The organism is Halomonas sp. DP8Y7-1 (assembly GCF_019801685.1).
Taxonomy (GTDB): domain Bacteria; phylum Pseudomonadota; class Gammaproteobacteria; order Pseudomonadales; family Halomonadaceae; genus Halomonas; species Halomonas litopenaei_A.
This window is the reverse complement of sequence record NZ_JAHVIN010000014.1, coordinates 115,071-172,283: the sequence shown is the minus strand read 5'-3', so window position 1 is coordinate 172,283 and position 57,213 is coordinate 115,071. Positions and strand designations below refer to the sequence as shown.

Here is a 57,213-nt window from a genome sequence, read left to right as displayed (position 1 = left end):
GACCTGTCGGGCCCAATTTGGCTGGCCTGCCACCCGAGAATTTCCACGCAAGGATGACGTCGTGACGAAAATCATCGCCTTGACCAACCAGAAGGGTGGGGTCGGCAAGACCACCTCTGCCGTCAATCTGGCCGCCAGCCTGGCGGCGCTCGATCGCCGGGTGCTGCTGGTCGATCTTGATCCCCAGGGGCACGCCACCATGGGCAGTGGCGTTGATAAGCATAGCCTCGAAGGCAGCGTGCTGGACGTCATCCTGGGCGACAAGCGCCCCGTGGAAGTCATCCTTGACTGCCCAGAGGCGGGCTATGCGCTGCTTCCGGGCAATGGTGATCTGACCGCTGCCGAGGTTGAGCTGCTGGACCGTGGAGAAGGGCGCGAGCGTGCCCTGGGCAAGGCATTGTCCGAGGTGGCAGGCGAGTATGACGTGGTCATGATCGACTGCCCGCCGTCATTGAACATGCTGACCGTCAATGCGCTGACGGCAGCGGACGGGGTACTGATTCCGCTGCAGTGTGAGTTCTATGCTCTCGAAGGGCTGTCGGCGCTGCTGGACACGGTTGAACAGATCAAGGACAGCGTGAATCCGGGGCTCGAAATCTATGGCATCCTGCGCACCATGTTCGACGCCCGCAATAGCTTGACGCGAGACGTCAGCAAGCAGCTGCGTGACTACTTCGGTGATGCCCTGCTGAAGACGACGATACCGCGTAACGTGCGGGTTGCCGAAGCGCCCAGTCATGGCCTGCCTGTCACCAAGTACGCGCGCTTTTCAAGGGGTAGCCAGGCCCACCGGGTACTTGCCAAGGAATTGATTCGCCGGTTGTCACTGTAGCCGCGCGGCGGGACGGTCGACTTTTCAAAGCGTGCTGTGATGAGGATGAATCGATGACACGCAAACGCGCCCTGGGACGGGGTTTGGACGCGCTGATCGGGGCGGGCGCCAGACGCCGTGAAAGCCTGGATCTTCCCGAGGTCGACGCTGAATTGATGGAAGCCGAGGATGGCGGCGCCGATGCTGTGGCCCCGGCCATGGCGGAAGAACGACTTGAACGCCTGCCGCTGGGACAGCTCAGCCGAGGAAAGTATCAGCCCAGGCGCGATATTCAGCCTGAGGCGTTGGAGGAGCTGGCCGACTCGATCCGCGCCCAGGGCGTGATGCAGCCTATTGTCGTTCGCCCTATTGGCACCGATCGCTACGAGATCATTGCCGGTGAACGCCGCTGGCGTGCCTCGCAGTTGGCCGAGCTGGATGTGATTCCTGCGGTCATCCGCGACGTCTCCGACGAGGTGGCGCTGGCGCTGGCGCTGATCGAGAACATCCAGCGCGAGAACCTCAACCCGGTCGAAGAAGCGTTGGCGCTCAAGCGCCTGCTCGATGAATTCGAGCTGACCCAGCAGCAGGTGGCCGACGCCGTGGGGCGCTCCCGCGCCCAGGTCACCAACCTGTTGCGCCTGCTGACCCTGGATGGCGAAGTCCAGACCCTGCTCGAGCGCGGTGATCTTGACATGGGGCATGCCCGTGCGCTGCTGTCGCTGCCTGCGGCCAAACAACGCAAGGCGGCCCACGAAGTGGTCAACAAGGATCTGACCGTGCGTGCCACCGAAGCACTGGTGAAGCAACTGGCCAGCGGCAAGCCAAAGGCGGCCAAGGCAGCTCCACAGCAGGACGTGTCGCGGCTGGAAACGCGCCTGGCGGACCTGCTCGGTGCACCGGTCAAGATCAGTCACGGCAAGGCGGGCAAGGGCAAGGTGACGATCCAGTACTCCAGCCTGGATGAGCTGGATGGCATCCTCGAGCATATTCGCTGAAGAGAGCGGATAGGCGCGGCATAGGTGTGTGCGATTTCGCGCAGTAAACCACTTAGGTCGCTAACAACTTTAGCGACCAGTTCTCCGCATTTGGTCGTAAGCCAGCGCGAAGTGACGACAAATCGTTGCGTCTTTGGTTGAAGCCCCAAGGGGGCTTCCCTATAATCGCGCCGGAGTCTGTCGGTGGTCTGTCGCCGACAACACGATGAATATTGAATGCGCGCAATGCGGCGCGTCGGGAGAATCACTTGGCGGCCAGGATTCAACGACCCCAGGTGCAGCGTCTGCTGATGGTGCAGCTTGCCACCGTTGCGCTGATCAGCGCGGTTGCCGCTGTGACCAGCGGTGTGCCGGGGACATCCTCTGCGGCCCTGGGTGGGCTTGTGGCCTTCCTGCCCAACGTGTTCTTTGCCTGGTGTGTGTTCCGCACGCAAGGGGCGCGTCATTCAAAGATCATCGTCAACAATTTCTATCGTGCGGAAGCCGGCAAGTTCGGTTTGACGGCGGCGCTGTTCACTCTAGTGTTCATCGCAGTGCCTCCCTCAAACCCGACTTTTTTCTTTGGCGCTTATGTGGTGACGCTGTTCGTTCATTGGCTGGGGCCCTGGCTAGTGAAACGACCGTCGCACACCTGACAACGAGGCAGACATGGCAGGCACGAATCCGACCCCTACGGAATATATCCAGCACCACCTGCAGAACCTGACCTTCGGGCTGCATCCCGACAATGGCTGGTCCATCGCGCATTCCGCTCAGGAAGCGTCCGACATGGGCTTCTGGGCCGTTCACCTGGACACGCTGGGCTGGTCCGTGGGCCTGGGCCTGATCTTCCTGTGGCTGTTCAAGAAGGCCGCCAACACGGCGACCACCGGTGTGCCTGGCGCGCTGCAGAACTTTGTCGAGCTGATGGTCGAGTTCGTCGACAACTCGGTCAAGGACACCTTCCACGGCAAGAGCAAGCTGATCGCGCCGCTGGCGCTGACGATCTTCTGCTGGGTGTTCCTGATGAACCTCATGGACCTGGTGCCGGTAGACTTCCTGCCGATGCTGGCGGCCAAGATTGGCGCCATGTTCGGAGCCGATCCTGCCCACGTCTACTTCAAGGTGGTGCCGACCACTGACGTCAATGCCACCCTGGGCATGGCGCTGTCGGTGTTTGGCCTGATCATCTTCTACACCATTCGCACCAAGGGCTTCTCCGGCTTCATTGGCGAGCTGACCCTGCACCCGTTCAACTCACCGAACAAGCTGGTTCAGGCGCTGTTCATCCCGGTCAACTTCCTGCTGGAGTTCGTGACCCTGCTGGCCAAGCCGATTTCCCTGGCCCTGCGACTGTTCGGCAACCTCTACGCCGGTGAGCTGATCTTCATCCTGATCGCCATGATTGGCCTGTGGCAGCTGCCGCTGCACTTCACCTGGGCGGTGTTCCACATTCTGGTCATCACCCTGCAGGCCTTCATCTTCATGATGCTGACCATCGTCTACATGAGCATGGCGGTGGAAAAGCACTGACGGTTTCGCATTACCCCTAACCCTTAACCCTAACCCACTGATAAACCTTAGTTTCAACTAAAAACTGGAGAGACCACCATGGAAGCACAAGTTCTGGGTATGACCGCCATCGCCGTGTCCCTGCTGATCGGCCTGGGTGCCCTCGGTACCGCTATCGGCTTCGGTATCCTCGGCGGCAAGTTCCTGGAAGGCGCTGCACGTCAGCCGGAAATGGTTCCGATGCTGCAGGTCAAGATGTTCATCGTCGCCGGCCTGCTGGACGCCGTGACCATGATCGGTGTGGGTATCGCGCTGTTCTTCACCTTCGCTAACCCGTTTGTCGGTTAATGTCCGACCGCTCGTCATGAGCCGTCGAACCCTTAACCCCAAACCCGTAACGCGAGAGGTGCTGGCGTGAACCTGAACCTTACCCTAGTCGGCCAGGCTATCGCCTTTGCGTTCTTCGTCTGGTTCTGCATGAAGTTTATTTGGCCGCCGGTCATGCAAGCTCTGCAGGAACGCCAGAAGAAGATCGCCGATGGCCTGGATGCTGCCAGCCGTGCGGCGCGGGATCTCGAAGTGGCCGAGAAAGAGGCCGACGAGACTCTGCGCAAGAGCAAGCAAGAGGCGGCCGAGATCCTGGAACAGGCCCAGAAACAGGCCAACCAGAAGCTCGAACAGGCACGCGAAGACGCCCGCCTCGAAGGCGAGCGCATGATTGCCAAGGCCAAGTCTGAAATCGAGCAGGAAGTGGCACGCGCGAAAGAAGATCTGCGCGCACAAGTGTCACGCCTGGCGGTGCTGGGCGCTGAGCGAATTCTGGAGTCCTCCATCGACGAGAAGCAGCACGCTGCCATCGTCGACAAACTCGCCAAAGAGCTCTGAGGAGGTGCCCCATGGCGGAAACGTCAACTATCGCTCGCCCATACGCCAAGGCTGCCTTTGAGCACGCCGTGGCCAAGGACGCGCTCGAGGACTGGTCCGGCATGCTGGCCCGCGTCGCGCAGGTCGTCAGCGATGACGACATGCGCGGCCGAGTGCTCGGCAACCCCAAGCTGTCCAGCGCACAGAAGGCTGATGTTGTCGTCGACGTCTGTGGTGACGCCGTCAATGACGACCTCAAGAACTTCGTTCGTCTGGTCGGCCAAAAGGGTCGCCTGACGGCGCTCGGCGCCATCGCCGAGCAGTTCGAGGTGCTCAAGGCCCAGCAGGAAAAGCGGGTCGAGGTGGAGATTGTCTCTGCCTTTCCGCTGGCCGAAGCCCAGGAACAATCGCTCGCGAGTGCACTGGCCAAGCGTCTGAACCGCGAAATCTCCATTACCACTCAGGTGGACAAGACGCTCCTGGGCGGCGTGATCCTGCGTGCCGGCGACACCGTCATTGACGGTTCGGTACGCGGTCGATTGAACCGCCTCCAGGAAGCCCTTTCCGCCTGAGTCTGAGGGACATGGCATGCAGCAACTGAATCCTTCCGAGATCAGCGACATCATCAAGCAGCGCATTGAGAAGCTTGACGTCGCATCCGAAGCCCGTAATCAGGGTACGATCGTCAGCGTGTCTGACGGTATCGTGCAGATTCACGGCCTCGCCGACGCAATGTTCGGTGAGATGATCGAATTCCCCGGCGGCATCTTCGGGATGACCCTGAACCTCGAGCGCGACAATGTCGGTGCCGTGGTCCTGGGTGATTACCTGCAGCTGGAAGAGGGCATGACTGCCCAGTGCACCGGCCGCATCCTCGAGGTGCCGGTGGGCCCCGAGCTGCGTGGTCGCGTGGTCGACGCCCTCGGTAACCCCATCGACGGCAAGGGCGACCTGGGCACCAAGGAAACCGACGCGGTCGAGAAGGTCGCGCCTGGCGTCATCACTCGTCAGTCCGTTGACGAGCCGATCCAGACCGGTTTCAAGTCCATCGACGCCATGGTGCCGATCGGCCGTGGTCAGCGTGAGCTGATCATCGGTGACCGCCAGATTGGTAAGTCGGCGATCGCCATCGATGCCATCATCAACCAGAAAGGCACTGGTGTTACCTGTGTCTACGTGGCTATCGGTCAGAAGCAGTCGACCATCGCCAACGTGGTGCGCAAGCTCGAAGAGCACGGCGCCATGGAGCACACCATCGTGGTTGCTGCCGGCGCCGCCGACCCGGCCCCGATGCAGTTCCTGGCCGCCTACTCCGGCTGCACCATGGGTGAGTACTTCCGTGACCGCGGCGAAGATGCCCTGATCGTCTATGATGACCTGTCCAAGCAGGCCGTGGCGTACCGCCAGGTGTCTCTGCTGCTGCGTCGTCCGCCGGGCCGTGAAGCCTTCCCTGGTGACGTCTTCTACCTCCACTCTCGCCTGCTCGAGCGTGCCGCTCGCGTGAACGCCGACTATGTCGAGAAGTTCACCAATGGTGAAGTGAAGGGCAAGACGGGCTCGCTGACCGCTCTGCCGATCATCGAGACCCAGGCCGGTGACGTGTCTGCGTTCGTTCCGACCAACGTGATCTCCATCACCGACGGTCAGATCTTCCTCGAGACCGACCTGTTCAACTCGGGTATCCGTCCGGCCATCAACGCTGGTCTGTCGGTATCTCGTGTGGGTGGTTCTGCTCAGACCAAGATCATCAAGAAGCTCGGCGGCAGCGTCCGTCTGGCGTTGGCCCAGTACCGCGAGCTCGCGGCCTTCTCCCAGTTCGCCTCCGACCTGGACGAAGCGACCCGCAAGCAGCTCGAGCACGGTCAGCGCGTTACCGAGCTGATGAAGCAGAAGCAGTACTCGCCGATGTCGGTTGCCGAGATGGCCATCTCTCTGTTTGCCGCCAACGAGGGCTTCCTCGATGACGTCGACGTCAACAAGGTGCTGGACTTCGAGCATGCGCTGCATGAGTACATGAAGTCCGAGCATGGCGCCTTGATCGACAAGATCAACGAGTCCGGCGACTACAACGACGAGATCAAGGACGGCCTGAAGCAAGGTCTCCAGAAGTTCAAGTCTGCTCAGAGCTGGTAAGCGCCCTCTGGCCCGCCTGACGGCGGGCCAGCTGGTCGAACAGGATTCTGAGGGTCACCGAACAAGGGTAGATCGCCATGGCAGTCGGAAAAGAGATTCGCACGCAGATTGCGAGCATCAAGAACACGCAGAAGATCACCAATGCGATGCAGATGGTGGCGGCGTCGAAGATGCGCAAGACCCAGGAACGGATGTCGGCAAGCAAGCCTTATGCCGAACAGATCCGTTACGTGGTGGGTCATCTCGCCCAGGCCAACCCGGAGTACAAGCATCCGTGGATGGAAGAGCGTGAGGCCAAGCGCGTCGGTTACATCGTCGTCTCCAGCGATCGCGGTCTCTGCGGCGGCTTGAACGTCAACCTGTTCAAGGCGACGGTCAAGGATGCCCAGGCATGGCACGAGAAGGGCGCTGAGCTCGACTTCTGTGCCCTTGGCAGCAAGGCCAGCAGCTTCTTCCGCAAGTACGGTGGAAGTCTGGTTGCGGCCAAGAGCGGCCTCGGCGAGTCGCCGAGTCTTGATGATCTGATCGGTAGCGTGAAGGTGATGCTGGATGCCTACGATGCAGGCAATCTGGATCGTCTTTACGTCGTGCACAACGAATTCGTCAACACCATGACCCAGAAGCCGGTCGTCCGTCAGCTGCTTCCGCTGACCGAGGACACCGCCAAGGTCGAGGATGACGACGAGAACAAACGTCCCAACAGTTGGGACTACCTGTATGAGCCGGATGCCAAGGCGCTGCTCGACAGCCTGCTCGTGCGCTACGTGGAAGCGCAGGTGTATCAGGCAGTGGTCGAGAACACAGCGTGCGAGCAGGCGGCACGCATGGTTGCCATGAAGAGCGCGACCGACAACGCGGGCAACCTCATCGATGATCTGGAGCTGGTGTACAACAAGGCCCGTCAGGCGGCCATTACCCAGGAAATCTCCGAGATCGTTGGCGGTGCCGCCGCTGTTTAAAGGTATGCAGGTTTCATTTGCAGGTTTTAGAGAGGAACCAAGATGAGCGGACGTATCGTACAAATCATCGGCGCGGTGATTGACGTAGAGTTTCCGCGGGACGACGTGCCCAAGGTCTACGACGCGCTGAAGGTCTCCGACAAGGAAACCATCCTCGAAGTCCAGCAGCAGCTGGGTGACGGCGTGGTGCGCTGCATCGCCATGGGCTCTACCGAAGGGCTCAAGCGCGGCATGAACACCGAGAACACCGGTGCGGCTATTTCTGTTCCGGTGGGCCAGGAAACTCTGGGCCGGATCATGAACGTGCTGGGCGAGCCGATCGATGAAGCGGGTGACATCGGCGAGCAGGAACGTATGCCGATCCACCGCGGAGCTCCGGGCTATGCGGACCAGGCAGCGACCAACGAACTGCTCGAGACGGGCATCAAGGTCATCGACCTGGTGTGTCCGTTTGCCAAGGGCGGTAAGGTCGGTCTGTTCGGCGGTGCCGGTGTCGGCAAGACCGTCAACATGATGGAACTGATTCGTAACATCGCCACCGAGCACAGCGGTTACTCCGTGTTTGCCGGTGTTGGTGAGCGTACTCGTGAAGGTAACGACTTCTATCACGAGATGCAGGAATCCAACGTTCTCGACAAGGTGGCACTGGTCTATGGCCAGATGAACGAGCCGCCCGGCAACCGTCTGCGCGTCGCGCTGACCGGTCTGACCATCGCCGAGAAGTTCCGTGACGAAGGTCGTGACGTTCTGCTGTTCGTCGACAACATCTATCGTTACACCCTGGCCGGTACTGAAGTATCCGCACTGCTCGGCCGTATGCCGTCTGCGGTGGGTTATCAGCCGACGCTGGCCGAGGAGATGGGCGTTCTGCAGGAGCGTATCACCTCCACCAAGACGGGCTCCATCACCTCCGTCCAGGCCGTCTACGTGCCTGCGGATGACTTGACCGATCCGTCTCCGGCCACCACCTTCTCGCACCTGGATGCCACGGTCGTACTGGCGCGCTCCATCGCCGAGCTGGGTATCTACCCGGCCATCGACCCGCTGGACTCCACCTCTCGCCAGCTCGATCCGCTGGTCGTGGGCGACGAGCACTACAACGTGGCTCGCGGTGTGCAGGGCGTGCTCCAGCGTTACAAGGAGCTCAAGGACATCATCGCCATCCTGGGGATGGACGAGCTGTCCGACGAAGACAAGCAGATCGTGGCACGGGCGCGTAAGATTCAGCGCTTCCTGTCGCAGCCGTTCTTCGTTGCTGAGGTCTTCACCGGCTCCCCGGGCAAGTACGTGTCCCTGAAGGAAACCATTCGTGGCTTCCAGGGCATCCTTGACGGCGAGTACGACGAGCTGCCCGAGCAGGCCTTCTACATGGTCGGCACCATCGACGAGGCCGTCGAGAAAGCCAACCAGATGAAGTAATCCCTCTAACCGGGAGACGTCATCATGACGAAAACCATCCAATGCGAGATCGTCAGTGCCGAAGGCTCGGTCTACTCCGGTAGCGCCGAGCAGGTGGTGGCGGCTGGCATCCTGGGGGATCTTGGTATCCTGGCCGGCCACACGCCGCTGCTGACCGAGTTGGCACCTGGTCCCGTGCGCGTGCTCAACGAAGGCCGCGAGGAGAACTACTACGTCTCCGGCGGTTTTATCGAAGTGCAGCCCGAGAAGGTGATCGTGCTGGCTGATACAGCGGTTCGCGCATCCGATCTGGATGAGGCGTCCGCCGAGGAGGCGCGCAAGCAGGCCCTGAAGGCCATGGAAGACAAGTCTGCGGAAATGGATTACACCCGTGCCGCAGCGGAGCTTTCCGAGGCCATGGCTCAGCTGCGTACCATCCAGCAGCTGCGTCGCAAGGCTGGCAAGAGCTAACCGCTCGCGCCCCGGCAAGCAAGCCCCCGCCCCCCGAGTGGTCTCCACTCGGGGGGCGTTTTTTTGCTGGGTAAGGTGGTCGCCGCCAGGGTGGCTGCCGGAGCAGGGCACGAAGGGCGACGAGACGGCTTATGCGCAGTCCTTGCTCATGATCCGTGCCGGTAGATCTGCGTTGCTGGAGCGCTTTTGTCACGAGAGCGTGGCATCATATCGACTTTCGTTTAATGCTCTGGGGCAGCATGCCTCCCGGCAGGTGCTGACAGCATGGCGAGTCCTCCAAGACGGCCGTGTCGCCGATCATGTCACTGCCCTTGCCACCGAGCACGCTGGTTGAAGCATGTTGCCACGCCCCGGGTCTGCGCATAGGCCGCACGGCACGTCGCAGCGCCACATTAAGGCCTCTTTCTGTCACGCCCAAGGAGACGCCCATGACATTGACTGCTTCCTTGATGCAGCACCAGCAGGCCCTGTTGGCGGCCCTGGCGCAAGGTGACAGTGAGGCGCTGGACGCCCGCTTGCCTCAGGTACGGTCGGCTGATCTGGCGGATATCCTCGAGCAGATGCTGGAAGATGAGGCCCAGGTGGATAGCGCCTTGGCGCTGCTCAAGAGCCTGCCCATGGAGCGCCAGGCCAGCGTTTTTGGACACCTGCCGAACGATGCCCAGGATGAAATGGCGGGGCGGGTAGAGGATGCCTGGTTGTCGCGCATCCTCGACAAGATGGGGTCCGATGAGCGAGCCGATCTGTTCAAGGTGCTGGGAGACGACCGCAAGGAGGCGCTGCTGCGCCGCATGGCCAGGCGTGAGCGGGAAGCGTTGAAGCGCCTTGCGAGCTACGAAGAAGGCACCGCTGGTGCGCTGATGACCGCGGATTATGTGGCGATCCCGATGGGACTCACGGTCTCTAGAGCCATGATGAGGGTGCGCCAGACCGCCCCCGACGCGGAAACCGTGTATCAGCTGTACGTAGTGGATGAACAGGGGCGTCTGGCAGGCACCATGTCGTTGCGTCAGCTGATGGTGGCAAGGCCCCAGGCGACCATCGATGAACTGATGATACGTGACGTCATCAGCATCAATGTGGATGCCGAGCAGGAGGAGGTCGCGCGGGTGGTGGCACGCTACGACCTGCTGGCCCTGCCGGTGATTGATGGCGACGTGCGGCTGGTGGGTATCGTGACCCACGACGACGCGCTGGATGTGGTCGAGTCCGAGGCCACCGAGGATATCCACAAGGGGATGTCCATCGGCCAGCTGGAGGGTGGGGTTTCGCGAGTGCCGTTGTGGAGCCTCTATCGCAAGCGGGTCACCTGGCTGGTGCTGTTGGTGTTCGGTAACCTGTTTTCTGGCGCTGGTATCGCCCATTTCGAGGACACCATCGCGGCTCAGGTGACCCTGGTGTTTTTTCTGCCGCTGCTAATTGGCAGTGGCGGGAATGCCGGTGCCCAGGCCGCCACCTTGATGGTACGTGGCATGGCGACCGGCGATGTGGGGATCAAGGACTGGGGCAAGCTGCTGGGGCGAGAGTTGCTGGTCGCGGGATCGCTCGGTCTGACCATGGCGCTGGCGGTGGCCCCCATCGGCGTGATGCGGGGCGGTGAGGCGGTTGCCATGGTGGTCGCCATCAGCATGATCTGCATCGTGCTGTTTGGCAGCCTACTGGGCATGTGCCTGCCGTTTGTGCTGGACCGCCTGGGCTGGGATCCAGCGACGGCCTCTGCTCCGCTGGTGACCACCTTGATCGATGCCTCCGGTGTGGTCATCTACTTCTCGATTGCCGCCCTGATACTGACAGGCTCTTGATGGCCCTCTTGCCGGGAGCTCTGCCTCATCTTCCAGCGTGTGAACGGTGGTGACGCGCCAACAGCACGGTAGGTTGTCGGTGGTTGACCCAGGTGGGGAAAACGCTGCCCGTGGGCTCCGCTTCAAGGCTCTGGGCGGACATCCGGCGCGGCGGCGTGTATGCTCTTGCACGCGTTTGCCTGTCACCCTTTCATGCTTACGGGTTATCCGATGGATTGGCTACAGATAGTTGTACTTTCCCTGGTTCAGGGAATTTCAGAGTTCCTCCCCGTCTCCAGCTCCGCTCACTTGATTCTGGTTCCGGTGTTCAGCGATTGGCCCGATCAAGGATTGGCCTTTGATGTCGCCCTGCATCTGGGGAGTCTGGCGGCCGTACTCATCTACTTTCGCGATGACATCCAGCGCATGATCGTGAGCTGGTGCAGAAGTGTCGCTGGCCGTGGCACCGATCAGGACGGCAAGCTCGCCTGGTGGGTCATCCTTGCCACGATTCCCGTCGGCGTGGCAGGCCTCCTGTTCAAGGACATCATTGAACAGTACGCGCGCTCCCCCATGGTGCTGGCATTCGGTTTGATCGCCTTTGGTCTGTTGCTGGGTCTGGCTGACTGGCGCTTCCGTGGGTCCCGCAGTGAATATCAGCTGAGCTGGAAAGACGCCCTGTGGATTGGCATCGGTCAGGCGTTGGCGCTGATCCCGGGTACCTCGCGTTCCGGCATTACCATTACCGTAGCGCTGTTGCTTGGCATGGGCAGAGAGGCCGCGGCACGCTTTTCCTTCTTGCTGTCGATTCCGGTCATCATCCTGGCTGGCGGGCTGGAAGCCTGTGAGCTGCTGCAGTCCGGTATCGATGTGCACTGGGGAGATCTGGCGATAGGCACCTTGCTGTCCGGCGTCAGCGCCTATCTGTGCATCCACTTCTTTTTGTCATTCATCAAGCGTATCGGCATGCAGCCTTTCGTCGTCTATCGCGTGCTGCTGGGCATCGCGCTGATCTGGCTGTTTGGTTGATGCTCAAGGAGGCCCCCATGATCAGCGCCAAGACTGTGCGACGTTGCTGGCTTTTGCCTGTGCTTGCATCACTGTTGATCGGTTGCAGCGATGAGCCCGACACCACCACGTCGGCGGTGACCCTGGAAGGCGACATCTTTGGCACCTTTTACCAGATCACCGTGGCGGATCCGCTGACCGAACAGCAGCTGGAAGAGATCGAGCAGGGCGTGCTCGACGAAATGCACGATGTCGATGCTTCCATGTCGACCTGGCGGGATGACTCCGAGCTCAGTGCCTTCAATCAGGCCCCGTTGGCTCAGTGGCAGCCGATCTCCGACGAGTTCATGGAGGTCCTGGCCATCAGCCAGTCGGTCAGCCAGCAAAGTCACGGTGCGTTCGATGTGACCGTCGGCAGTCTGGTCAATTTGTGGAGTTTCGGTCCTGAAGCCGAACCCGAACAGATTCCCGATGAGGCGGTGCTGCAGCAGCGCCTGGCCGAAGTTGGCATGGATGCCCTCGAGATTGATACCGACACTGCCCAGGCCAGACGCCTGCGCGACGTCTATGTGGACCTTTCCGGCGTCGCCAAGGGGTTTGCCACGGATGAAGTGGCGGCGTTTCTCGACCGCCAGGGCATTGCCAACTACCTGGTCAACCTGGGCGGCGAGGTCAAGGTGAAAGGCCACCGTGACGGTGGTGATGGCCTATGGCGCATCGGTATCGAGGTACCCGAGAACGGCACTCCCAAGGCACAGCATGTGGTCGGTCTGGACGATATCTCGGTAGCCACCTCAGGCGACTATCGCCATTACTTCGAGGTGGATGGCAAGCGCTATTCCCACACCATCGATCCGCGCACTGGACGTCCGATCACCCATCGCCTGGCGTCGGTCAGCGTGGTGCATCCCTCCAACGCCTGGGCAGATGCCTGGGCCACCGCCATCAGCGTGATGGGCGAGCGGGAGGGCATGCAGGCGGCGATTGCCGCGGAGCTGCCGGTCGTCATGCTGGTACGTCAAGGCGAGGGATGGGAGAGCTGGGTCAGTCCCGCCTTCGTCGAGCGGTTTGGCAGTGATGTCGTCGACAAGCTTGGTCTCAAGGTAGTGTCCCAGGACGACATCCCGCTAGAATAGAAACACTGTTCGCAAGAAGGCGCGACCTGGCGCTGACCAGACTATGCTGTCTCAAGGGCAGCGGTCCCTGCTGGTCAAGGTCATGGCGTTCTGGTCCGTCCGGATCTTTTTCTCTCCTCTACACGACAAGGAGTCACAATGAGCCTCGATGTGGTGATTCTGGCCGCCGGACAAGGCACCCGCATGCGCTCCAGCCTGCCCAAGGTACTGCATACCCTGGCTGGAAAGCCGATGGTGCGTCACGTGGTGGACACTGCGTCGGGACTTGGCGCACAGCGTACCCACGTGGTCATCGGACACGGCGGTGAGCGGGTGCGCGAGGCGCTGGCCGATACAGGAGTGGGATTCGCCCATCAGGCGGAACAGAAAGGGACCGGACATGCCGTGGCCCAGGCGCTGGGACAACTGGGAGATGGCAAGGTCCTGGTGCTGTATGGCGATGTGCCGCTGATTCGTCGCGATACGCTGACGTCATTGCTCACCCAGGTGAATGATCACAGCATGGGCCTTTTGACGGTCACTCTGGAAGATCCCAGCGGCTACGGACGCATCGTGCGCGATGAGCAGGACAATGTCGTGGCCATCGTCGAGCAGAAGGATGCCAACGACGAGCAACTTGCGATCCGTGAGTGCAACACCGGCATCATGGCCATGACCAGTGCGCAGTTGAAGCGCTGGCTGCCCGAGCTGTCCTCCGACAATGCACAGGGTGAGTACTACCTCACCGATGTGATTGCCATGGCGGCTGCCGAGGGTGTCCGCGTTGCTACCGCTCAGCCGTCGCGTCCGATCGAGGTGGAAGGCGTCAACAACCGGTCTCAGATGGCCCGGCTCGAGCGTGCCCACCAGCACAGCATCGCCGAGTCATTGATGGCCAGTGGTGTGGCCCTGGCCGACCCTGCACGACTCGATGTGCGTGGGCGTCTGAGCTGCGGTCACGATGTCTTTATTGACGTAGGCTGCGTGTTCGAAGGCGAGGTTGAGCTGGGCGAAGGCGTGCGGATTGGACCCTACACGGTAATTCGTAACAGTCACATTGGTGCCGAAAGCGTGATTGAGGCGCATAGCATCATTGATGGCGCCGTATTGGCGGGACTCAATCAGGTCGGCCCCTTCGCCCGGCTGCGTCCTGGCTCGCGACTGGCGGTCAAGGCCAAGGTGGGCAACTTCGTCGAGACCAAGAATGCCGAGGTCGGAGAAGGCAGCAAGATCAACCACTTGAGTTATGTGGGCGACGCTCGCCTGGGCCGTGAGGTGAATATCGGTGCAGGTACCATTACCTGCAACTATGACGGTGCCAACAAGCATCGTACCGAGATCGGCGATGCCGCCTTTATCGGTTCCAATTCAGCGCTGGTGGCGCCGGTCAGTGTCGGTGAGGGGGCAACGGTAGGCGCTGGTTCGACCATCAGCCGAGACGTGGCCGATCACAGCCTGGCGGTGACCAGGGCACGTCAGATTGCCAAGGCCAACTGGCCGCGGCCGTCCAAGGACGATGAGTGAGGGTGTCCGTGCCCTGATGCGTAGCTGATGTAAATCATGATGTTTTTCAAGGAGTGACCCCTATGTGTGGTATCGTCGCCGCGGTTGCCCAGCGCAACGTACAGAATATCTTGCTCGAGGGACTCAAGCGCCTCGAGTACCGCGGCTACGATAGCGCCGGGATGGCGGTGCGAAGCCCCATGGGTAGCCTCGATCGTCAACGTGCCGTGGGCAAGGTAGCGGCCCTGGAAGAACGCCTGCAGGCGACGGGCTTGCCCGGTCACAGTGGCATCGCCCACACCCGCTGGGCGACCCACGGCCGTCCCAGCGAGCCCAACGCACATCCTCACCAGTCCCGGGACCGCCTGGCGGTGGTGCATAACGGCATCATCGAGAACCATGAGTCGCTGCGCCAAGAGCTCAGCGATCAGGGCTATCAGTTCGAATCCGAGACTGACACCGAAGTCATCGCCCATCTGCTGGAGCGCGAGTCGCGCCGCGACGGCAATCTGCTGAGTGCGTTTCAGCGGGTTGTCGCCGGGCTGGATGGTGCTTACGCGCTGGCGGTCATGGCGGTGGATGAGCCGGGGGTCGTGGTGGGGGCACGCAAGGGCAGCCCTCTGGTGGTGGGGGTCGGTATCGACGAGGCGTTCCTGGCCTCTGATCCGCTGGCGCTGTTGCCCGTCACCGATCGCTTCATCTACCTGCTCGAGGGAGATGTGGTCAGGCTGTCGGGTGACGGTCAGATTGAGCTGTTTGATGCCGACGGCGTTGCGGTTCAGCGTGAGATCCACACCTTCGAGCACGGTGATGGAGCGGCCAGCAAGGGCGCCTACCGTCACTTCATGCTCAAGGAGATTCACGAGCAGCCGGAGGTGATCGCCGCCGCTCTGGAAGGGCGTCTGGGGGATCGCAGCGTGCTGGTGGAAAGCTTCGGTCCCGATGCCGAGCGCCTGTTCAAGGACGTTCGCCAGATTCACATCGTGGCCTGTGGTACCAGCTACCATGCGGGAATGGTGGCGCGGTACTGGCTGGAGCGCTACACCAATGTGCCCGTGCAGGTGGAGGTGGCGTCCGAGTATCGCTACCGTCAGGTAGTGGTTCCCCAAGGCACCCTGTTCGTGACGCTCTCCCAGTCGGGTGAGACGGCGGATACCCTGGCCGCCATGCGCTTTGCCATGCAGCAGCAGAACTACCTGGGTAGCCTGGGGATCTGTAACGTGCCGGGGAGTTCGCTGGTACGCGAGGCCGACCTGACCCTGATGACCCAGGCGGGTCCCGAGATCGGCGTGGCCTCTACCAAGGCCTTCACCACCCAGCTGACGGCGCTGATGCTGTTTGCGCTGGCGCTGGGACGGGTGCGTGGCATGGACGAGGGCGAGCAGGCCGAGATCGTCGATGCCCTGCGTTCGCTGCCCACCCTGTGCAGCCAGGTACTGGGTCTCGACCGGGACATCGAGGCCATGTCCATGGCCTTTGCCGAAAAGCATCATGCGCTGTTCCTGGGCCGTGGTGCCCACTTTCCCATCGCCCAGGAAGGTGCGCTCAAGCTCAAGGAAATCTCCTACATTCACGCCGAGGCCTATCCGGCGGGCGAGCTCAAGCATGGCCCGTTGGCACTGGTGGACAGCGACATGCCGGTGATCTCGGTGGCCCCCAACGACGAGCTGCTCGACAAGCTCAAGTCCAACTTGCAGGAAGTCAGGGCAAGGGGCGGAGAGCTGTATGTCTTCGCTGACGAGAACGTGGGTCTACATGAAAGTGACGGTATCCGCGTCCTGCATCTGCCCCATGTGCACGATGCCTTGGCGCCGATCCTCTACACCCTGCCACTGCAGCTGCTGTCCTACCACGTGGCGGTACTCAAGGGCACCGATGTGGATCAGCCCCGCAACCTGGCCAAGTCCGTGACCGTGGAATAGCCACGGGGCCTGCGGTAAGCCACAAGAGTGGTTCTCTACCATAGACAAGCGACGGCGCCGAACACTCAGTGTTCGGCGCCGTCGCTTGGAGAGGCCGTTAACGTTTCGCATCCACTGCACAACACTCTTCGATATGTGTGCAATGGCGTGCATTGCGAACTGCTGCAGTGCAGAAAATGTGTCTTTGACGTAAGGCTAGTTCCCTGAAAATAGGGATAAAATCCTCTCTAGTGTGCCAATAGATGCCATTATGTGCTTAGCCTTATTGAGCACATAATCAAACACCATGGATGCATCTTCGTTCCTATAGTCGCTTATCAAGCGCTTGTGATGTTGGCCGGTAGCGGTGAAGCCCATCTCCTGAGCCTATAACGATAACGACCGAGGACTGGCGATGATCAGACGATGCTCCAGCGGCCCCTTACGCTCCCCTGTCATGCTCTCTCCTGTGGTGCTCTCGGCTGCCATGCTGACCGGCGTTCCTGTGCTCGCCATGGTGCCTATGAAGGCCGTTGCCCAGACCACCATGCAGGAACTCAACGAGCTAAAGGCCCAGATCGAACTGCTGAAACAGCAGCAACAGGCGGCGATGGCGCTGGTCGAGCAGCAGCAGGCCCAGATCGACAGCCTGATCAGCCAACAGACCCATATGCAGCATGAGGTGGCCGAGGTCAGCGACAGCGTGGTCAGGCGCACCGACGACGGCGACTTTCTGGTGGGCGAGACGACGGTGGCCATCGGTGGTTATATCAAGGCCCAGGCGGCCTTCTCCGACAACGGTCTGAGCGACGGCAAGGCCAACGAGACGGTGACGGCGGGGCTGTTGCGTGCCACCGATGATGACAAGGACAATCGGGTCAGCCTCAGTGCACGTGAAACGCGCTTCAATATCGGCACCTCCACGCCGGTGGGGGGCGATACCATGAACACCTTCATCGAGATGGACTTCTACGGTGCCGACGATGAAGCCAACGAATTTGTGTCCAACTCCTACGCCCCCAGGTTGCGGCACGCTTACTTGAGCTGGGGAAACTGGCTGGCCGGCCAGACCTGGTCGACCTTCATGGACGTGAAGGGACTCGGGGAGCTGGACGCCTTCAGTACCCATACGGGCTCCATCTTTGTGCGACAGCCTCAGCTCCGTTACACCTACCCGCTGGACTGGGGCAATCTGCAGTTCGCGGTGGAGAACCCTGAGGATGGCGACGACGACCAGGACACCCCGGATATGGTGGCCCGAGTCAACGTGGATCAGGACTGGGGACATGTCTCTGCTGCCACCGTCGTCCGACGCTTCAGCCTGGACGATGCCGAGGATGACGACAGTCGCTGGGGGGCCGGTTATAGCCTGACCGGGCGTTTCCCGGTGTTCGAAAAAGATGACCTTATGCTCCAGGCCAACTACGGCAACCTGGGGCGTTACATGGCCCTGGGTGCCTATCCCAACGCCAAGGTCGAGGATGGACAGCTCAAGATGGTCGAGTCCTGGGGGGCGTCCGCCATCTATCGGCACTACTGGACCGACACCTTGCGCTCAAGCGTTGCCTACTCGGCCACGGAACTCGACAGCCATGGCAGCGGCAATGATACGGACAGCTACGACAGCGTTTTTCTCAACCTGATGTGGTCTCCCTTCGCCAATACCACTCTGTCAGCGGAGTACCAGCGCTACGACCTGGATGAGGTCGACGGGGACACCTTCGATCTAGACCGCGTGCAGCTCTCTGCCAAGTACGACTTCTAGGCAAGGTTCCACCCTCGATGGCGCACCACGATGTACCCAACGGAGACCAGGGGGGCATACAACCGTGAGAGAGGTGTCATGAAGAGCCGTCATCGCGGATGGCGTCCGGTCTCGGTAGATAAGGGAGCTCGCGCTGTCGCCGGACGATAATAGATCGGGGTGGTATCCTGTCGCCCCTGATGGCTCGGCGAGAGCAAGACCTTGTGTGAATCTCCACCTGAACGCCCGCTGCATATCGGCTTGCCCATGTGGGCGAATCCCGACTGGCGAGGCGGGCTTTACGCCCCTCATGCTGGTCGCGACGGATGGTTGTCAGACTACGCCGAAGTATTCAATGCGGTGGAGGGCAACACGACCTTCTACAGCGGTACGCCTAGACCTGACACCGTAGATGCCTGGTCGCGGCAGGCGCCTGCGGGCTTTCGTTTCTGCTTCAAGCTGCCCCAGCGACTGACCCACGGCAAGCGACTCAGGCAGGTGGGGCAAGAGGTGGAGGCATTCCTGGAGGCGCTGGCGCCTCTTCGGGACAGGCTTGGGCCCGTCATGATCCAGCTACCGCGAGACTTCGGTCCGGACGAAATCCCGGCACTGGCGCAGACGCTCGAGGACTGGCCGTCCGACTACCCCTGCGCGGTGGAGCTGCGACACAGTGAGTTTTTCCACAAGGGGACCGCTGAACGGGATATCAACGCGCTGTTGATAAGTCATGGTGTCGATCGCGTCATGCTCGACGTGCGGCCGCTGTTTTCAGGCCCACCGATGGACCATCCCGGGCTGATCCAGGCAAGGCGCGAAAAGCCAAGACGCCCACTACATGTGCTCTCCACAGCAAATTTTCCTGTCATTCGTTACATCGGGCATCTTGACAAGGACGTAAATGAGCACTATTTCGCGCCCTGGGTACGGCAGCTATGCCTGTGGATAAAACAGGGGAAAACCCCTTTCCTGTTTGTGCATACCGCTGACAATCGTCAGGCCCCAGAACTGGCTAGAGTGCTCTACGCCAGAATCGCAAGGGAAATGGGGTGGCCAGAACTCTGCGCTTTCCCCGGAGATCGACAGAATCTGCTGCTTTGACCAATGTTGGCTGGCGTTTGTTGGTGTCATACGCTAGTTTGGTCGGCTGTTCGTCACTTGCCATGGGCCAGGGCGGCCGTCGCCTTACCTCGGACGACGACCCACCTGAACCCAACGGTCTCGACCAGCGCCCAACCGGCGTTGGGGAAGAGTGTTGTGCCGGCAGTGATCCTGCTGACATCCGTCAGACCCCTTGATTATCGGTAGTACCGTGACCCGGGCTATCGAGGACGTGGCGACTACAAACACAACGCCGTCATTGCATCCGATCGATCAATGACGACACGTATCCTCAGGGTGATTTATGTCCAAGACTACACATGCGCAGTGGTCATCGCGCCTGTCCTTCATTCTTGCTGCTACCGGCTCGGCCGTTGGTCTCGGTAACATCTGGAAGTTTCCTTACATGGTGGGCGAGAGTGGCGGTGCCGCCTTCGTTCTTGTCTACCTTCTGTGTATTGGCCTGATTGGCCTGCCTATTCTGGTGACCGAGTGGATGATCGGTCGGCGTGGGCAAAGCAACCCGGTCAATGCCATGGCCAGCGTGGCCAAGCAGGCCGGTCAGCCCAAGATCTGGGCGTTGGTGGGTATCTCCGGTGTGATCGGTGCCTTCCTTATCCTGTCGTTCTACAGCGTGATCGGCGGTTGGTCCCTGTACTACACCCTGGGTAGCGTCACTGGCGACTTCAGCGGTCAGGATGCCGACGGCATCGGCGCCCTGTTCGGTGGCATGCTGGCGAGTCCTGGTCTGCTGCTGCTGTGGCACTCTATCTTCATGTTGCTGGTGATCGGCATCGTGGCGCGGGGCGTCACCAAGGGCCTGGAAGGTGCGGTCAATGTACTGATGCCCGCGCTGGCGCTGCTGCTGGTCGTGCTGGTGGGTTATGGCATGACCACTGGCCACTTTGGCGAAGCGCTCAACTACCTGTTCAATCCGGATTGGTCAGCGCTGAACGGCGAAGTGGTGCTGGCAGCTCTGGGGCATGCCTTCTTCACGCTGTCTCTGGGCATGGGCATCATGATTGCCTATGGCTCTTACCTGGGCGAAAAGGTGGATCTGATCAAGACCGCTCGCACCGTCGTTATCATGGATACCGTGATCGCACTGGGCGCTGGCCTGGCCATCTTCCCCATCGTGTTCGCCAATGAGCTTGACCTTGCCTCTGGTCCCAGCCTGATCTTCGTTACCTTGCCTCTGGCCTTCGGTAACATGGGTGGCGGCTTGATTCTTGGCCTGATGTTCTTCCTGCTGTTGACCTTTGCTGCCCTGACATCGGCCATTTCGCTGCTGGAGCCGGTGGTGGAATTCGTGGAAGAGCGTACGCCCCTGTCGCGTTCGGCCTCGACCGTCGTTGCCGGTATCGGTGCCTGGGCGCTGGGCATTGCCGCGCTGTTGTCGTTCAACCTGTGGAGCGAGCCGGTACTGTTTGGCCTTGGCGTTTTCGATCTGCTCGATAAGCTGACCAGCAAGTTCATGCTGCCGTTGACCGGTCTTGGCGCCATTGTGTTCGCTGGCTGGTTCCTCAGCCGCGAGGGTGTCGCAGAAGATCTGGGCCTGTCCGGCGGCAAGGAAATGGTGTGGGTGGCACTCACCCGGGTTATCGCGCCCATCGGCGTTATCGTGGTGTTTATCTCGAGCCTGTAAGCCGCTCGTCAGATCGGCGTCGCTGTGGCGTCGATCGACTCTGTGCTTCCAAGACCCGGCCTTGTGCCGGGTCTTGGCGTTTTCGCCGATCTCTTTGGCCTGCCGTGTATTGTAGGGCTAAAGACACATCGCAAGCGCATCGAGCCGCGTTTAGCTAGGGCTGGTTAGTCAGGGCTTGAGCTGGGCAGGGTTCGTCGTGAGTAGGCGGGAGACGCTGCCACGCCCATTTTTTAGGGCGGAGCCGATCACCTGCCCTCGTGGCGGGGCAAGATGAGGAATGGCATGCCCAGAGAGGACGTTGCCATTCATTGGCGTCAGGCAGGAACGTCGGTGGTGGCAGGCCTGCCTGATCTGATGAGGCTGTCTGGCTAGTGCATTTCGTCTTCGTTGCCGTCTTCCGGCAATTCAGCGATGTCTTCAGAAAGGCGCTTGAATTCGCGATGCAGCTCGATGCCGCGGCGGGCCCTGAGGTTACGCTGGGCCGCGCTACGGGAGCGCTTCTCGTGTTCGGCGACTTCCATGCTCATGAAGATGTCGAGGAGTTCACTCTTTACGGAGGTTAACCGTTCGACATTACGCATGATCGACTCTCCTATGCAGTGAATGTGCCGGCATCCAGGACGCTGCGCGACACTGCCCTTTTACTATACCCCAGTTGACAAAAAGATGACGGTGTGGGTGTTAATTCTGCAACGCTCTGCCAACGCTTGAGAAAAAAGTGCCTTTGTTCAAACCATTGGCCTCTATCAGGGGGATGTCGATTGGTTGGGCAATCCTCGTCGGCATCGGGCATACTGGAATGCAACACCGGCCCGACAGCCATGGAGCTGTATGACATGCTGCCATGCACGATGTCGGGCGGGACAAGGCTCAAGGCCTGCTACCTCGGGGCCTCCCGTCAGTCAAAGGAGTAAAGGGTGAGTCGCGCGCTGTTTGATGAAATGCGACGTCGCATGGAACACTTCCGGCGGTCAGAGCAGAAGGTGGCACGCTTCGTTCTGCGTAACCCCGATGAAGTTATCCACATGCGTATCGTCGATCTTGCCACTGAGGCAAAGGTCAGCGAGCCCACGGTCGTGCGCTTCTGTCGCGCACTTGGCTGTGACGGGTTTCAGGATTTCAAGCTGAAGCTAGCGCAGATGCTGGCGTCAGGTAGCCAGTTCGCTCAATTCTCGATGAATGACAGCGACTCCGTGGCCGAATTCTCCCACAGCATCTTCGACTCGACGGTGGGCACCCTGCTGTCGATTCGCGATCGCCTGGACAATGATGCGTTGAACAGGACCATCAACGCGCTGGCCATGGCCAATCGTGTCGAGTTCTATGGTTTCGGCGCGTCTGGTGCAGTGGCCTTCGATGCGCAGCACAAGTTCTTCCGGCTGCAGATTTCTACCGCTGCCTATGCCGACCCCCATATGCAGAACATGTCGGCGGTGACGCTCAAGGAAGGCGACGTGGTGGTGGCCATTTCCCAGACCGGGCGTACCCGCGCCCTGGTCGCCAGCGTCAAGCTGGCACGGGAGGCGGGAGCCACCGTGGTCGGCCTTTGCCCGAGCGGATCGCCGCTGGCGGATGAGGTAGACCTGCCGCTGTTTATCGATGTGCTCGAAGACACAGAAATTTATACGCCGATGAGCTCGCGAATTGCGCACCTGGTGCTGATCGACGTGTTGGCGGTAGGTGTCGCCAAGACCCGAGGTCCCAAGTTGGCCGAACAGCTCAAGGCGGTAAAGCGTAGCCTGAACCCGTTGCGTTATCCCGAATCCGACTCATCTTGACGCGCACAAGCGGAGACTGACGACCCGCGCCTTGGGGTCGATGGTCTGCTGTCCTTTTATCCAGCATCGCTATGGTAGACTGGGCGCCCACTTTCTCTCCAGCGGTGCCTTCTCCATGGACGACGTCACGGCGATCATTGACGGCCTCAATTCGGCGCAGCACGAGGCGGTATGCGCTCCTCAGGGCAACATGCTGGTGCTCGCCGGCGCGGGCTCCGGCAAGACCCGCGTGCTGGTGCATCGTATCGCCTGGCTGATGCAGGCCGAGGGGCTGTCACCCTACGCCGTATTGGCGGTGACCTTCACCAACAAGGCCGCCAGGGAGATGCGCACGCGTCTTGAGGCCCTTCTGGGACTCTCGCTGAGGCATGTCTGGGTGGGCACCTTCCACTCGATTGCCCATCGCTTGCTGCGTACTCACTGGCAGGATGCTCGTCTGCCCCAGCACTTCCAGATCATCGATTCCGATGATCAACTGCGTCTGATCAAACGCCTGTTGAAAGATAATCAGGTCGACGACGAGCGTTTCCCGCCGCGCCAAGTGCAATCCTTCATCGGTGGTTGCAAGGAAGAAGGGCTTCGGCCACACCAGGTACGTACCAACGGCGACGCCTATGTCGAGCAGATGGTATCGCTGTACGACATCTATCAGTTGACCTGTGAACGTGGTGGTCTGGTCGATTTTGGTGAGCTGTTGCTGCGCAGCCTGGAGCTTTTGCGTGACAATCCTGCATTGCTGGCCCATTACCAGGAACGCTTTGCCCATGTGCTGGTGGATGAGTTCCAGGACACCAACACCTTGCAGTACGCCTGGTTGAAGCTTCTTACTAGGCAGCGCACGCCGATGACGGTGGTGGGTGATGACGATCAGTCGATCTACGGTTGGCGTGGGGCCAAGGTGGAGAACATCCGTCGCTTCGAGCAAGAGTTTGCGGATACCAAGACCGTCCGACTCGAACAGAACTATCGCTCTACCAGCGCCATCCTTGATGCGGCCAACGCGCTGATCAAGCAGAACTCTGATCGCATGGGCAAGGAGCTGTGGACGGCTGGCAGTCGCGGCGAACCCATTTCCGTGTATGCCGGTTTCAATGATATGGAAGAGGCACGCTTTATCGTCGATACCATCAAGGAAAAGGTCGATGAAGGGTTCCAGCGCCAGGAAGTGGCCATTCTGTATCGCTCCAATGCTCAGTCTCGAGTGATCGAGGAGACCTTGATTCGCCAGGGCATGCCGTATCGCATCTACGGGGGGCAGCGGTTCTACGAGCGCCTTGAGATCAAGAACGCCTTGGCATATCTGCGCCTTTTGCTGAACCGTGACGATGACGCGTCCCTGGAACGCGTCATCAATGTGCCCGCTAGAGGTATCGGTACGCGCACTGTAGAGGGCTTGCGCGATCGTGCGCGCCGCGCGGAGGTATCGCTGTGGCAGTCCATCCATGACACCCTGGCCGACGGCTCTCTAAAGGGGCGTGCCGCCAACGCCGTGACGGCATTTGCCGACCTGATCGAAGGTCTCGACAATGACACCTCGGGGATGGCGCTTCACGAGATCATCGCCCACGTTAACCAGCGCACGGGACTGATTGATCACCACCTCAGCGAAAAGGGCGAGAAGGGCCAGGCTCGAGTCGAGAACCTGGAAGAACTGATCAATGCCGCGCGGGCGTTCTCCCAGGGCGAGACATTGGATACCGTGGAGGCTGGCGAGGGCATGGTGGCGCTCGAGGCCTTTCTGGCCGAGGCGGCGCTCAACGCTGGCGAGCACGAGGCCGACGAATTCGAAGACAGCGTGCAGCTGATGACGTTGCACTCCGCCAAGGGGTTGGAGTTCCCAGTGGTATTCATTGCGGGAGTCGAAGAGGGGCTGTTTCCCCACCGCATGTCCCTGGAAGAGCCCGGCCGCCTCGAGGAAGAGCGCCGACTCTGCTACGTCGGGGTGACCCGGGCGATGAAAAAGCTGTATCTGACCCATGCCGAGATTCGCCGCATGCATGGCAAGGAAACCTTTCAGCGGCCGTCTCGTTTCCTGCGCGAGTTGCCCGAGTCGCTGCTGGAGGAAGTGCGTCTTCGCGGCCAGGTATCGCGTCCCGTCAGCGCGCGGCCGACGCCGCCACGCTTTGCCCAGTCCGGTGTCGAGGCCAGCGGTGACCTGCCTGCACTGTCATTGGGGCAGCGGGTTCGCCACCCGGTATTTGGTGAGGGAGTCATCCTCAATGCAGAAGGTGAGGGGGAGCGTGCCCGGGTGCAGGTCAGCTTCGAAGGCCACGGGGATAAATGGCTGGTACTCGGGTTTGCCAAGCTCGAGGCGCTGTAGCCCACTGCCGTCTTTGCCAGCTGCGCTCTTGAGCGCAGCGTCTCAGGCCTGGCTTGCAGGCTAATTTCTCTTTCCCGCATACTTCCCGGCGGACACCACGCCGGGGAGAGCAGCCTTCGACCCTGCTGCTTTGATGCCGGCGTCGACATAACACGCTTCAGGAGCTCGCCCCATGGAACGCCGTTCCTTTCTCAAGACCGCCGGCCTCGGCGCTGCAGGCGTCGCCGCCGCCCCCTTTGTCAGCACCGCCAGTGCCCAGGAAACCATTACCTGGAACATGGTCACCTCCTGGCCCAAGAACTTCCCTGCATTGGGAACCGGTGCCAATGACCTGGCCGAGCGGATTGAGCGGATGTCCGGCGGGCGCATGAAAGTTAGGGTTCACGGTGCAGGCGAGATGGTGCCGGCCATGGAAGTCTTTGACGCAGTGTCTCAGGGCACCGCCGAAATGGGACATTCCGCTTCCTATTACTGGCGTGGCAAGGTGGCGGCATCCCAGTTCTTTACCGCCGTGCCATTCGGCATGACCACCACCGAGACCAACGCCTGGCTTTACAACGGCGGTGGTCAGGAATTGTGGGACGAGCTGTATGCCGGGCATAACCTCAAGCCATTTGCGGTGGGCAATACCGGGACCCAGATGGCAGGCTGGTTCAAGAAGGAGATCAACTCACTGGAAGATATGCAGGGGCTCAAGCTGCGTCTGCCCGGTCTTGCCGGTGAAGCCATGTCAGGCATCGGGGTCACCACGCTGACGATTCCCGGCAGCGAGATTTTCACTTCGCTGCAGACCGGTGTGCTCGATGCTGCAGACTGGGTCGGACCGTACAACGACTTGGCCTTTGGTCTGCACCAGGTCGCGGATTTCTACTATACCTCTGCCTGGAACGAGCCGAGTGCCATCCTTGAGGGGACGGTCAATCTGGATGCCTGGAACGCGCTTCCCGACGACCTCAAGGCCATCGTGACCGAGGCGGCGAGAGCCTCCAACCTGGCGATGATCAGTGAATTTGCCTTCCGCAATGCCGAAGCCCTGGACGCGTTGGTCAATGAGCACGGCGTGCAGCTGCGTGCCTTCCCTGACGACGTGATCTCGGCGTTGCACGAATCGTCGGAGCAGGTATTGCAGAAGCAGGTGGACAGTGACGAGGCGTCTGCGCGCATCTACGAGTCATATCGCAACTTCCAGGCCCAGGTGCGCAAGTTCTCGGATGTGGGCGAGTTTGCCTATCTCAAGGCGCGGGACAACGTGCTGTCTTGATGTCTGAACGCCCGGGCAACGGTGGACGAGTGCCGTTGCCCGGTGGCAGGCCGCCGGATCAAGCATGCACGCCTCGGATGCGGCCATTGTCGTCCAGTGCCACCAGCACGTGGCGTGCTTCGGTGACCTTGTGGAGGTCGTCCTCGCTGTCGTGAGCTGTACGAACCCATACCTCCACATCAATCTTGATCGAACTGTGGCCAATATCACCGACCTGGGTGTAGACGCAGACCAGAGAGCCCACACGCACCGGGCAGAGAAAGTCCATTCCCTCGATCGCCACGGTGGCGGTTCGTCCCCGTGCCTCTTGGCTGGCGGTCCACTCTGCGGCCTGGTCCATCAGGCGGGCTAACCAACCAGCGGGAATGTCACCGTGCGCGTTGGTGTCCTGGCGAGTCGCCGCGAGCTTCAAGGTCAGTTGACCCTTTGGCACAGGAACGTCATCGACTTCGGTCATCATGATGAGTGGCATCCGGCGTGAGTTGTTGTCATCGCTGACGTTCGCAAGCAAACGCCATCGTCGCTGACGTCATGAAACCACCCCGGAGCGATATACTCCACCGTTCGTGCGTTACCCTGCAGGGACGTCGCGCCGAGGACCACCACGCCCAGAAGCTTTGATAGACGTTCTGGCAGAAGCTCTGGCAGAAGTTCTAGGTGGTTGCCTTGGCAACCGTGTGGCACGGATGATGTGAAAACTCAGGAAGATAGCCGAGCGAAGGCGTCATTCTGTCTGACGTGATGCTGAGCCAATGCCGGGAGGCCAGATGTCCAGCGTGTCCCATTTTGCTGCCACCAGCAGGCGCATCGTGATGCTCCTGTGGCTGGGCTGGGTGGCATGGTTACCCTTGCCGGCGACGGCACACGATGTCGCGGGGGCATTGAACGCAGTAGGTTCGGACACCATGGCCGAGCTGATGCTGCGCTGGGGGGAACAGTTCGAAGAGCAGCGTCCAGGCGTTCGTCTGCAGCTGCAAGTGGCAGGATCCGCCAGTGCTCCACCCGCGTTGATTGCCGGCACTACGCTGTTGGGCCCCATGTCGCGGCCCATGCAGGATGATGAGAAGGCAGCATTTGCGGCACGTCACGGCTATGCCGTCACTCCCGTGGTCGTGGGCAAGGATGCCCTGGTCGTGGTGGTCAATCGGCATAATCCCCTCGAGCGTCTGAACCGCCAGCAGCTCGACGCCATCTTCTCCGATACGCTGGCCTGTGGTGCGGAAGAAAGCATCGACCACTGGCAGCAGCTGGGGCTGGATGATCCCCAGGGCAGCATCCATCTGTACGGTCGTAATGCGGTCTCCGGTACTCACGGTCTGTTTCGGCGTCGTGCGCTGTGTGATGGTGAGTTCAAGGTATCCGTCACCGTCTCGGCGGGATCGGCAGCGGTGGTCGCCGCTGTCGGTGACGACCCGCGAGGCATCGGGTATGTCGGTTTGAATCATTTGAACGCTGACGTGCGTGAGGTGGCCATTGCCGATGGCCAGCGTGACGTGAGACCTGAGCGTCAGGCGCTGCGGGATGGGGACTATCCGTTGGTTCGCGACTTGCTCATTTACGTCAACCGGCCCCCGGAAACACCGCTGCCGGAGGTAGAGCGTGCCTTCCTGGACATGGTGCTGTCGCCGTCGGGTCAGCGCGTGGTGAAGGAACTGGGCTTCGTGGCGCTGTCTCCCTCGGCATTGATGGCACAGCGACGAGCGCTGGGGCTACCGGCGTTGGCACGAGAGGAACGTTGATCAAGCCGCCTTCTGTCATCCAGATGTCATGAAGATGTCGTAATCTTCCGCTATGCAACAATGGCTGGCCTAGATGTCTGATCCTACCTCCACCAATCCTCTCTATCGGTCCCGCCAGCGGCGAGATCGACTGGCCACCCTGCTGATCACGGCAGGGGGGATCGGTGTGCTGTTGACGGTCATTGCCATCGCGGTATTTCTGCTGGTGGAGGTGGTGCCCCTGTTCTGGCCCGGGGCAGACGGAATGTCTCTGAGTGCGCTGTGGTCGGCCCCCGGCACCAGTGGCGAAGCTGAGTTTCGCTGGCTGCCTCATCGCCTCGAAGAGGGGGTGGTTGCCCAGGCCAGTCTGGCGCCGTTGCTGTGGGGGACGCTTGAGGCCGCTATATGGGCGCTGATAGTGGCCATACCGTTGGCACTAGGCGCGGCGGCCCACTCGAGTCTGTATATGACGCCGGGACTGCGTGCGCGCATGAAGCCGACCCTGGAGCTGATGGAAGCCATGCCCAGCGTCGTACTGGGTTTCATTGCCGGGCTGGTGCTGGGCCCCTGGGTGGAACGCCATCTGGCCGAGGCAGTGTCCGTCGTGCTGCTGCTGCCCCTCGCGATGATCACGCTGGCGCTGGGCCATCGTCGGCTACCGGTCCCCGTGCAGCGGTACCTGTCGCTGAATTCGGCCGCCTTGTGGTTATTGCCCTGCCTGTTGTTGCTGGTACTCGCCGCGGTGCAGCTTGCCCCGCTGTGGGAGAGCTGGTGGTTCGCTGGCGACCTGCGCGAATGGGTCGAGCAGCGCTGGGGTCTCGATGTTCAGGCCCGCAATGCCATGATCGTGGGGCTGGCGATGGGGTTTGCCGTGATCCCCGGCATTTATGCGCTGGCCGAGGATGCGCTCAGTGATGTGCCGCGAAACCTGGCGGAAGGCGCCCAGGCCATGGGTGCCACGCGCTGGCAGACCCTGACCCGCGTCATGCTGCCGATTGCCCTCCCGGGGATCTTCTCCGCCATCATGATCGGGGCCGGTCGAGCGGTGGGAGAAACCATGATCGTGTTGATGGCCAGCGGTAACAGCGCCCTGATGACGGCGACGCCGTTGGATGGCCTGAGGTCGCTGGCCTCGAGCATTGCGATTGAACTGCCTGAAGCGGCACCAGGCGGCACCCACTACCGCTTGCTGCTATTGGCGGCCCTGGCGCTGTTTCTGTTTACCTTTCTGATGAACACCCTGGCCGAGCTGGTGCGTGCAAGACTCAGGCAGCGCTTCCGGCGTTCGCGGGGTGATACATGAAGATTCCCGGCCATACGGCGGTCGGCAGCAAGACGCTAAGACGTCCGCATGAGGGGCCCTGGGCGTGGTTGGCTGCGGCCTCGGTAGCGCTGTCGGTATTGATGCTAGGCGCCTTGATTGTTCTGCTCAGCGTGAAGGGGCTGGCCAACTTCTGGCCGTCGACCCTGCACGAGGTCATCCTTGATGACGGCGACACGGTCATAGGCGTGCCTTTTGAGCAGCGCACGCTGCCCGGTGGAGAAGGCGTCGAGCGGCGCTACTGGATAGCCAATCGTGATGATGGCGGTGGCATCTGGCGCTGGTTGAGCGTCCCGCGGCTGGCGAGTGACCAGACGCCTGATGACCTGGTCGTGCTTGAGCGACGTCACTGGGGCACCTTCTTCGGTCGCCTGGTGGCAGTGAGGCTGGAGGGTGAACGGCTGACGGGAGAGGCCGCGTGGCTGGCCATGGAGCAGCGGCTCAAGGAGCTTGATGCCCTGCGCCAGGCCCGACAGCAGTTGACCCGTGATGACATACTGCCGTTGATCCGGCGCATGGAGCGTGAGCCGTCGTCGAGCGAGACACAGCACCGCCTGGATGACCGGCAACTGCAAGCGTTGCAGGCGCGGGCGAAGGAGCTTCGTCGGTTGCAGCAGGGCGGGGTGCTGGTGCTTGAGAACAGCCAGGGCCAGCGTCAGGAGCAGCCCTTGGAGGAAGTGCTGGATGCCTGGCGCCCCAACGCCATGGCCTGGTACGAAAAACTGGGCCACTGGGGAGGAGAACTGTGGCAATTCCTGTCCGAGGGGCCCCGGGATGCCAACACGGCCGGCGGCGTGTGGCCTGCGATCTTCGGCACTATCTTGATGGTGTTGCTGATGTCGGTGCTGGTCACGCCCTTCGGTGTGCTGGCTGCCGTCTATCTCAATGAAGTGGCCCATCAAGGCCGCTTGACTCGGCTAGTGAGGATTGGCGTGCGCAATCTGGCCGGGGTGCCCTCCATCGTATACGGCGTGTTTGGCCTCGGGGTCTTCGTCTATGGTATCGGCGGCAGCATTGATCGGTGGTTCTTCGACTCATCTCTGCCATCGCCGACCTTTGGTACCGGCGGATTGCTGTGGGCATCGTTGACCCTGGCGCTGTTGACCCTGCCAGTCGTGATCGTGGCCACTGAAGAGGGCCTGTCACGGATTCCCCTGCACCAGCGCGAGGGGGCACTGGCACTGGGGGCAACACGCTTCGAGACCTTGACTCGGGTGGTGCTGCCGATGGCCATGCCGGCCATGCTGACAGGATTGATTCTGGCGGTGGCCCGGGCCGCGGGAGAAGTGGCGCCGCTGATGTTGGTCGGCGTGGCAAAGCTCGCACCACAGGTTCCAGTGGACGGTGAGTTTCCTTTCCTCCACCTTGAAAGAAAGTTCATGCACCTTGGCTATCACATCTACGATGCCGCCTTTCATTCCAGCGATGTTCAGGCCGCCATGCCGCTGGTCTATGCCACGGCTCTGTTGTTGGTAGTGGTTATTTTGGTGCTTAACCTGACTGCAATATTCATGCGGCATTATCTGCGCAAGCGTCATGGTGCGCCGGTGCGTCGATGATGCAGGGAGAGTCAATGTCCATCGATGGAAGGCTGCCCCAACGCCAGCTCAGCCAGGCCTCCCTGGGAAGTCGGCGCGGGGCGGTCATGGCGTTTTCGGAAGCCGATACGTGCCTGGATATCCAGGGGCTAAGTCTGGCCTATGCGGGCAAGCCCGCATTGAAGGATCTGACGCTGCGCATCCCGCGGCACCGAGTGACGGCCTTCATCGGGCCGTCGGGCTGCGGCAAGTCGACGTTGCTGCGGGCACTTAACCGGCTGCATGACCTCAACGAGGACGTCAGCCGGCGCGGCAGTATCTATCTCGATGGGCACGACATCCATGATTCGCGAGTGGCCGTGTCGGAGTTGAGGCGACGGGTAGGCATGGTCTTTCAGGCACCCAATCCTTTTCCCATGTCGATCTACGACAATGTCGCCTTTGGTTTGCGACTGCAGGGGGGACTCAGCAAGCGGCGCATCGATGATGTGGTCGAGTGGGCGCTGAAGTCAGCCGCACTGTGGGAAGAAGTAAAGGGGCGCCTGCGTGCGTCAGCCTGGTCACTGTCAGGTGGTCAACAGCAGCGACTGGTGATTGCGCGGACCCTGGCGGTAGAGCCCGAGGTGCTGCTGCTGGATGAACCCGCCTCCGCTCTCGACCCGATCTCGACGCTCAAGATCGAGGAATTGATTCGCACGCTGAAGCCACATCTGACCCTGGTACTGGTCACTCATAACATGCAGCAGGCGGCACGCGTGTCCGACTATACGGCGTTCCTGCATAACGGTGAGCTGGTGGAGTACGGACCGACCGACACCCTGTTCACGCACCCGCGCCTGAGGCGCACCGAAAACTACATCACCGGACGTATGGTGGGCTGATCGCCCCCTGCACCTCCCTTCAGGAGACCTCCATGGATATCACCAGCGATACCCACAGTCAGCATATCTCGCGCCAGTTCAATCACGAGCTTGAAGAGCTCAAGACCCACCTGATGGCCATGGGTGGCCTGGTCGAGAAGCAGGTGCAGGATGCTGTCAGCGCACTGCTCGACTCCGACTCGGCGTTGGCCTCCCGGGTGGTCGACAATGACCGCGCGGTCAACGATATGCAGATCAAGATTGATGACGAGTGCACCCGCGTGCTGGCCCGCCGCCAGCCGGCCGCCTCGGACCTGCGCCTGGTGCTGGCGGTGATCCGCGCCGCATCCGATCTCGAGCGTATCGGTGATGAAGCCAGCAAGATCGCCCGTAACGCCATCGAACTGGTGGACGGCAATAATGGCACTCGCGGGTTCGTCGAGGTGCGCAATATCAGCGAGCACGTTCGCCACATGATGCGCGATGCACTGACCTCCTTTGCCCGCTTCGATACTGAGCTTGCGATGCAGGTGGTGCAGGAAGACGAGCGCGTCGACAGCGAGTATCAAAGCGCCATGCGATCGCTGATGACCTTCATGATGGAAGATGCTCGGTCTATCTCGCCAGTGCTCGCCATCATGTGGATTCTGCGAGCCCTAGAGCGCGTGGGTGACCACGCCAACAACCTGGCCGAGTACGTCATTTACCTGGTCAAGGGCCTGGATATCCGTCACGTCTCGCCGGACAAGATTGACCCGGATCTGCTGGACGACGACGCCTCGTCTTGACCTGAACGCCGCAAGCGGCGTCAATAGGCCGGCCCTGTCAGGGTCGTTGCCGGTACCCTGAACTGCGGGCCATCGTCGAGACGATGGCCCGCAGTCGTTATGGCCTTGTTGATGTCATTGCCAAGGATAGAAGTCATGCTGAATGCTATTGAGGCGGTTCGTCGCGGTACGCGGCTGGTCTATAGCCGTGGACTGCGCCGCTACGTCTTTCTTCCCATTCTGGTCAATCTGCTGGTCTATGCCGGCATGCTCAGCTATGTGCTGGGTGAGTTTGGTGGCTGGCTCGACAGCTGGATGGCCATGGTCCCAAGCTGGCTGGAGTGGCTCGACTGGCTGATCTGGCCCCTGTTCGTGGTCAGCCTGATCGTGATCGTGTTCTTTTCGTTCACCCTGGTGACCCACCTGATTGCTGCCCCCTTCTACGGCTTTCTGGCAGCGCGTGCCGAGGTCGAGCTGACGGGTCAGGAGCCCAGCGACGACCGCGGTTGGCTCAAGACCGGTGTTGATGCACTCGGGCGTGAACTGCTCAAGCTGGCGTATATTCTGCCGCGCATGATCGGCCTGTTCATCCTCAGCTGGATACCCGTGGTGAATCTGGTGGCACCGCTGCTCTGGGCGGCCTTCAGCGCCTGGACCATGGCGATTACCTATCTCGACTATCCGATGGACAATAACAAGGTCAGTTTTCCCGATATGCGCAAGCGACTGTCGGCGCGCTGGTGGCCGAGTATCAGCTTTGGCGGCCTGGTGACGCTGATCACCTGGATACCACTGGCCAATCTGTTTCTGATTCCCGGCGCAGTGGCCGGGGCTGTGCTGATGTGGGATCAGCACTATCGCCAACTGCCGGTGGTGCGTCGCTGATGGCGACCTGTCACCTGGCCGGTGCAAGGCGCTGCCGATGTTGACAGGGTTGCCTGGGCTGGCCATCTACCTGTTGGCGGCGGTGGCCGAGATCGCCGGCTGCTTCGCGGTATGGCGCTGGTGGAGGGCGGATGGTGCGGCCTGGTGGCTGTTGCCCGGTCTGTTCAGCCTGGCGCTGTTTGCCTGGCTGCTCAGCCAGGTAGACGCTGACTATGCTGGACGCGCCTTTGCCGCGTACGGCGGCGTGTATATCGCGGCATCGTTGGGCTGGATGTGGTGGGTGGAGCAGCGCCCCCCCGATCGCTGGGACATGATGGGGGCGGCGCTTTGCCTGGCGGGCGCTGCGGTTATCTTGCTGGGTCCCAGGAGCTGAAAAGACACAGTGATGCCAGCCTGGCTTGAAGCGGGGCTGGTGTGTCCCTGGGTCGGGGTCAGGGCGAGGCGGCCGTCTGGCGGTTTTCCTGCACTCGGCTCGAGGGGAAGATACAGCGGAAGGTGGCGCCTTCACCCGGATGTGAGTCGATGTCGAGGCGCGCATCGTGGCGCAGCAGCACGTGCTTGACGATGGCGAGGCCTAGTCCGGTGCCACCGGTCGCCGTGCTGCGTCCCTTGTCTACCCGATAGAAGCGCTCGGTGAGGCGCGGAAGGTGCATCGGGTCGATGCCGTCGCCGTCGTCCTCCACCTCAAGACAGGCGCCATCACCGTAGGCCCGCCAGCGTAGCTGGATACGTGCGCCATCGCCGGCATAGCGCACGGCATTGAAGGCCAGGTTGGAAATGGCACTGTGAATTTCCTTCTCACTGCCCTTGAGCCCACGCGGATCGTCGATGGACACCTCGATCTGCTGGCGCCCACCAGACAGCGCCTGTGCATCTCGCTTGACGGTCTGCAACAGAGTGGTGGGGTCGAGCCGCGTGTGGTCATCGCCGCCCTGATCGTTTTCCAGTCGCGACAGCAGCAGCAGATCATTGACCAGGTTCTGCATCCGACGGGTCTGGTTCTGCATCTGCGCCACCCCCTTGCCGAGCCGTTCGGGCAGCATGTCGGCCATGTCGCCGTAGGTCTCGAGATAGCCGGTCAGTACCGTCAGTGGCGTGCGCAGCTCATGGGAGACGTTGGCCACAAAGTCTCGGCGCATCTGTTCCAGGCGATGCAGGCGTGTGATATCGCGCGCCATGACCAGGCGTTCATCGTCACCGTACAGGGTGATCTGGAACTGCAGGATCATGTTCTCGTCGATGGGCGATGGCAGGCTCAGCGGCTCACGATAGTCCCGCTCGTTGAAATAGCCGACGAAGCGCGGATCACGCAGCAGGTTGGTGATATGTTGACCACGGTCCAGCGCCGGCTTCAGGCCTAGCATGCGCTCGGCAGAGCTGTTCCACCATTCGAGATCGCCATGGCGATCCAGCATGACCACACTGTCGCGCATCGCTTCAGAGGACTCCTGGATACGCTGAAGCGTTGAGCGCAGGCGTCGTTGGGTAATGCGCTGGCCCTTCTGGTAGCGATAGAGTCGATCAAACAGCTCGCCCCACAGACCGCTGGCGGTAGGAGGTTCCTGCTGGGGACGATGGGTCAGCCAGTCGTGCATGGCGTGCAGGTTGCGCAGATGATAGGCGAGACCAAGCGTCAGGCCCGCTCCGACGCCGACACTCGTCAAGGAAAAGGGCCAGCCCAGCAGGGCGCCGATGCCGACCAGCAGGGTCAAGCGCCAGACTTCTCGTCTCCACAGTCGACCCACGTCAGCTCCTGGCTCCGTTCACCTATGTCCTCCTGTCTGCCGCCAGCCGTACAGGCGCTATCAAGCCTGCGTGGAAGGGAGGCAAGACGTCACATCTTGGCCGAAAAACGGTAGCCGGTGCCGCGCACGGTCTGGATCAGCTGCTGATGTGGCTCGCCAAGGGCCTTTCGCAGGCGGCGAATGTGCACGTCGACGGTGCGTTCCTCGACGTAGACGTTGCCACCCCAGACCTGATCAAGCAACTGGCCGCGGGTGTAGGCGCGTTCCTGGTGGGTCATGAAAAACTGCAGCAGGCGGTATTCGGTGGGCCCCATGTCGAGCGACTTGCCGTCGACGCTGACGCGGTGGCTGACAGGATCGAGCTTGAGCCCGTCGACTTCCACCGGGTCTTCAACGCCGCGGGGAGTGGCACGACGCAGCACCGCTTTTAGACGGGCGACCAGTTCCCGGGGAGAGAACGGCTTGGTGATGTAGTCGTCTGCACCTGCTTCAAGCCCCTGAATCTTGTTGTCCTCCTCACCCTTGGCGGTGAGCAGGATGATCGGCAGCTCGGCGGTGGTTTCTTCCCGCTTGAGGCGGCGTGCCAGCTCGATGCCACTGGTTCCGGGCATCATCCAGTCCAGCAGCAGCAGGTCTGGCTGATCGTCCACGATAATCGCGTGAGCCGCCTGGGCATTGTCGGCCTCGAGGACCCGGTAGTCGGCCATTTCCAGAGCCACCGCGATCATTTCGCGGATGGGCGCTTCGTCGTCGACGATCAATACGGTCTTGGCTGTCATCCCGGGCCTCTTGTTCAGGGTCTTCCTATCAACGGTGACAGATGACACCACGTCAATGTGACATTTAGATGACATTGGCCGACCTGTCGAGCCCTCGTCAGCTCGACAGGGTCATCCCAGGTCGGGATAGAGACTCAGCGCCAGGCCGGCAAACAGCAGCAGGCCCGACCAGTGATTGTTGAGAAAGGCCTGGAAGCAGCGATCGCGATCACGCTCCTTGATGAGTTTCTGTTGGTGGATAAAGGTAGCCGCCATGGCCAGCCATCCCAGCCAATAGAAACCGCCGATATTCAGTAGAGCGCCCGCCCAGGCCAGCAGGCCCAGCGTTGCCAGCTGCAGCAGCGCGATGATGCGAGTGTCCCAGCGACCAAACAGCACTGCGGTCGACTTGATGCCGATCTTGAGATCATCGTCACGGTCCACCATGGCGTATTCGGTGTCATAGGCCACCGTCCACAGTACATTGGCGGTGAACAGGATCCAGCCGACCGTGGGTACCTCGCCCAGCACGGCACCGAATGCCATGGGAATCGCCCAGGAAAAGGCCGCCCCCAGCACCACCTGGGGAAAGTGGGTGTAGCGCTTCATGAAGGGATAGCTGGCGGCCAGCACGGCGCCGATCAGCGACAGCCATACGGTAAAGCCGTTGGTCAGCCATACCAGCACGAAGGCCGCTGTCAGCAGACCGACGAACAGGATCTTGGCTTCCTGCTCGCTGATACGCCCAGTCGCCAGAGGGCGGTGTTTGGTACGTTTGACGTGACCGTCGAAATGGCGGTCCGCATAGTCGTTGACGACACAGCCTGCTGCTCGCATCAGGTAGACGCCAGCGACAAAGATCAGCAGGGTGTCGCGGGCGGGAATGCCGTCCGCCGCTACCCACAGCGCCCACAGTGTTGGCCACATCAGCAGCCAAGTGCCGATGGGGCGATCCAGACGCATCAGCGCCAGGAAGTCGGGAATTCGGGCGAGGCGTCCGGGGGGACGCAGCAGGGAGCGGTCCATCGTGGTCTCTCGAGGGCTAGTGGAAAGTCGCTGTCACAGGCATCGTGGCGGGCACGCTTCAGTCGTGTCCGCATCCGCTGGTGTGGCGTTGAGCGTCGAAACAAGACGAGACAGTTCATCCATGGGTGTCGCCGGGAGCGACCATTTACTGCCAGGTCTGGTCAGCGCTTGTCGACATGACGGACCAAGCCTAGCGCGGGGAGACGGGCGTGACCAGTACAGCGCGGTCGCTGTCTAGCCTGGAGACGGGTCGAGTGACAGCGCCTCGGCCATGGCGGGCAGAAAGCTCTCTTGCACCAGCATCACCCAGCCCCCGTGGCAAAACAGAGAGCGCCGTTGCCAGATACCGCGGTATCCGTGGATAGGACGAGATATCCGGCTGATCTCGATCGGGCTGCGGCGAAGATCCGGCTGCTGAAACAGCCAACTGCCCAGCGAGTTTTCGCCAAGGCCGGCAAAGGGCGCCTGTTGATCGCTCACCCGTGGTGCCACTGAGCGTGCCACCACCCAAGGGACCTCGTCGACGCACAGCGCGACCTCGCGCAGCCAGGCCTGCTGGCCGGCCGCCAGTCCCAATGCCTCGGCCTCGTCCGGCCATGGCTGCCCCAGGTACTGGTCGAGCAGACGCACGTGAAAGCGTCCCTCGCCAGCGGCCGCCATCAGTCTCTCCGTCAGTGAGTCGCGGGAAGCCAGCCACTCCAGCCAGCGCTCAGAGATGGCATGCGACGATGTGGGGATGTCGCGCCACTCGGGAGTCGATCTCGGGCACTCGGGCTCGACATGGCAACGGGACGGGGTGACATGAGGATGCTGTGACATGGGGCCTTGAGGTCCTTGCTGCACCGGACGTCGTGCTCCGGTAGATGGGCGCATAGTGTACCATGGTGCACAGGAGTCACTCGCTGGAGCCCCCGCTGGGCACTCCGGTTTCTTGAATGACCGCAGTGCGGTCGTCGGCAGAGTCGAAGTACGTGATGCAAGCACCCTTGACCATCATCGGCACTGGCATGGCAGGCATTGGCCTGGTGCGCCAGGTGCGCGCACTGGACGCCCGGCGTCCGATCACCCTGATCACGGCCGATAGCGGCGATGACTACTCCAAACCCTTGTTATCCACGGGCTTTGCCAAGGGCTTGGCGGCGGATCGGCTGGCGGCCCGTTCGGCCCTGGAGCTGGCCGATCAGCTGAATGTGGTGGTGCGCACCCATACCTGGGTAGACCGCATCGATACAGCGTCCTCGTGCCTGTGGATTGGCCAGGAACGGCTGCCCTGGTCGGACCTGGTGCTGGCCACCGGTGCCAGTCCTGTCGCTCCCTTCGCCATTCCGGCGGAGCTCAGCGGCCGCGTGTTCTCGATCAATGATCTCGATGACTACCGCCGCTTCTCGGCCATTCTTGACGGCCTGGAGCGTCCGGCGCGAGTGGCGGTGATCGGGTTGGGCCTGGTGGGCTGCGAGTTCGCCAACGACCTCCAGGCGGGCGGACATCAGGTCGTCATGGTTGGCCCGGAGCCCACCTTGCTGCCGAGGCTGCTACCCCAGCAGCCGGGCCAGGCGCTGGGCAATGCGTTTCGTGACGCTGGCATCGAGATCAGAAGCGGGCGCCTGGTCGACAGCGTAGCGCGTCAGGCTGCGGGCGATGAACAGGAGATCGTCCTTCGGCTCGATGACGGCCAGACGCTGAGCGCTGATCTCGTGCTGGTCGCTACGGGGCTCAGGCCCCGCAGCCAGTTGGCCGAAGCGGCGGGCATCCGTACCGGCCCCGACGGCATCCAGGTGGATCGCTATCTATCGACGTCCTGTCCGCGTATACACGCACTGGGAGACGTGGCCTCGGTGGACGGCGTCAACGCGATGTATGTGCAGCCGTTGCAGGCATCGGCCAAGGCCCTGGCCGCTACCCTGTGCGGCAGCCCGACCCCGGTGAGCTACGGCCCATGGCCCGTGCTGGTCAAGACACCGCTGCTGCCGGTGGTGGCGTTGCCGCCGGCAAGTGAGCGAGTGCAATGGCGGATCGAGGCCGATGGCGATGACATCAGCGCCCTTGCCGAGGACGAACAGGGGCAGCTCAAGGGGTTTGCGTTGACGGGAAAATGCGTTCGTCGGAAAGTCGAACTGGCGCGGGCGGCACCGCCGTTGCTAGGCTAGGTTCGTTGATGGTGGCTGGGCCACCGTCGTTGAAGGTGCCATCGTTGCAGTGTGTGATACTGATTCTGATTCGTGTAACACGAATGGACGGTGTCACGTCGATGGGTTTCGAGTGTCATCTCACCACAACAAGGATGCACTGATCGATCCGTGACGTTCATTGCCGGCATCGTATGGGAGCGTTGGCATGGCAGGACCTGGAAGGGTCCAGGTGGACACACGGACAGTGTTTCCATAACAATGATCCCGGTGCCATGGCACCGGGTAGTCAAGCCAAAATTAGGAGGGCTGTATGCGCAAGCCAGAACTCGCCGCGGCAATTGCCGAGCGCGCTGATCTATCCAAGGACAAGGCCAGCCAGGTGCTGAACGTGATTCTCGACGAGATCACCGGCAGTGTTTCCTCGGGCCAGGATGTGTCTTTGATCGGCTTCGGCACCTTTACCGTGCGCGAGCGTGCCGCGCGGACCGGCAAGAATCCCCAGACGGGTCAGCCGTTGAAGATTCCCGCCAGCAAGACAGTCGCCTTCAAGCCCGGCAAGGGCCTCAAGGACGCCGTCGCCCGCTGAGGCGACGCTTGCCATTGTCAGAAATGGCAGCGAATGGCTGATATCGCGGCTCGCTTGGCGGGCCGCGCCTTCCTATTCCAGCGTGAGGCAACATGACTCTGAGACTGATGTTGTGGCTGCTGGGTGTCATGCTGAAGCGGGCACTCAAGCGCAAGGCGCGCTTTCGTGAGCGGCTGGAAGAAAAAGGTGGGCTCGACTGGGGTATCGCGACAGAGGACCTGTCGATCGCTCGTTACTACCGCATGCGGCCCAGCGGTATCGAGACCCAGCGAGGACTCCCCGTCGATCTGGACCTCGAGCTGCGCTTCCAGGATAGCCAGACAGCGGTGAAGGTGTTGCGTCGGCCCACCCAGCAAGTGTTTTTCGACGCCATGATGTCGGGACAGTTGCGCCTGGTAGGGGACGCTCAGGATATGGACAGATTGCAGCGTCTGCTCAAGCATCTGTAGGGGGATGACGGCCACCATTGCGTGGCTCGTGATCGCGCGGAGCAGGCCCACCGCCAGCGAGTGAATCTTGGCACCCGCATCCACCGCACCTTGATCTTGTGACAGAACTTGATAGTGCTGCAGGCATTGATGACATCCCGTTTCAGGGGGCATCACCCGCCGTCTTCCTGCACGCTTCCCACGACATGCCTTGTGGCTCTGCGCGGTCTACACCTGCCCATAGCGCCCAGCTTCTTCTCCCAGCCAGCGCCTGATCAGCGGGCGACTGGCCCCAGGATCGCGTGCCAGTAAGGCGTCTGCCAGTGGGGTGATCTGTGGCAGCAGGTCGGCGTCGCGTTCCAGGTCGGCAATCTTCATCTGAGCCAGGCCTGTCTGGCGGGTGCCCAGCACCTCGCCTGGACCACGAATTTCCAGATCCCGCTCGGCAATGCGAAAGCCATCGGTGGTTTCTCGCATCACCGCCAGGCGCTGCTTCGAGGTGTTCGACAGCGGCGGGTGATAGAGCAACACGCAGTAGCTTTCGGTGCTGCCTCGACCGACGCGTCCACGCAGCTGGTGAAGCTGGGAGAGCCCGAGACGTTCAGGGTTTTCGATGATCATCAGGCTGGCGTTGGGCACGTCGACACCGACTTCAATGACGGTGGTCGCTACCAGCAGGTCCAGCTCACCGCCCTTGAAGGCAGCCATGGTAGCGGCCTTGTCGGCGGCTTTCATGCGACCGTGTACCAGCCCGATGGACAGCTCAGGCAGGGCCTCTGTCAGCTCCTGATGGGTCACCTCGGCTGCCTGACAGGTCAGCGCCTCGGATTCCTCGATCAAGGTACACACCCAGTACGCCTGCCTTCCTTCGGCACAGGCGTTACGAATTCGTGCAATGACGTCGGGCCGACGCTCATCCGGCACCACGGCAGTGGTCACCGGAGTTCGGCCGGGCGGTAGTTCATCAATCACCGACACATCAAGATCGGCATAGGCACTCATTGCCAGGGTGCGTGGGATCGGCGTCGCAGTCATGACCAGCTGATGGGGCGTCAGACCACCTTGCTCGCCTTTCTCGCGCAGTGCCAGGCGTTGGTGGACGCCGAAGCGATGCTGCTCGTCGATGATGGCCAGGCCAAGGCGGTCAAAAGAGACGTCATCCTGAAAGATGGCATGGGTGCCGACAATCATCCGCGCCCGACCATCGGCGATAGCCGCCTTGGTATCCAGTCGTGCCTTGCCCTTGAGCTTGCCCGACAGCCAGGCAACGTCGATGTCCAAAGCGTTGAACCAGTCGCGAAACGCCCGATAGTGCTGTTCTGCCAACAGTTCCGTCGGCGCCATGATGGCGGCCTGGCAGCCTCCGGCAATGGCGGTCAGGGCGGCCATGGCAGCGACCACGGTCTTGCCTGAACCCACGTCACCCTGGACCAGCCGCAGCATGGGGGCAGGCTTGGCCAGATCGACGCCAATCTCGTCGAGCACCCGCCGCTGGGCCCCGGTCAGAGAAAAGGGCAACTGTGCCAGAAAACGCGTCTTCAGACTGCGTCCGCTGGGCAAACAGGGGGCGCCGTCGGACTGAATGCGCAGGCGCACCTCGCGCAGGCTCAATTGATGGGCCAGCAGCTCTTCCGTGGCCAGGCGTTTGCTGGCCGGATGGCGGCCGTCGCTCAGGGCGTCGACATCGCTGTCCGGGGGTGGGTGGTGCAGGGTCTTCAGGCTGTCCTGCAGTCCGACCAGGGAAAACTGTTGGCGAATGTCGTCCGGTACATAGTCGGGCAAGGCTGCTGGGTCGGCCTCGAGCATGGCCATGGCCTGGTCGATCAAGGCGCGCAGCCTGGCCTGATGGAGACCCTCGGTGGTGGGATAGATGGGGGTCAGATGATCTTCCACGGGTGGCTCGTCACCCCCGATCAGGCGGTACTCGGGGTGGTAGATCTCCAGCCCCGTGGCACCGGCGCGGGCTTCACCGAAGGCGCGCACCCGTGTGCCTGGACGGAATTGCTGCTGCTGGGCAGGAGAAAAGTGAAAGAAGCGCAGGCTGAGAATGCCGCTGCCATCCTTCAGTCGCACCAGCAGACTGCGGCGCCGACCGCGGATGACGTCAGCGGCACTGACATCTCCCTCGACGACCGCTTCATGGCCCCCGCGCAGGGTCGCGATGGGGGTGATCCGCGTGCGGTCCTGGTAGCGCAGCGGCAGATGAAAGAGCAGATCCTCGACGGTCTCCACTTTCAGCCGCGCGAGCTTCAGTGCCAGCGCCTCGCCCACACCCTTCAGTGATGTGACGGCTTCGTTCAGGCGGCTCACGCCGTCTCCTGGTCGGCGGCGCGGCAGCGGGCGATGGCGTCAGTGACCGCGTCGATCGCCTTGGGCCGCGGAAAGCTGGCGCGCCAGGCGATCGCCACCGTGCGCCCCGGAGGCTCGCTGAACGGTCGGCTGATCAACATGCCGCTCTCATAGTGGCTGGTACCAATGGCGGAGCGTGGCAATACCGTGATGCCAAGACCCGACGCGACCATGTGGCGAATGGTCTCCAGGGACCCGCCTTCTGCGGTCAGCGTGTTGTTGGGACTGTTGAGCTTCTGGCTGATGGCCGGGCAGGCTTCCAGGATCTGGTCACGGAAGCAGTGACCTTCACCCAGCAGCAGCAGGCGTTCTTCCAGCAAGTCTTCCTTGGCGATGCTCTTGCGCTTGGCCCAGCGATGATCTGACGGTAGCAGAACCTCGAAGTCTTCTTCATACAGCGGCTTGGTGACCACGTCGGTCTCGGTAAACGGCAGGGCGACGATGATGGCATCCAGCTCGCCGTTCCTCAGCTTGCGCCGCAGCCCACCGGTGAAGCCTTCCTCGATATAAAGAGGCATCTGGGGGGCGCCTCGGGTCAGCTCCGGAATCAGATGCGGGAACAGATAGGGCCCGATGGTGTAGATCGCACCTATGCGCAGGGGACTGGCCAGCTGGTCACGTCCGGCCGTCGCCAGTTCCTTGATGGCGCTGCTTTGTTCCAGCACGCGCTGAGCCTGCTCGACGATCTTTTCGCCGAGGGGTGTGACCTGTACCGTGGACTTGGATCGCTCGAACAGGGCGACCTCCAGCTCCTCTTCCAGCTTTTTCACCGCCACCGAGAGTGTCGGCTGGGAGACAAAGCAGCGCTCTGCGGCACGCCCGAAATGGCGCTCCTGGGCCAAGGTTACGATATAGCGGAGTTCTGTTAGAGTCATATGGTGCCGATCGGCATCCTCTGTTCGGGGTATTGATCAAGGCGCCAGACGCTGGATGCGCGGGTCTCCGGACCGGAGCCTCATAGGGATTTTATATCAGGGGGACGCGGTAAAGGTGAAGACGACGACGTTGATTGTTGGTTGTGGCGACATTGGCATAGCGCTGGGCCGTGAACTTCTGGCCAAGGAACATCGGGTCATTGGTGCTCGGCGCCACCCCGAACGGCTGGCCGAAACGGGCATCGAGGGAGTGACGGTGGATCTCGCCGATCCTGAATCCGTGACCGCTCTACCGGATGCTGACATCGTGGTATACGTGGTCAGCGCCGACCGCTTCGAGGAAGATGCGTATCGTGCGGCATATCCGGAGGGGCTGAAAGCGGTCCTGGGCACCCTGTCAGAACGTGATGTTCCGCCCCGCCATGTGTTCTTCGTATCCTCCACCAGCGTGTACGCCCAGCGCGACGGAGAAACGGTCGATGAACAGAGCCCTACCGAGCCATCCGGCTTTTCCGGCGTGTTGATGCGGGAAGCCGAACAGGCGTTGATCGATCACTCGCTACCGGGAACCGTGGTGCGCTTTTCCGGCATCTATGGGCCTGGCCGCGACCGTCTGATTCGGCAGGTCAGTGAAGGACGGATTGCGCCCGCCACGCCCCCCATGTACTCCAATCGCATTCATCGCGACGATTGCGCCGGGGTGCTGGTGCACCTGATCGACAAGGCGTTGCAGGACGACGCCCTGGCCCCGCTCTATCTGGCCAGTGACAGCGAACCGGCCCCGCTCAATGAAGTGATGACGTGGTTGGCCAAGCAGTTGAAGGTCGAGTGCACCGAGACCATTCAGTCCCCGCTGCGGCGCAGGGCCAGCAAGCGTTGCGATTCTCGTCTGCTGATCGAGAGCGGCTACCGTTTTCGTTACCCCAGCTTTCGCGACGGCTACGCTCAGGTCCTCAAGGAAGGGGGCTTCCTGCAGGTGGATCCCGTCGGCTGAGATTGCCTGGAAATGTCAGGGCCCGCGACATATGTCACGGGCCCGGTCGCTAGGACAGCTCGACAAGACGCTGATGGCACAGCGAGTCATCACGGTGCCTATGGGCTTGGCTAGTAGGCCAGACGCCAATTCAACCCATACAGCTCGAAGCCGTCATTGGGTTCCTTGATACTGGCGTTGGAGTAGTGGGTGATGCTGACTGACAGGTCACCATAGACCCCCATTCTTACGCCCAGAGCCAAACGATCTTCGAACTGAAAGGCGCTGCCCAGGTCTCGGTCCTCGATGTGGGTATCGACAAAACCTGACGCGCCAATACCTCCCTCGACGAAGACGTGTTCCCAGCTGTAGCGAAGTGCCGGACGAACATAAAACGCCTGGTTATCGCTGCGTTCATCCCCCTCGAAAAGAATGAATCCTGTGCCCAGGCGAAGATCCAGTGCCGGATGATAGTGGCTGAGGTCAAAGGTCCAGTCGTAGCCCAGGTCCAGGGCTCCTGTCCCTTCACTGGTGGAGCCGAGACCAAGCGTCGGACCAGCCATGGCTGGAGTGGCAAGGCTGGCAAGCAGGCAGACGGCCAGCGGACGAGCAAGTATGTTTGGCATGAGTTTTCCCTGGTTCTTTTCATCCCTTGTTATTGGCCTGCGATGTCCCTGCAAGCCTTCACCCGAGACAGGGTGAACCTGTCTGTCACGCATGTGCGGTCGGTGCGGACCGCGGGGGGCTGGCAGCACGTTGGGCAAAGGTGCTGGCAACTCTGTGTATGATCGATGCCATAAAGATGCGTCAGTTTGTGCCAATAGAGCCACCAACTGACGGTGATTCACCCTGATGATTCGCCTTCATGCCTTGCTGGAGGCCAAGAGCGTGTAGTGGCTTCCCTCATGGCTTAAAGATGACTGTATTAGGTGAATAGAAGTATAGGACCAGCAGAATTTGTCCACGGATAAAGCTTGTGCCGCAGGCGCCATTGCTCTACGCCGTAGCGATACATGGGGACGAAAATGAGAAGGCCGGTGAGCCAGTCCCATGTCAGCGAGCTGACGAGACAGCGCTGCCTGTTGCAGCAGCAGGTTCTGAGGTGGTTGCCCGGGGCCGATCCAGACAATGCCGGGAGCCGTAAAAACACCGAGGGTATCGAGGACGAGCCGGCCGTTCACGGGCGGGTAGTGTTCAACAAACTGGCGAAGGCGTGCGCTTGTCGTCGCATCCTGTTCACCCAGGAAGGCCAGGGTCAGGTGAATATTGGCATCGGCAATGCGGCGGCCGCCACAGTCAGCCTCCAGCGACTCAGAGAGAGCTCCCAGGCGCTTGCGCAGGGCGTCGTCAGGGAGCAGGGCGATGAACAGTCGCATGATGGGCTGGGCCAGCGAGGAGCCATGCCGGTACCTTGATGACGCCACAGGCACCGGCAGGCGTGAGGGTCATCAGTCGCCGATGACCATGACCGCTTCTGCTTCGAACTGGCTGCCCTTGGGCAGTGCCTTGACGCCCACCGCCGCACGGGCCGGGTATGGCTTGGTGAAGATCTCTTCCATCACCTTGTTGACCGTGGCGAAGTTGTCCAGGTCCACCAGATACAGGTTGAGCTTGACGATGTCCTGCAGTGAGCCAGCGGCTTCTTCGCAGACGGCTTTCATGTTGGTGAACACCTGGCGCGCCTGGGCCTCGAAGTCATCCGACACCAGCTCCATGGTGGTCGGGTCGAGGGGGATCTGGCCTGACAGGTAGACCGTGTTGCCGGCCTTGATCGCCTGGGAGTAAGGACCGATGGCGGAGGGGGCTTGATCGGTGTTGATAACAGCCTTGTTGCTCATTATTGACTCCTGATGTCATGTCGATGGCGACAGCCACGTGGCGAACGGCCATGGGATTCATGGCCTGTTGGCGCCACCCAGGTCAGTTGCCGAGACGAGAAATCTTGCCGATATGGGAGAGATTACGCAGTCGCTTGATGATGCGCGCCAAGTGAATGCGATCCCGCACAGAAAGCGTCAGATTGACGATGGAGAGACGAGCGTCTCTCTCTTCGATACCGATGCGCTCGATGTTGGCGTCGGCATCGGTGACCAGTCCGGCCAGTTCTGCCACCAGGCCGCGACGACTCTCGACCTCCAGGCGCAGTGCCACCTGGAAATCTTCATCAATGGTGTCCGACCAGTTCAGGGTGAACAGCTTTTCCGGATCGCTCTTCAGCTCCTGCAGATTGCGACACTCGGAGCGATGTACCACGATGCCCTTGCCCACCGATAAGTGGCCGATGATCGGATCGCCCGGTAGCGGATAACAGCAGCGCGCAAACTTGATCACCATGCCTTCCACGCCACTGATAGTGACGTTGGAGCTGTCGCTGCTGTCGCGATTCTGCGTGATCCGCTCGCCCCGCTGCAGCTCCACCAGGCGCCGCGCGATGACGTGGGTCATGCGGTTGCCAAGCCCGATGGCTTCCAGCAGATCGGACTCGTTCTGGATCTCCATTTCCTTGAGCAGGCGGGCCATGACGTCGTCACCCAGATCTTCCAGGTGTACCTCGAACTCCATCAACGCCCGGGTCAGCAGGCGGCGACCAAGCTGCACGGCTTCGGTGTGCTGTTGGTGCTTCAAGGCGTGACGAATGGCCGAGCGGGCCTTGGCCGTGACCACGAAATTGAGCCAGGCAAGGTTAGGCTTGCCGCCAGGAGAGGTGATGATCTCCAGCGTCTGGCCGCTTTCGAGGCGGGTCGACAGCGGCGCCAGGTGACGATCGATGCGACAGGCGATGCAGGTGTTGCCGATCTCGGTGTGTACCGCATAGGCAAAGTCGATCACGGTAGCGCCCTGGGGCAGCTCCATGATGTCGCCCTTGGGGGTGAACACGTAGATATCGTCCGGGAACAGGTCGTTCTTGACGTGCTCAATGAACTCCAGGGAGTCGCCGGCATGGCGCTGCATCTCCAGCAGGCCCTTGACCCATTCGCGGGCCCTGGCACGGCTGCCCTCGGCAATCGGATGCGAGGTCTGGCCTGCCTTGTAGAGCCAGTGGGCAGCGATGCCGTTGTTGGCCATGGCTTCCATTTCACGAGTGCGGATCTGCACTTCGATGGGCATGCCGTTGGTGCCGAACAAGGTCGTGTGCAGGCTCTGGTAGCCGTTGGCCTTGGGGATCGCGATGTAGTCCTTGAAGCGTCCGGGTACCGGCTTGTAAAGGTTGTGCACCATGCCCAGGATGCGATAACAGCTGTCGACATCGTCGGCGATGATGCGAAAGCCGAACACGTCCATGATCTCGGCGAAGGACTTTCGCTGGTCGCGCATCTTGCGGTAGATCGACAGCAGATGCTTCTGGCGACCGATGACGGTGCCCTTGAGCTCGTGCTCGTCGAGCCGAGTCTGCAAGGCGTTCTGCACCTGGCGAATGGCGGAGCGACGATTGCCACGGGCGCTGGCCACGGCACGCTTGATTCGCTCGGCCCGCATCGGGTGGATAGCCTGAAAGGACAGGTCCTCGAGCTCGACGCGAATGGTGTTGATGCCAAGGCGGCTGGCAACGCGAGCATAGATTTCCAGGGTTTCCCTGGCGATGCGACGCTTCTTGTCAGGCCTGAGCGCACCGAGGGTGCGCATATTGTGCAGACGGTCGGCCAGTTTGACGATGATGACCCGGATGTCCTGGGACATCGCCAGCACCATCTTCTGGAAGTTCTCAGCCTGGGCGACGGCCTTGTCCTCGAAGGTGATCTGGGTCAGCTTGGATACACCGTCGACCAGGTCGGCCACGGGCTCGCCGAACTGTCTGGCCAGGGCCTCCTTGGGGACGCCGGTATCCTCGATGACGTCGTGCAGCATGGCCGCCATCAGACTCTGATGGTCCATGTGCATGTTGGCGAGGATATTGGCCACCGCCAAGGGATGAGTCACATAGGGTTCACCGGAACGCCTGCGCTGGCCGTCATGGGCCTGTTCAGCGTAGTAAAAGGCACGCCTGACCTGCTGGATTTCCTCGGCGGGCAGATAGCCTCCGAGTCGGTCAGACAGATCGTCGATGGTGAACATGTGGCGTGCCCCGACTGCGTGATGAGGACCCCGTGGGATGGCCAACGGCCATCCCCGGCGCGATCATTCCTCGGAGGGCGAGGCGTGAGAGTACTCGGGACGGAAGCGGCTGGGAGCCTCGACCGGCTCGTCCAGTACGCTGTCATCGATCAGGCCGTCGGCGATTTCACGCAGGGCCATGACCGTGGGCTTGTCGTTTTCCCAGGGCAGCAAGGCATCGCGGGAGCCGCGGGCCAGCTGACGGGAGCGCTGGGTGGAAATCATCACCAGCTTGAAACGGTTCTCGACATGTTCCAGACAATCTTCGACGGTAACTCGCGCCATTGGGCCCTTCCTGATCTGACAGACAGTGTGTCGGGCAGGTGCTGGCCTTTCGCGGTCGGCGAGACGGACTATGCCCCCGCCGACGATTGCGCCCGGGGGTTGCACCTGCGAAGTGACAGGCTAGATTACTCGAGTCACGCCGCTTCTGACAAGACGCTGGACGGTCGTTGCAGTGCCGAACCGCTTGCCCACCGGCGTGGTGGTGAGGAGGTACCTCAATTGTGTGGCTGCGTATCGGTCAACAGCGCTTCGAGCAGGGCAGCATGACGCTGATTCTGGCGCGGGGTCGCCAGGCGCTGGGCGACGACCAGTGCACGCAGTTCGTCCAGCGCCGTGGTGAAGTCGTCATTGATCACCAGGAAGTCGTATTCGTCATGGTGAGACATTTCACTGACGGCTTCACGCATGCGCGCGCTGACGACCTGATGGTCATCCGTACCACGGCTCGACAGGCGACGCTCGAGCTCTTCCCGGGAGGGCGGCAGAATGAACACCGAGACCGCGTCCGGCATCTGCGCCCTGACCTGACGAGCGCCCTGCCAATCGATCTCGAGGATGACGTCCTGACCTGCGGCCAACAGGGTTTCCACGGCGCTTCGCGAGGTGCCGTAGCAGTTGTCGAAGACCCGTGCGTGCTCGAAGAAGTCGCCCTTGTCGATCATGGCGTCGAAGGTCGGCATGTCGACGAAATGGTAGTTCACGCCATCTACCTCGCCCGGTCGCTTGGCTCGGGTCGTATGCGAGACCGATACCTGAATGCCGTCGAGGCCCTCGATCAATTCGCGCACCAGGCTGGTCTTGCCGGCGCCGGAAGGGGCGGAAATGATGAATAGCGTACCTTGGGACATGGGCGGGGTCTTCACCTGAGGGATTCGGAACAGAGAGTGCAATATGAGGGCAACCGAGGGCCCGAAGTATGGCACAGTTGCCGTCCGGGCTGCACCCGTCGACGCCGGAGAGGGATATCTCGCACGCGGTGCCTGATACAGGGAATGAACATGAAGAAACCCTCTTGGAGGGCGTCATTGACGGGCATGCTGATTCGCCTGTTCGCACGCCTGGTGACATCGCCACGGCCAATCTGGTCGGGAATCGCGCCGATAGCGCGCCAGCGGCTGTATTACGCCAATCACTCCAGTCATGGCGACTTTGTCCTGATCTGGACCACCTTGCCGCCGCGCCTGCGAGCGCGAACTCGCCCGGTGGCGGGGGCCGACTATTGGCTGGCGTCGCCGCTGCGCCGCTTTTTGATCCATGAGGTGTTTCAGGGCGTGCTCATCGCGCGTCAGCGCAAGACAGACCAGACGGCGACGCAGCCACAGGGAGACCCCCTTGAAGACATGGGCGCTGCACTGGCAGCAGGCGACTCCTTGATCCTGTTCCCTGAGGGCACGCGTAACACCCGAGAGGATGGCATGCTGCCGTTCCGTTCTGGGCTTTATCACCTGGCCCAGCGCCATCCCGAGGTCGAACTGGTACCGGTATGGATCGATAACCTCAACCGGGTGCTGCCCAAGGGCGAGGTGGTTCCCCTGCCCCTGCTGTGCACCCTGACCTACGGGGCACCCCTGCCGCGTATTGATCACGAGAGCCGCACAGACTTCCTGGCGCGTGCCCAGGAGTCGCTGATGGCGTTGGCGCCGAACGCGCAAGAAGCATCGCTCCAGGGAGGCGCGTCGCATGAATGACATGGTGATCCCCGCAGGCCTGGGAACGCTGCTGGCGGCGATTGCCGGCATCCTGGTGGTCGCGAGTACCATCGGTTTCGTGTTGGCGAGGCGTTACTCCCCTGGTGGGGAGAACGAGGTGATCGAGAACCTCAACCAGCGTATTCGTTCCTGGTGGCTGATGGCGATACTGATGGGCATCGCCCTGCTGGGCGGACGAACAGGCGTGGTGCTGCTGTTCGCCTTTGCCTCCTTCTCCGCGCTGCGCGAATTTCTCAGCCTGATTCCTTCTCGACGCGCCGATCACTGGGCGTTGGCGCTGGTGTTCTTCGTGGTGCTGCCCGTGCAGTACGTGTTTATCTGGCAGCAGTACTACGGCATGTATTCGATCTTCATTCCGGTGTATGCCTTCTTGCTGCTGCCGGTTGTCGCCGCGATCAGGGGCGATAGCCATGGCTTTTTAGACCGAGTCAGCGAGGTGCAGTGGGCCTTGATGGTGTGCGTGTTCTGCGTATCGCACGTGCCCGCATTGCTGACGCTGGATATTCCCGGTTTTGAAGGGCGCAATGTCCTGCTGATTGCCTTTCTTATCGTCGTCGTCCAGCTCAGTGACGTGCTGCAGTACGTGTGGGGCAAGCTGATAGGTCGGCGCAAGATCGCCCCACGCTTGTCCCCATCGAAGACGCTTGAAGGGTTTGTCGGAGGGGTGGCGAGTGCCACCCTGGTCGGTGCCGGACTGGCCTGGATGACCCCGTTTACCTTGCTCCAGGCGGCCTTGCTGGCACTGATGATCGCGTTGCTGGGCTTCGTTGGAGGGCTGGTGATGTCAGCGATCAAGCGTGATCGCGGGATCAAGGATTGGGGACACCTGATTGAAGGGCATGGTGGCTTTATCGATCGCCTGGATTCAGTGATCTTTTCCGCGCCCATCTTCTTTCATGTGGTGCGCTACTTCTGGTCTGTCGCCTGAGCTGACTCGCTACCTCTGCCTTGTGGGCGTCATGACGACAGCGCCGGTCCTCAGGGGACCGGCGCTGTCGTATGAACCACCCGGCGGAGCGGGTCGGGAGTGTGCCCGGCCGAGATCGTCGGTCGGTCGCCGCCTCAGGCGTTGTTGTCGGCCGCCTGCGCCCGTGCGGCACGACGGGCGTCGCTGCGTTTTTCTGCCCGCAGCCCCAGCATGAACACCACCAGGCCGCCAAACGCCAGCCCTGCACCCACCAGGCCACTGGATGACCAGGGAGCGCCCGCCTTGATGGCCACACCACCGAGATAGGCACCCAAGGCATTGGCACAGTTGAACGCAGCGTGGTTCATCGAGGCCGCCATGGTCTGAGCGTCGCCGGCGACGTCCATCAGGCGGGTCTGCAGGGCAGGCCCCAGCGCCATGCTGGTGCCGACCAGGCCGACAAACAGTATGCCGGTGTAAAGGTTGTTGGCGGCAAAGTAGAAGGCGGCCTGGACGACCAGACACCACAGCAGGATTCTGGGCACCGCTTTCATCAAGTGGCGATCGGCGGCGCGTGCACCGACCAGGTTGCCGATGATGCCACCGATGCCGAAGATCGCCAGGACCCAGGGTCCGATGGACTCGGGCATGTCGGCCTGGGCGCGCAAGGTGGGGACCACGTAGCTGAAGACCGAGAACATGCCGCCAAAGCCGATGCTGGCAACGCCCAGAGTGTAAAGCACGCGTTGTTTCACCAGGGCTGTCAGCTCGCGCTTGGGACTGGCCTTGACGTCATGGGGCTGGCGCGGCACGAACAGCCGGATCATGCCCATGGTAAGGAAGGCGATGACACCGACCGCATGAAAGGCAAACTGCCAGCCCATCCACTGACCGGCCCAGGTCGCCAGGGGGGCGCCGATCACGATGGCACTGGTCAGACCCAGCATGACACGACTGATGGCCCGCGCTCGCTCCTCGACCGGGACCGCGGCGGCGGCGACCAGAGCGGCGACGCCGAAATAGGCGCCGTGGGGCAAGCCCGCAATGAAGCGCAGCCCGACGAAGGGCCAGAAGCTGGTGGCCAGGGCGCTGGCGATATTGCCAATGGCGAAGACCAGCATCAGGCAGATCAGCAGTGTACGCCTGGGCACCCGTGCCGCCAGCGCCGAGATCAATGGAGCGCCGACAACCACGCCGAGGGCATAGGCGGAAATCGCGTAGCCCACGTCAGCGGAACTGACCGACAGGTCCTGAGCGACCCGCTCCATCAACCCCATGATCACGAATTCGCTGGTACCGATGCCGAAGCCACCAAGGGCAAGGGCGAGCTCCGCCAGGCGAGGATGCCGTGCACGAAGATTGGTGATGGAGATTGCCATGGGACCTCCCGACAAACGAAAACGATCCCGACGGGATGTCGAGATCGTAAATTTACGACGAAAGTATAAAGCAACTAACAGGCGTGTTCTACCGTCTGTATGGTCCTTTCTCGGCGACAATGATGACAATATTCTCGAATATGCCGACCTTTTGTCGCCAGTACGCCGGTGGTAGAAGACCTGCGCAGAGCGCACGGCTGGCGATTTCATCGCTGATCAGATTCGGAGCTTTACTACATGAACGGCACGACCTGGCCTGGACGAGACCTTCACTCAGCTTGGTGTGTCCTTAGGTGAAAAAGTTTCATCTCTCGCCAGCCCACTGATTTTCTGTGCACTTTTTTCTCAGGGAACTGGCACCACCCGGTGTGGATGATCCGTTCACTCAGATGATTCGATGATGATCAAAGAGTTACGGATAGGTGCCTGAGGTTGCTGGAGCCAGGGCAGCCACAGACGGTTGGCCGTGAAACAACTACCTTGATAATCCATTACGCTGCGGCTAATTCCGCTGAAGAGGGTTCTGCCGGTGAGCAGGACCGTCTCGTTCTGGCGCATCGTCCCTGCTGCTGATGGCAGCCAAGGGTGACTCCATGAAGGTGATACTGAGGCAAACGATAACGTCTTCTTCCGCTCGCGCCAAACCGCTGACAGTAGCGGGAGTCTGGCGGGTGCAGGCGGGAGGTCAGCAGCTGTTGGTCGCGCCCAATGCGCGCTGGCCGGCGCTGCGTGCGACGCTTGATGACAGTGCTGGCGATAGTACTGGCAATAGTACTGGTAATAGTACTGGCAATAGCGCCGACGTGCAGGCGGTGGATGTCGCCCGAGGGAGCCTGCACGGTGTCTGCCAGAAGGGCCGGCTGTTTCAGCAGCAGTATCCTGACGTGCCGGTACTGCTGAATGCGGGCCGCTATCTGGTGGTCGACCTGGACCGAGCCACGGCGCGTCAGATCAACGCTGGGCTCGATGACCATCAGGAGCCGTGTTTTCGCCTGTTTCCGCTGAACAAGGACACTGTTCTGTTCCATCGGGCCAAGCCCAACGAGGGTCCTGAGACTCGCGCCACGTCGCTGACAGCCCTGGTGAACTCGGCCTCGCGTTCACGCTATGACCAGCTGATCAGACAGCTGGTGTCCTGGCCTACTCGGCATTCTACCAGCGCCAGCTATGGCGAGGCCGCAGATTGGGCGGAAGGCCAATTTGCTGCTGCGGGTTTGTCCTGTTCGCGTCAGACCGTATCGATCCCGACAGGGGGCACCAGTAGCAATGTGGCAGCCGCGCTGGCAGGGGTTGGCGCCCATCCTCGGCATTGGCTGGTCGTGGCGCACCTGGACAGCGTCAATCATCAGGGAGGACCGTCGGCGCCAGCTCCGGGCGCCGACGACAATGCCAGCGGATCAGCGGCGGTAGTGCTGATGGCCGAGGTGCTGGCTCAGCGCCAGTTCGACGATGACATCAGCTTTGTCCTGTTCGGCGGAGAAGAGCAGGGACTGCATGGTAGCCGTCAGTGGGTCGCGGGACTGTCGAGTAGCGAGCGGCAACGGATCGCGGGCGTGCTCAATATGGACATGATTGGTTCGGTCAATGCGACGCCTCAAGCCGTCCTGCTGGAAGGCGCGCCGCTCAGCCAGGACATGATCGATGGACTCAGCACAGCGGGAGCGCAGTTTACTGATCTTGAGCTGCAGGTCTCGCTGAATCCCTTCGCGAGTGACCATGTGCCCTTTATTGATGCGGGCATTCCGGCGGTATTGACCATTGAAGGTGCCGATGGAGCCAACGCCAATATCCATGGGCCTGGTGACGTGCTGGCCACGGTCGATATCGACTATGCGATGAAGATCATCAGCATGAACCTGGCCTTTGTGGCCGAACGCGCCGGGCTACGGTCGTCGATGCAGCCCCCCGCGCCGCTGCCGCTATGTGTTTGCCGCGGCGACGAGCGCCATCATCGGGGGGACCCGTGGCGTCACTTCGAGGCCCAACGGCAGGCGCTGCTGGCGCAGTACCGTCGTCTGCAGGCGTCTGCACAATGGCATCCGTCCCTCGACGCCGGGTGGCAATGGGCCTTGGCGACGAAGGTCTCTGCATGACCGCGCTGGAGCGTAGAACAACACCTCATAAGGAGGCAGCCATGACGATGCCGCTGTGCGGAGACTGGGTGGAAGTGAAGGAGGAGGGAGTGAACGGCTGCATGATTCTGCGCCATCCCGATTCACCGGCGATCGCCCCGTCGCGCATGCCTCGTCGGCGGCTTTGCCTCCACCCTGATGGCTCTGCCGAGTGCTACGGCGGCAGCGCATCCGACCGGCCCTGTCGTGATGCCACGGGACATTGGCAGCAGCAAGGACAGAAGCTGCAGCTGACGTTGCCCGGATGGGAAGGCGATTACGACATTGATGCAGTGGAAGAGGACATTCTGATCATCACCAAGCGATAGGCTCCTGGCGCAACCCGCCCGAGGCGAATGGGAAGAGCGTTGTGGGGCCGCAGGAGGCCAGCCTGCCGCTGGCCAATGAGTCCGTACTCACAACGCTGGCCTCCTGGCTGGCGGGGAGCAAGTCATGTCTGAAGAAATGAACCATCCAAGAGGATGTCGCTGCTGTGGCACCATGGCGCTGCACCGGCGCCTGCTTGACGAAGACCCAGGGTACGCCCGTCGCCGGGCGCGCATCGAGGAGCACGCCTTTCGCGCCATGCGTGGCACCATGGCACAGCGTCCGGGATGCACGCGCATACCGGTGGTGGTGCACGTGGTCTACAAGACCGATGCCCAGAACATTTCCAGAGAGCAGATCGACAGCCAGATCGAGATCCTCAACCAGGATTTCCGCAAGACCAACGCCGATATCTCCAGCGTACCGGCGCCGTTCGCCCCGTTGGCGGCGGATGCCAGACTGCTGTTTGTCCTGGCCACCACCGATCCAGACGGCAACGCCACCGACGGCATCACTCGCACCCAGACCGAGGTCAGCGGGTTCTCGGGGGATGACAAGGTCAAGGCCGACGCCACCGGCGGCAAGGATGGCTGGCCCTCTGATGAGTACCTCAATATCTGGGTCTGCCCGCTGAGCGGAGGTCTGCTCGGCTATGCCCAGTTCCCGGGAGGCCCCGCCGCCACCGACGGCGTGGTCGTGACCTACACGGCCTTCGGCAACATGGGCACCGCCCAGGCGCCGTTCAATCTGGGGCGTACGGCCACCCATGAAATCGGCCATTGGCTCAATCTGTTCCATATCTGGGGGGATGATGGCACCGGCTGTTCCGGCTCCGACTTCGTCGACGATACGCCCAACCAAGGCGGCGCTAACGTGGGCAAGCCCAGCTTTCCCAAGGTGTCCTGCGACAACGGTCCCAACGGCGACATGTTCATGAACTACATGGACTACGTCGATGACGACACCATGGTGATGTTCACCGAAGGCCAGGTGGCACGGATGCAGGCCTGCCTTGACGGACCCCGCAGCGCCATCGGCGAGACGGTGTCCTGTACGCCGGTATTGCCCAAGTTCCCGCCCAAGGACAGCCCCAAGGAGCTGACCAAGGAGATCGTCAAGGAGCTGGCCAAGGACCCGATCAAGGACCCGGCCAAGGAAACCGGCAAGGAGCTGCCCAAGGATCGCCCGAAGGAGGTGATCAAGGATTTTCCCAAGGAGGGACCGAAGGATGGTGGCAAGGAGCTGTTGAAGGACGGCATCAAGGAGCCGCCGAAGGAGCTCAGCAAGGAAAAACCCAAGGAGCTGCCAAAGGACCTGGCCAAGGATCCAGGCGTCGACCCTGGCAAGATCAAGCCGCTGGATCCCCCCAAGCAGGTCTACGAAGCCCCTGGCAAGGCCCTGCTCGAGGGCGGCAAGCAGGCCTTCGAGAATCCGCAGCCCGGCGGCTGGGGCAGTGTACCGGTGCAACCCGCCATGCCGGTGCAGCTTGGTACGCCGCTGCAGCCCTTCGTGCTGGCGACCGGCCAGCCTCCTGCCGGAGCGTCATTGAAGCCGCCCACCAGTGACGGCGCAGACAATGGTCAGGCGCTGCTCGCTGAGTACGCGCAAATGCTGGCGTACTACGCTCAGCTTCACCAGATGGGCATGCTCGATCAGCAGGGGATGATGGCCTGGCAGCAGGCCTGGGAAGCCTACCTCCAACTTGGCGGCCAGTAGCTCCCGTTCACATGGCGAGCGTCACCCTGGCGCCCGCCATGTTTCACGTAGCGGTCTCATTGCCCATGGGAGCTTTCCATGATTCTGATCCTGTCCTTTGCCGACAACACCCACGTCGAGCGTGTGCTGGAACATCTGCATTCACCGGTGGACGTCATCGACGTCGCCGACTTTCCCCAACGGCTTGGCATTCTCGCCTATGCCGGTGCCAGCGGCGACAGCCTGTGGTTGACGCTGCCCGATGGTCGGCGTCTGGCACTGGATGAGGTGCGCTCGGTGTGGAATCGACGTCTGCGCCCCTTCGACCTGGACCCGGCGTTGGGCGATGGCACCGAGCGCCTGTTCGCCTGGTCTGAAACTCAGGAAGCGGTTCAGGGCCTGTGGTACGCCATGGACGGCTTCTGGATGAATGATCCTCTGGCCGACGAGCGTGCCCAGCGCAAGCTTGCT

54 protein-coding genes (1 of these 54 cut by a window edge) are annotated in these 57,213 nt (G+C 61.6%); 39 read left to right on the top strand and 15 right to left on the bottom strand.

The window, feature by feature from the left end; all coding sequences use genetic code 11:
* Positions 1–61 precede the first annotated feature (61 nt).
* The 19 genes from KUV41_RS17655 (at position 62) to KUV41_RS17565 (ending at position 20,920) form a co-directional block, all read left to right on the top strand.
* A complete protein-coding gene (locus KUV41_RS17655; protein ID WP_206942068.1) occupies positions 62–832 on the top strand; it encodes a ParA family protein in 771 nt (256 codons plus the stop codon).
* Positions 833–885: 53 nt separating this feature from the next.
* Entirely contained in the window at positions 886–1,809 is a 924-nt protein-coding gene (locus tag KUV41_RS17650; RefSeq protein ID WP_206942067.1) for a ParB/RepB/Spo0J family partition protein, read from the top strand.
* Between the two features lie 248 nt (positions 1,810–2,057).
* A complete protein-coding gene (locus tag KUV41_RS17645) occupies positions 2,058–2,444 on the top strand; it encodes a F0F1 ATP synthase subunit I (protein WP_206942066.1) in 387 nt (128 codons plus the stop codon).
* Positions 2,445–2,457: 13 nt separating this feature from the next.
* Positions 2,458–3,321, top strand: a complete 864-nt coding sequence (gene atpB, locus KUV41_RS17640; protein WP_206942065.1) for a F0F1 ATP synthase subunit A — start codon at positions 2,458–2,460, stop codon at positions 3,319–3,321.
* 78 nt (positions 3,322–3,399) lie between these two features.
* The gene (gene atpE, locus KUV41_RS17635; protein ID WP_045992712.1) at positions 3,400–3,648 is read left to right on the top strand and encodes a F0F1 ATP synthase subunit C; all 249 of its coding nucleotides are present in this window, start codon (positions 3,400–3,402) and stop codon (positions 3,646–3,648) included.
* Between the two features lie 66 nt (positions 3,649–3,714).
* A complete protein-coding gene (locus tag KUV41_RS17630; protein ID WP_045992711.1) occupies positions 3,715–4,185 on the top strand; it encodes a F0F1 ATP synthase subunit B in 471 nt (156 codons plus the stop codon).
* Positions 4,186–4,196: 11 nt separating this feature from the next.
* On the top strand, positions 4,197–4,736 hold the full coding sequence (locus KUV41_RS17625; protein ID WP_206942064.1) for a F0F1 ATP synthase subunit delta: 540 nt from the start codon (positions 4,197–4,199) through the stop codon (positions 4,734–4,736).
* Positions 4,737–4,752: 16 nt separating this feature from the next.
* Positions 4,753–6,297, top strand: coding sequence for a F0F1 ATP synthase subunit alpha (gene atpA, locus KUV41_RS17620; protein ID WP_222486901.1), 1,545 nt, complete (start codon positions 4,753–4,755; stop codon positions 6,295–6,297).
* A gap of 77 nt (positions 6,298–6,374) precedes the next feature.
* A complete protein-coding gene (gene atpG / locus KUV41_RS17615; RefSeq protein ID WP_206942061.1) occupies positions 6,375–7,256 on the top strand; it encodes a F0F1 ATP synthase subunit gamma in 882 nt (293 codons plus the stop codon).
* A 42-nt stretch (positions 7,257–7,298) separates the two neighbouring features.
* Positions 7,299–8,675: a F0F1 ATP synthase subunit beta gene (gene atpD, locus KUV41_RS17610; protein ID WP_206942060.1), complete on the top strand. Its 1,377-nt coding sequence runs from the start codon at positions 7,299–7,301 to the stop codon at positions 8,673–8,675.
* 24 nt (positions 8,676–8,699) lie between these two features.
* Entirely contained in the window at positions 8,700–9,125 is a 426-nt protein-coding gene (locus tag KUV41_RS17605) for a F0F1 ATP synthase subunit epsilon (protein WP_206942059.1), read from the top strand.
* A 428-nt stretch (positions 9,126–9,553) separates the two neighbouring features.
* Positions 9,554–10,927 (top strand): magnesium transporter, encoded by a 1,374-nt coding sequence (mgtE, locus tag KUV41_RS17600; protein ID WP_222486900.1) that lies wholly within the window; start codon positions 9,554–9,556, stop codon positions 10,925–10,927.
* 210 nt (positions 10,928–11,137) lie between these two features.
* Entirely contained in the window at positions 11,138–11,935 is a 798-nt protein-coding gene (locus tag KUV41_RS17595) for an undecaprenyl-diphosphate phosphatase (protein ID WP_222484210.1), read from the top strand.
* 17 nt (positions 11,936–11,952) lie between these two features.
* Complete coding sequence (locus tag KUV41_RS17590) at positions 11,953–13,050, top strand: FAD:protein FMN transferase (RefSeq protein ID WP_206942056.1); 1,098 nt, start codon at positions 11,953–11,955, stop codon at positions 13,048–13,050.
* A 138-nt stretch (positions 13,051–13,188) separates the two neighbouring features.
* Positions 13,189–14,553: a bifunctional UDP-N-acetylglucosamine diphosphorylase/glucosamine-1-phosphate N-acetyltransferase GlmU gene (gene glmU / locus KUV41_RS17585; protein WP_222162279.1), complete on the top strand. Its 1,365-nt coding sequence runs from the start codon at positions 13,189–13,191 to the stop codon at positions 14,551–14,553.
* Positions 14,554–14,615: 62 nt separating this feature from the next.
* The gene (glmS, locus tag KUV41_RS17580) at positions 14,616–16,454 is read left to right on the top strand and encodes a glutamine--fructose-6-phosphate transaminase (isomerizing) (RefSeq protein ID WP_222486899.1); all 1,839 of its coding nucleotides are present in this window, start codon (positions 14,616–14,618) and stop codon (positions 16,452–16,454) included.
* 394 nt (positions 16,455–16,848) lie between these two features.
* Positions 16,849–18,198: a DcaP family trimeric outer membrane transporter gene (locus tag KUV41_RS17575; protein ID WP_206942052.1), complete on the top strand. Its 1,350-nt coding sequence runs from the start codon at positions 16,849–16,851 to the stop codon at positions 18,196–18,198.
* 246 nt (positions 18,199–18,444) lie between these two features.
* Positions 18,445–19,275: a DUF72 domain-containing protein gene (locus tag KUV41_RS17570; protein WP_222487008.1), complete on the top strand. Its 831-nt coding sequence runs from the start codon at positions 18,445–18,447 to the stop codon at positions 19,273–19,275.
* Between the two features lie 304 nt (positions 19,276–19,579).
* Positions 19,580–20,920 carry a sodium-dependent transporter gene (locus tag KUV41_RS17565; RefSeq protein ID WP_222486898.1) on the top strand — a complete coding sequence of 447 codons (1,341 nt, stop codon included), beginning with the start codon at positions 19,580–19,582 and terminating at the stop codon, positions 20,918–20,920.
* Between the two features lie 368 nt (positions 20,921–21,288).
* Here the strand turns inward: KUV41_RS17565 and KUV41_RS17560 are convergent, their stop codons facing one another.
* Complete coding sequence (locus KUV41_RS17560; protein WP_206942048.1) at positions 21,289–21,501, bottom strand: PA3496 family putative envelope integrity protein; 213 nt, start codon at positions 21,499–21,501, stop codon at positions 21,289–21,291.
* 336 nt (positions 21,502–21,837) lie between these two features.
* On the opposite strand from KUV41_RS17560, the gene hexR reads away from it, so the two are divergent.
* From hexR to KUV41_RS17545, 3 genes are all read left to right on the top strand, one after another.
* Positions 21,838–22,698 (top strand): transcriptional regulator HexR, encoded by an 861-nt coding sequence (gene hexR, locus KUV41_RS17555; protein ID WP_206942046.1) that lies wholly within the window; start codon positions 21,838–21,840, stop codon positions 22,696–22,698.
* Positions 22,699–22,813: 115 nt separating this feature from the next.
* Positions 22,814–25,018 (top strand): DNA helicase II, encoded by a 2,205-nt coding sequence (gene uvrD, locus KUV41_RS17550; protein WP_222487007.1) that lies wholly within the window; start codon positions 22,814–22,816, stop codon positions 25,016–25,018.
* A gap of 172 nt (positions 25,019–25,190) precedes the next feature.
* Entirely contained in the window at positions 25,191–26,279 is a 1,089-nt protein-coding gene (locus tag KUV41_RS17545) for a TRAP transporter substrate-binding protein (protein WP_206942044.1), read from the top strand.
* A 58-nt stretch (positions 26,280–26,337) separates the two neighbouring features.
* Here KUV41_RS17545 and KUV41_RS17540 read toward each other — a convergent pair whose 3' ends face one another.
* Positions 26,338–26,736, bottom strand: a complete 399-nt coding sequence (locus KUV41_RS17540) for an acyl-CoA thioesterase (RefSeq protein WP_206942570.1) — start codon at positions 26,734–26,736, stop codon at positions 26,338–26,340.
* Positions 26,737–27,046: 310 nt separating this feature from the next.
* Here KUV41_RS17540 and KUV41_RS17535 point away from each other — a divergent pair, with 310 nt between their 5' ends.
* The 7 genes from KUV41_RS17535 to KUV41_RS17505 all read left to right on the top strand — a co-directional run bounded on the left by KUV41_RS17535 (position 27,047) and on the right by KUV41_RS17505 (position 33,741).
* A complete protein-coding gene (locus KUV41_RS17535; protein ID WP_224907864.1) occupies positions 27,047–28,018 on the top strand; it encodes a phosphate ABC transporter substrate-binding protein in 972 nt (323 codons plus the stop codon).
* Positions 28,019–28,091: 73 nt separating this feature from the next.
* Complete coding sequence (locus tag KUV41_RS17530; protein ID WP_206942042.1) at positions 28,092–29,300, top strand: ABC transporter permease subunit; 1,209 nt, start codon at positions 28,092–28,094, stop codon at positions 29,298–29,300.
* The gene (gene pstA, locus KUV41_RS17525; RefSeq protein WP_206942040.1) at positions 29,297–30,877 is read left to right on the top strand and encodes a phosphate ABC transporter permease PstA; all 1,581 of its coding nucleotides are present in this window, start codon (positions 29,297–29,299) and stop codon (positions 30,875–30,877) included. The genes KUV41_RS17530 and pstA overlap by 4 nt, the downstream gene beginning before the upstream one ends.
* Before the next feature lie 86 nt (positions 30,878–30,963).
* On the top strand, positions 30,964–31,737 hold the full coding sequence (pstB, locus tag KUV41_RS17520; RefSeq protein WP_206942567.1) for a phosphate ABC transporter ATP-binding protein PstB: 774 nt from the start codon (positions 30,964–30,966) through the stop codon (positions 31,735–31,737).
* A 32-nt stretch (positions 31,738–31,769) separates the two neighbouring features.
* A complete protein-coding gene (gene phoU, locus KUV41_RS17515) occupies positions 31,770–32,504 on the top strand; it encodes a phosphate signaling complex protein PhoU (protein WP_206942038.1) in 735 nt (244 codons plus the stop codon).
* A gap of 135 nt (positions 32,505–32,639) precedes the next feature.
* Positions 32,640–33,368: a sulfate transporter CysZ gene (cysZ, locus tag KUV41_RS17510; RefSeq protein ID WP_206942036.1), complete on the top strand. Its 729-nt coding sequence runs from the start codon at positions 32,640–32,642 to the stop codon at positions 33,366–33,368.
* A 37-nt stretch (positions 33,369–33,405) separates the two neighbouring features.
* The gene (locus KUV41_RS17505) at positions 33,406–33,741 is read left to right on the top strand and encodes a YnfA family protein (protein ID WP_206942033.1); all 336 of its coding nucleotides are present in this window, start codon (positions 33,406–33,408) and stop codon (positions 33,739–33,741) included.
* A 58-nt stretch (positions 33,742–33,799) separates the two neighbouring features.
* Here the strand turns inward: KUV41_RS17505 and phoR are convergent, their stop codons facing one another.
* The 4 genes from phoR to KUV41_RS17485 form a co-directional block, all read right to left on the bottom strand.
* Complete coding sequence (gene phoR, locus KUV41_RS17500; protein ID WP_206942032.1) at positions 33,800–35,113, bottom strand: phosphate regulon sensor histidine kinase PhoR; 1,314 nt, start codon at positions 35,111–35,113, stop codon at positions 33,800–33,802.
* Between the two features lie 89 nt (positions 35,114–35,202).
* Positions 35,203–35,892 carry a phosphate regulon transcriptional regulator PhoB gene (phoB, locus tag KUV41_RS17495; protein ID WP_206942029.1) on the bottom strand — a complete coding sequence of 230 codons (690 nt, stop codon included), beginning with the start codon at positions 35,890–35,892 and terminating at the stop codon, positions 35,203–35,205.
* A gap of 111 nt (positions 35,893–36,003) precedes the next feature.
* Positions 36,004–36,897: a 4-hydroxybenzoate octaprenyltransferase gene (gene ubiA, locus KUV41_RS17490; RefSeq protein WP_222484200.1), complete on the bottom strand. Its 894-nt coding sequence runs from the start codon at positions 36,895–36,897 to the stop codon at positions 36,004–36,006.
* Between the two features lie 234 nt (positions 36,898–37,131).
* On the bottom strand, positions 37,132–37,716 hold the full coding sequence (locus KUV41_RS17485) for a chorismate--pyruvate lyase family protein (RefSeq protein WP_222486897.1): 585 nt from the start codon (positions 37,714–37,716) through the stop codon (positions 37,132–37,134).
* A 155-nt stretch (positions 37,717–37,871) separates the two neighbouring features.
* Between KUV41_RS17485 and KUV41_RS17480 the strand changes: the two genes are divergently transcribed.
* The 3 genes from KUV41_RS17480 to KUV41_RS17470 all read left to right on the top strand — a co-directional run bounded on the left by KUV41_RS17480 (position 37,872) and on the right by KUV41_RS17470 (position 40,061).
* A complete protein-coding gene (locus KUV41_RS17480) occupies positions 37,872–39,044 on the top strand; it encodes an FAD-dependent oxidoreductase (RefSeq protein ID WP_222484198.1) in 1,173 nt (390 codons plus the stop codon).
* A gap of 292 nt (positions 39,045–39,336) precedes the next feature.
* Positions 39,337–39,612 (top strand): HU family DNA-binding protein, encoded by a 276-nt coding sequence (locus KUV41_RS17475; protein ID WP_045991652.1) that lies wholly within the window; start codon positions 39,337–39,339, stop codon positions 39,610–39,612.
* Between the two features lie 92 nt (positions 39,613–39,704).
* The gene (locus KUV41_RS17470) at positions 39,705–40,061 is read left to right on the top strand and encodes a hypothetical protein (RefSeq protein WP_206942024.1); all 357 of its coding nucleotides are present in this window, start codon (positions 39,705–39,707) and stop codon (positions 40,059–40,061) included.
* Between the two features lie 207 nt (positions 40,062–40,268).
* On the opposite strand, the gene recG is transcribed toward KUV41_RS17470, so the two are convergent.
* Positions 40,269–42,350 (bottom strand): ATP-dependent DNA helicase RecG, encoded by a 2,082-nt coding sequence (gene recG / locus KUV41_RS17465; protein ID WP_222484196.1) that lies wholly within the window; start codon positions 42,348–42,350, stop codon positions 40,269–40,271.
* Complete coding sequence (locus tag KUV41_RS17460; protein ID WP_206942022.1) at positions 42,347–43,264, bottom strand: hydrogen peroxide-inducible genes activator; 918 nt, start codon at positions 43,262–43,264, stop codon at positions 42,347–42,349. Before KUV41_RS17460 ends, recG begins: the two co-directional genes overlap by 4 nt.
* Before the next feature lie 115 nt (positions 43,265–43,379).
* Here KUV41_RS17460 and KUV41_RS17455 point away from each other — a divergent pair, with 115 nt between their 5' ends.
* Entirely contained in the window at positions 43,380–44,258 is an 879-nt protein-coding gene (locus KUV41_RS17455; protein WP_206942021.1) for an SDR family oxidoreductase, read from the top strand.
* A gap of 110 nt (positions 44,259–44,368) precedes the next feature.
* Here KUV41_RS17455 and KUV41_RS17450 read toward each other — a convergent pair whose 3' ends face one another.
* The 6 genes from KUV41_RS17450 to gmk form a co-directional block, all read right to left on the bottom strand.
* The gene (locus KUV41_RS17450) at positions 44,369–44,863 is read right to left on the bottom strand and encodes an acyloxyacyl hydrolase (RefSeq protein WP_222162291.1); all 495 of its coding nucleotides are present in this window, start codon (positions 44,861–44,863) and stop codon (positions 44,369–44,371) included.
* A gap of 237 nt (positions 44,864–45,100) precedes the next feature.
* Complete coding sequence (thpR, locus tag KUV41_RS19750; protein WP_222237890.1) at positions 45,101–45,613, bottom strand: RNA 2',3'-cyclic phosphodiesterase; 513 nt, start codon at positions 45,611–45,613, stop codon at positions 45,101–45,103.
* A gap of 72 nt (positions 45,614–45,685) precedes the next feature.
* Positions 45,686–46,075 (bottom strand): RidA family protein, encoded by a 390-nt coding sequence (locus KUV41_RS17440; protein ID WP_206942017.1) that lies wholly within the window; start codon positions 46,073–46,075, stop codon positions 45,686–45,688.
* Positions 46,076–46,157: 82 nt separating this feature from the next.
* A complete protein-coding gene (locus tag KUV41_RS17435) occupies positions 46,158–48,290 on the bottom strand; it encodes a RelA/SpoT family protein (protein ID WP_206942015.1) in 2,133 nt (710 codons plus the stop codon).
* A gap of 63 nt (positions 48,291–48,353) precedes the next feature.
* Positions 48,354–48,614 carry a DNA-directed RNA polymerase subunit omega gene (gene rpoZ / locus KUV41_RS17430; RefSeq protein ID WP_206942013.1) on the bottom strand — a complete coding sequence of 87 codons (261 nt, stop codon included), beginning with the start codon at positions 48,612–48,614 and terminating at the stop codon, positions 48,354–48,356.
* A 215-nt stretch (positions 48,615–48,829) separates the two neighbouring features.
* Entirely contained in the window at positions 48,830–49,462 is a 633-nt protein-coding gene (gmk, locus tag KUV41_RS17425) for a guanylate kinase (RefSeq protein WP_206942011.1), read from the bottom strand.
* Positions 49,463–49,612: 150 nt separating this feature from the next.
* On the opposite strand from gmk, the gene KUV41_RS17420 reads away from it, so the two are divergent.
* Complete coding sequence (locus KUV41_RS17420) at positions 49,613–50,302, top strand: lysophospholipid acyltransferase family protein (protein WP_222486896.1); 690 nt, start codon at positions 49,613–49,615, stop codon at positions 50,300–50,302.
* On the top strand, positions 50,295–51,251 hold the full coding sequence (locus KUV41_RS17415) for a phosphatidate cytidylyltransferase (protein ID WP_222162294.1): 957 nt from the start codon (positions 50,295–50,297) through the stop codon (positions 51,249–51,251). Before KUV41_RS17420 ends, KUV41_RS17415 begins: the two co-directional genes overlap by 8 nt.
* A 134-nt stretch (positions 51,252–51,385) precedes the next feature.
* On the opposite strand, the gene KUV41_RS17410 is transcribed toward KUV41_RS17415, so the two are convergent.
* Positions 51,386–52,609 (bottom strand): MFS transporter, encoded by a 1,224-nt coding sequence (locus KUV41_RS17410; protein WP_206942010.1) that lies wholly within the window; start codon positions 52,607–52,609, stop codon positions 51,386–51,388.
* 593 nt (positions 52,610–53,202) lie between these two features.
* On the opposite strand from KUV41_RS17410, the gene KUV41_RS17405 reads away from it, so the two are divergent.
* The 4 genes from KUV41_RS17405 to KUV41_RS17390 all read left to right on the top strand — a co-directional run.
* Positions 53,203–54,702 carry a M28 family metallopeptidase gene (locus KUV41_RS17405; RefSeq protein ID WP_222486895.1) on the top strand — a complete coding sequence of 500 codons (1,500 nt, stop codon included), beginning with the start codon at positions 53,203–53,205 and terminating at the stop codon, positions 54,700–54,702.
* A gap of 41 nt (positions 54,703–54,743) precedes the next feature.
* Positions 54,744–55,049: a hypothetical protein gene (locus KUV41_RS17400; protein ID WP_206942007.1), complete on the top strand. Its 306-nt coding sequence runs from the start codon at positions 54,744–54,746 to the stop codon at positions 55,047–55,049.
* Positions 55,050–55,173: 124 nt separating this feature from the next.
* Complete coding sequence (locus KUV41_RS17395; RefSeq protein WP_222486894.1) at positions 55,174–56,763, top strand: zinc metalloprotease; 1,590 nt, start codon at positions 55,174–55,176, stop codon at positions 56,761–56,763.
* Between the two features lie 78 nt (positions 56,764–56,841).
* A protein-coding gene (locus KUV41_RS17390) for a RimK family alpha-L-glutamate ligase (protein ID WP_222486893.1) crosses the window boundary here: on the top strand, positions 56,842–57,213 show its start. The gene runs 570 nt beyond the window's last position; 372 of the gene's 942 nt are visible here — the first part of the coding sequence; its start codon is at positions 56,842–56,844; its stop codon lies off the right edge, out of view.

Coding starts and splice junctions, on each gene's coding strand:
- KUV41_RS17650 (WP_206942067.1), top strand. CDS start 886: ATGACACGCAAACGCGCCCTGGGACGGGGTTTGGACGCGCTGATCGGG.
- atpB (WP_206942065.1), top strand. CDS start 2,458: ATGGCAGGCACGAATCCGACCCCTACGGAATATATCCAGCACCACCTG.
- atpE (WP_045992712.1), top strand. CDS start 3,400: ATGGAAGCACAAGTTCTGGGTATGACCGCCATCGCCGTGTCCCTGCTG.
- KUV41_RS17625 (WP_206942064.1), top strand. CDS start 4,197: ATGGCGGAAACGTCAACTATCGCTCGCCCATACGCCAAGGCTGCCTTT.
- atpA (WP_222486901.1), top strand. CDS start 4,753: ATGCAGCAACTGAATCCTTCCGAGATCAGCGACATCATCAAGCAGCGC.
- atpG (WP_206942061.1), top strand. CDS start 6,375: ATGGCAGTCGGAAAAGAGATTCGCACGCAGATTGCGAGCATCAAGAAC.
- atpD (WP_206942060.1), top strand. CDS start 7,299: ATGAGCGGACGTATCGTACAAATCATCGGCGCGGTGATTGACGTAGAG.
- KUV41_RS17605 (WP_206942059.1), top strand. CDS start 8,700: ATGACGAAAACCATCCAATGCGAGATCGTCAGTGCCGAAGGCTCGGTC.
- mgtE (WP_222486900.1), top strand. CDS start 9,554: ATGACATTGACTGCTTCCTTGATGCAGCACCAGCAGGCCCTGTTGGCG.
- KUV41_RS17595 (WP_222484210.1), top strand. CDS start 11,138: ATGGATTGGCTACAGATAGTTGTACTTTCCCTGGTTCAGGGAATTTCA.
- KUV41_RS17590 (WP_206942056.1), top strand. CDS start 11,953: ATGATCAGCGCCAAGACTGTGCGACGTTGCTGGCTTTTGCCTGTGCTT.
- glmU (WP_222162279.1), top strand. CDS start 13,189: ATGAGCCTCGATGTGGTGATTCTGGCCGCCGGACAAGGCACCCGCATG.
- glmS (WP_222486899.1), top strand. CDS start 14,616: ATGTGTGGTATCGTCGCCGCGGTTGCCCAGCGCAACGTACAGAATATC.
- KUV41_RS17575 (WP_206942052.1), top strand. CDS start 16,849: ATGATCAGACGATGCTCCAGCGGCCCCTTACGCTCCCCTGTCATGCTC.
- KUV41_RS17570 (WP_222487008.1), top strand. CDS start 18,445: ATGTGGGCGAATCCCGACTGGCGAGGCGGGCTTTACGCCCCTCATGCT.
- KUV41_RS17565 (WP_222486898.1), top strand. CDS start 19,580: ATGTCCAAGACTACACATGCGCAGTGGTCATCGCGCCTGTCCTTCATT.
- KUV41_RS17560 (WP_206942048.1), bottom strand. CDS start 21,501: ATGCGTAATGTCGAACGGTTAACCTCCGTAAAGAGTGAACTCCTCGAC.
- uvrD (WP_222487007.1), top strand. CDS start 22,814: ATGGACGACGTCACGGCGATCATTGACGGCCTCAATTCGGCGCAGCAC.
- KUV41_RS17545 (WP_206942044.1), top strand. CDS start 25,191: ATGGAACGCCGTTCCTTTCTCAAGACCGCCGGCCTCGGCGCTGCAGGC.
- KUV41_RS17540 (WP_206942570.1), bottom strand. CDS start 26,736: ATGACCGAAGTCGATGACGTTCCTGTGCCAAAGGGTCAACTGACCTTG.
- KUV41_RS17535 (WP_224907864.1), top strand. CDS start 27,047: ATGTCCAGCGTGTCCCATTTTGCTGCCACCAGCAGGCGCATCGTGATG.
- KUV41_RS17530 (WP_206942042.1), top strand. CDS start 28,092: ATGTCTGATCCTACCTCCACCAATCCTCTCTATCGGTCCCGCCAGCGG.
- pstA (WP_206942040.1), top strand. CDS start 29,297: ATGAAGATTCCCGGCCATACGGCGGTCGGCAGCAAGACGCTAAGACGT.
- pstB (WP_206942567.1), top strand. CDS start 30,964: ATGGCGTTTTCGGAAGCCGATACGTGCCTGGATATCCAGGGGCTAAGT.
- phoU (WP_206942038.1), top strand. CDS start 31,770: ATGGATATCACCAGCGATACCCACAGTCAGCATATCTCGCGCCAGTTC.
- cysZ (WP_206942036.1), top strand. CDS start 32,640: ATGCTGAATGCTATTGAGGCGGTTCGTCGCGGTACGCGGCTGGTCTAT.
- KUV41_RS17505 (WP_206942033.1), top strand. CDS start 33,406: ATGTTGACAGGGTTGCCTGGGCTGGCCATCTACCTGTTGGCGGCGGTG.
- phoB (WP_206942029.1), bottom strand. CDS start 35,892: ATGACAGCCAAGACCGTATTGATCGTCGACGACGAAGCGCCCATCCGC.
- ubiA (WP_222484200.1), bottom strand. CDS start 36,897: ATGGACCGCTCCCTGCTGCGTCCCCCCGGACGCCTCGCCCGAATTCCC.
- KUV41_RS17485 (WP_222486897.1), bottom strand. CDS start 37,716: ATGTCACAGCATCCTCATGTCACCCCGTCCCGTTGCCATGTCGAGCCC.
- KUV41_RS17480 (WP_222484198.1), top strand. CDS start 37,872: ATGCAAGCACCCTTGACCATCATCGGCACTGGCATGGCAGGCATTGGC.
- KUV41_RS17475 (WP_045991652.1), top strand. CDS start 39,337: ATGCGCAAGCCAGAACTCGCCGCGGCAATTGCCGAGCGCGCTGATCTA.
- KUV41_RS17470 (WP_206942024.1), top strand. CDS start 39,705: ATGACTCTGAGACTGATGTTGTGGCTGCTGGGTGTCATGCTGAAGCGG.
- KUV41_RS17460 (WP_206942022.1), bottom strand. CDS start 43,264: ATGACTCTAACAGAACTCCGCTATATCGTAACCTTGGCCCAGGAGCGC.
- KUV41_RS17450 (WP_222162291.1), bottom strand. CDS start 44,863: ATGCCAAACATACTTGCTCGTCCGCTGGCCGTCTGCCTGCTTGCCAGC.
- thpR (WP_222237890.1), bottom strand. CDS start 45,613: ATGCGACTGTTCATCGCCCTGCTCCCTGACGACGCCCTGCGCAAGCGC.
- KUV41_RS17440 (WP_206942017.1), bottom strand. CDS start 46,075: ATGAGCAACAAGGCTGTTATCAACACCGATCAAGCCCCCTCCGCCATC.
- KUV41_RS17435 (WP_206942015.1), bottom strand. CDS start 48,290: ATGTTCACCATCGACGATCTGTCTGACCGACTCGGAGGCTATCTGCCC.
- rpoZ (WP_206942013.1), bottom strand. CDS start 48,614: ATGGCGCGAGTTACCGTCGAAGATTGTCTGGAACATGTCGAGAACCGT.
- gmk (WP_206942011.1), bottom strand. CDS start 49,462: ATGTCCCAAGGTACGCTATTCATCATTTCCGCCCCTTCCGGCGCCGGC.
- KUV41_RS17420 (WP_222486896.1), top strand. CDS start 49,613: ATGAAGAAACCCTCTTGGAGGGCGTCATTGACGGGCATGCTGATTCGC.
- KUV41_RS17415 (WP_222162294.1), top strand. CDS start 50,295: ATGAATGACATGGTGATCCCCGCAGGCCTGGGAACGCTGCTGGCGGCG.
- KUV41_RS17410 (WP_206942010.1), bottom strand. CDS start 52,609: ATGGCAATCTCCATCACCAATCTTCGTGCACGGCATCCTCGCCTGGCG.
- KUV41_RS17405 (WP_222486895.1), top strand. CDS start 53,203: ATGAAGGTGATACTGAGGCAAACGATAACGTCTTCTTCCGCTCGCGCC.
- KUV41_RS17400 (WP_206942007.1), top strand. CDS start 54,744: ATGACGATGCCGCTGTGCGGAGACTGGGTGGAAGTGAAGGAGGAGGGA.
- KUV41_RS17395 (WP_222486894.1), top strand. CDS start 55,174: ATGTCTGAAGAAATGAACCATCCAAGAGGATGTCGCTGCTGTGGCACC.